This is a genomic window from Haloactinospora alba (assembly GCF_006717075.1).
Taxonomy (GTDB): Bacteria; Actinomycetota; Actinomycetes; order Streptosporangiales; family Streptosporangiaceae; genus Haloactinospora; species Haloactinospora alba.
The window spans coordinates 1,518,187-1,575,857 of record NZ_VFQC01000001.1; the positions used below are offsets into that span (position 1 = coordinate 1,518,187).

At 68.1% G+C, this 57,671-nt stretch carries 55 protein-coding genes and 1 tRNA gene (2 of these 56 only partly in view); 34 read left to right on the forward strand and 22 right to left on the reverse strand.

The window, feature by feature from the left end; translation table 11 throughout:
- The 14 genes from FHX37_RS06845 to FHX37_RS06910 form a co-directional block, all read left to right on the forward strand.
- Positions 1-743 carry the 3' portion of a CTP synthase gene (locus FHX37_RS06845; protein WP_141922864.1) on the forward strand. The gene continues 907 nt to the left of window position 1, outside the view, so only the last 743 of its 1,650 coding nucleotides appear in the window; its start codon lies beyond the left edge, outside the window; it ends in the stop codon at positions 741-743.
- A 39-nt stretch (positions 744-782) separates the two neighbouring features.
- On the forward strand, positions 783-1,424 hold the full coding sequence (locus FHX37_RS06850) for an NUDIX domain-containing protein (RefSeq protein WP_141922865.1): 642 nt from the start codon (positions 783-785) through the stop codon (positions 1,422-1,424).
- Positions 1,425-1,516: 92 nt separating this feature from the next.
- Positions 1,517-2,521: a site-specific tyrosine recombinase XerD gene (locus FHX37_RS06855; protein ID WP_141922868.1), complete on the forward strand. Its 1,005-nt coding sequence runs from the start codon at positions 1,517-1,519 to the stop codon at positions 2,519-2,521.
- 199 nt (positions 2,522-2,720) lie between these two features.
- A complete protein-coding gene (locus FHX37_RS06860; RefSeq protein ID WP_246062156.1) occupies positions 2,721-3,698 on the forward strand; it encodes a ParA family protein in 978 nt (325 codons plus the stop codon).
- A 454-nt stretch (positions 3,699-4,152) separates the two neighbouring features.
- A complete protein-coding gene (locus FHX37_RS06865) occupies positions 4,153-4,989 on the forward strand; it encodes a segregation and condensation protein A (RefSeq protein WP_141922872.1) in 837 nt (278 codons plus the stop codon).
- Entirely contained in the window at positions 4,986-5,588 is a 603-nt protein-coding gene (gene scpB, locus FHX37_RS06870; protein ID WP_246062157.1) for an SMC-Scp complex subunit ScpB, read from the forward strand. Before FHX37_RS06865 ends, scpB begins: the two co-directional genes overlap by 4 nt.
- Positions 5,572-6,621 carry a pseudouridine synthase gene (locus FHX37_RS06875; protein WP_141922874.1) on the forward strand — a complete coding sequence of 350 codons (1,050 nt, stop codon included), beginning with the start codon at positions 5,572-5,574 and terminating at the stop codon, positions 6,619-6,621. The genes scpB and FHX37_RS06875 overlap by 17 nt, the downstream gene beginning before the upstream one ends.
- Positions 6,622-6,655: 34 nt before the next feature.
- Complete coding sequence (gene aroH, locus FHX37_RS06880; RefSeq protein WP_141922877.1) at positions 6,656-7,018, forward strand: chorismate mutase; 363 nt, start codon at positions 6,656-6,658, stop codon at positions 7,016-7,018.
- A gap of 76 nt (positions 7,019-7,094) precedes the next feature.
- Positions 7,095-8,171, forward strand: a complete 1,077-nt coding sequence (locus FHX37_RS06885; RefSeq protein ID WP_141922879.1) for a prephenate dehydrogenase — start codon at positions 7,095-7,097, stop codon at positions 8,169-8,171.
- An 86-nt stretch (positions 8,172-8,257) separates the two neighbouring features.
- A complete protein-coding gene (gene cmk / locus FHX37_RS06890) occupies positions 8,258-8,974 on the forward strand; it encodes a (d)CMP kinase (protein ID WP_141922881.1) in 717 nt (238 codons plus the stop codon).
- Positions 8,975-9,246: 272 nt separating this feature from the next.
- A complete protein-coding gene (gene der, locus FHX37_RS06895; protein ID WP_141922883.1) occupies positions 9,247-10,653 on the forward strand; it encodes a ribosome biogenesis GTPase Der in 1,407 nt (468 codons plus the stop codon).
- 262 nt (positions 10,654-10,915) lie between these two features.
- Positions 10,916-10,989, forward strand: a tRNA-Pro gene (locus FHX37_RS06900).
- Between the two features lie 275 nt (positions 10,990-11,264).
- Entirely contained in the window at positions 11,265-11,585 is a 321-nt protein-coding gene (locus tag FHX37_RS06905) for a hypothetical protein (protein WP_246062158.1), read from the forward strand.
- A gap of 317 nt (positions 11,586-11,902) precedes the next feature.
- Positions 11,903-12,733 carry an aldo/keto reductase gene (locus FHX37_RS06910; RefSeq protein ID WP_141922885.1) on the forward strand — a complete coding sequence of 277 codons (831 nt, stop codon included), beginning with the start codon at positions 11,903-11,905 and terminating at the stop codon, positions 12,731-12,733.
- Positions 12,734-12,837: 104 nt separating this feature from the next.
- On the opposite strand, the gene FHX37_RS22740 is transcribed toward FHX37_RS06910, so the two are convergent.
- Positions 12,838-12,996 (reverse strand): hypothetical protein, encoded by a 159-nt coding sequence (locus FHX37_RS22740; RefSeq protein ID WP_170181515.1) that lies wholly within the window; start codon positions 12,994-12,996, stop codon positions 12,838-12,840.
- 172 nt (positions 12,997-13,168) lie between these two features.
- Here FHX37_RS22740 and FHX37_RS06915 point away from each other — a divergent pair, with 172 nt between their 5' ends.
- Positions 13,169-13,912 (forward strand): alpha/beta hydrolase family protein, encoded by a 744-nt coding sequence (locus tag FHX37_RS06915; RefSeq protein WP_141922887.1) that lies wholly within the window; start codon positions 13,169-13,171, stop codon positions 13,910-13,912.
- A 164-nt stretch (positions 13,913-14,076) separates the two neighbouring features.
- Positions 14,077-14,541, forward strand: coding sequence for a cyanase (gene cynS / locus FHX37_RS06920; RefSeq protein ID WP_246062159.1), 465 nt, complete (start codon positions 14,077-14,079; stop codon positions 14,539-14,541).
- 18 nt (positions 14,542-14,559) lie between these two features.
- Here the strand turns inward: cynS and FHX37_RS06925 are convergent, their stop codons facing one another.
- Positions 14,560-15,438 carry a sulfotransferase gene (locus FHX37_RS06925; protein ID WP_141922889.1) on the reverse strand — a complete coding sequence of 293 codons (879 nt, stop codon included), beginning with the start codon at positions 15,436-15,438 and terminating at the stop codon, positions 14,560-14,562.
- 295 nt (positions 15,439-15,733) lie between these two features.
- On the opposite strand from FHX37_RS06925, the gene FHX37_RS06930 reads away from it, so the two are divergent.
- Complete coding sequence (locus tag FHX37_RS06930) at positions 15,734-16,507, forward strand: SIR2 family NAD-dependent protein deacylase (protein WP_141922891.1); 774 nt, start codon at positions 15,734-15,736, stop codon at positions 16,505-16,507.
- Positions 16,508-16,616: 109 nt separating this feature from the next.
- On the opposite strand, the gene FHX37_RS06935 is transcribed toward FHX37_RS06930, so the two are convergent.
- The 4 genes from FHX37_RS06935 to yczE all read right to left on the reverse strand — a co-directional run bounded on the left by FHX37_RS06935 (position 16,617) and on the right by yczE (position 20,922).
- Positions 16,617-17,291, reverse strand: a complete 675-nt coding sequence (locus FHX37_RS06935) for a uracil-DNA glycosylase (protein WP_211351757.1) — start codon at positions 17,289-17,291, stop codon at positions 16,617-16,619.
- Between the two features lie 115 nt (positions 17,292-17,406).
- Positions 17,407-18,159: an MgtC/SapB family protein gene (locus tag FHX37_RS06940; protein ID WP_394344479.1), complete on the reverse strand. Its 753-nt coding sequence runs from the start codon at positions 18,157-18,159 to the stop codon at positions 17,407-17,409.
- 5 nt (positions 18,160-18,164) lie between these two features.
- The gene (locus FHX37_RS06945) at positions 18,165-19,958 is read right to left on the reverse strand and encodes a glycoside hydrolase family 15 protein (RefSeq protein ID WP_281288281.1); all 1,794 of its coding nucleotides are present in this window, start codon (positions 19,956-19,958) and stop codon (positions 18,165-18,167) included.
- Positions 19,959-20,268: 310 nt separating this feature from the next.
- Positions 20,269-20,922 carry a membrane protein YczE gene (yczE, locus tag FHX37_RS06950; RefSeq protein ID WP_141922893.1) on the reverse strand — a complete coding sequence of 218 codons (654 nt, stop codon included), beginning with the start codon at positions 20,920-20,922 and terminating at the stop codon, positions 20,269-20,271.
- 106 nt (positions 20,923-21,028) lie between these two features.
- Between yczE and yczR the strand changes: the two genes are divergently transcribed.
- Positions 21,029-22,456 (forward strand): MocR-like transcription factor YczR, encoded by a 1,428-nt coding sequence (gene yczR / locus FHX37_RS06955; protein WP_141922895.1) that lies wholly within the window; start codon positions 21,029-21,031, stop codon positions 22,454-22,456.
- 44 nt (positions 22,457-22,500) lie between these two features.
- Here yczR and FHX37_RS06960 read toward each other — a convergent pair whose 3' ends face one another.
- Positions 22,501-23,328 carry an alpha/beta hydrolase gene (locus FHX37_RS06960; RefSeq protein WP_141922897.1) on the reverse strand — a complete coding sequence of 276 codons (828 nt, stop codon included), beginning with the start codon at positions 23,326-23,328 and terminating at the stop codon, positions 22,501-22,503.
- Positions 23,329-23,631: 303 nt separating this feature from the next.
- On the opposite strand from FHX37_RS06960, the gene moaA reads away from it, so the two are divergent.
- Positions 23,632-24,621 carry a GTP 3',8-cyclase MoaA gene (gene moaA, locus FHX37_RS06965; RefSeq protein ID WP_141922899.1) on the forward strand — a complete coding sequence of 330 codons (990 nt, stop codon included), beginning with the start codon at positions 23,632-23,634 and terminating at the stop codon, positions 24,619-24,621.
- A 106-nt stretch (positions 24,622-24,727) separates the two neighbouring features.
- Positions 24,728-25,915, forward strand: a complete 1,188-nt coding sequence (locus FHX37_RS06970) for an RtcB family protein (protein ID WP_141922901.1) — start codon at positions 24,728-24,730, stop codon at positions 25,913-25,915.
- 231 nt (positions 25,916-26,146) lie between these two features.
- Here the strand turns inward: FHX37_RS06970 and FHX37_RS06975 are convergent, their stop codons facing one another.
- Positions 26,147-26,473 carry a putative quinol monooxygenase gene (locus FHX37_RS06975; RefSeq protein WP_141922903.1) on the reverse strand — a complete coding sequence of 109 codons (327 nt, stop codon included), beginning with the start codon at positions 26,471-26,473 and terminating at the stop codon, positions 26,147-26,149.
- A gap of 546 nt (positions 26,474-27,019) precedes the next feature.
- Complete coding sequence (locus tag FHX37_RS06980) at positions 27,020-27,526, reverse strand: GNAT family N-acetyltransferase (RefSeq protein WP_141922905.1); 507 nt, start codon at positions 27,524-27,526, stop codon at positions 27,020-27,022.
- Between the two features lie 58 nt (positions 27,527-27,584).
- On the opposite strand from FHX37_RS06980, the gene mobA reads away from it, so the two are divergent.
- Positions 27,585-28,193 carry a molybdenum cofactor guanylyltransferase gene (gene mobA, locus FHX37_RS06985; protein ID WP_394344480.1) on the forward strand — a complete coding sequence of 203 codons (609 nt, stop codon included), beginning with the start codon at positions 27,585-27,587 and terminating at the stop codon, positions 28,191-28,193.
- A 29-nt stretch (positions 28,194-28,222) separates the two neighbouring features.
- Here the strand turns inward: mobA and FHX37_RS06990 are convergent, their stop codons facing one another.
- Positions 28,223-28,441 (reverse strand): hypothetical protein, encoded by a 219-nt coding sequence (locus tag FHX37_RS06990; RefSeq protein WP_141922907.1) that lies wholly within the window; start codon positions 28,439-28,441, stop codon positions 28,223-28,225.
- 397 nt (positions 28,442-28,838) lie between these two features.
- Here FHX37_RS06990 and FHX37_RS06995 point away from each other — a divergent pair, with 397 nt between their 5' ends.
- Positions 28,839-29,048 carry a dodecin gene (locus tag FHX37_RS06995; protein ID WP_141922909.1) on the forward strand — a complete coding sequence of 70 codons (210 nt, stop codon included), beginning with the start codon at positions 28,839-28,841 and terminating at the stop codon, positions 29,046-29,048.
- A gap of 45 nt (positions 29,049-29,093) precedes the next feature.
- On the opposite strand, the gene FHX37_RS07000 is transcribed toward FHX37_RS06995, so the two are convergent.
- The 3 genes from FHX37_RS07000 to FHX37_RS07010 all read right to left on the reverse strand — a co-directional run bounded on the left by FHX37_RS07000 (position 29,094) and on the right by FHX37_RS07010 (position 32,816).
- Positions 29,094-30,503 carry a metallopeptidase TldD-related protein gene (locus tag FHX37_RS07000; RefSeq protein ID WP_246062160.1) on the reverse strand — a complete coding sequence of 470 codons (1,410 nt, stop codon included), beginning with the start codon at positions 30,501-30,503 and terminating at the stop codon, positions 29,094-29,096.
- Positions 30,500-32,005, reverse strand: coding sequence for a TldD/PmbA family protein (locus FHX37_RS07005; RefSeq protein WP_141922911.1), 1,506 nt, complete (start codon positions 32,003-32,005; stop codon positions 30,500-30,502). The genes FHX37_RS07000 and FHX37_RS07005 overlap by 4 nt, the downstream gene beginning before the upstream one ends.
- A gap of 61 nt (positions 32,006-32,066) precedes the next feature.
- Positions 32,067-32,816 (reverse strand): hypothetical protein, encoded by a 750-nt coding sequence (locus FHX37_RS07010; protein ID WP_141922913.1) that lies wholly within the window; start codon positions 32,814-32,816, stop codon positions 32,067-32,069.
- 217 nt (positions 32,817-33,033) lie between these two features.
- Between FHX37_RS07010 and FHX37_RS07015 the strand changes: the two genes are divergently transcribed.
- The gene (locus FHX37_RS07015; protein ID WP_342777598.1) at positions 33,034-33,597 is read left to right on the forward strand and encodes a flavin reductase family protein; all 564 of its coding nucleotides are present in this window, start codon (positions 33,034-33,036) and stop codon (positions 33,595-33,597) included.
- A 252-nt stretch (positions 33,598-33,849) separates the two neighbouring features.
- Here the strand turns inward: FHX37_RS07015 and FHX37_RS07020 are convergent, their stop codons facing one another.
- Positions 33,850-35,358, reverse strand: a complete 1,509-nt coding sequence (locus FHX37_RS07020; RefSeq protein WP_141922916.1) for an LCP family protein — start codon at positions 35,356-35,358, stop codon at positions 33,850-33,852.
- Between the two features lie 346 nt (positions 35,359-35,704).
- On the opposite strand from FHX37_RS07020, the gene FHX37_RS07025 reads away from it, so the two are divergent.
- Both FHX37_RS07025 and folP read left to right on the forward strand, forming a co-directional pair.
- Positions 35,705-36,628, forward strand: coding sequence for an Lrp/AsnC family transcriptional regulator (locus FHX37_RS07025; protein WP_141922919.1), 924 nt, complete (start codon positions 35,705-35,707; stop codon positions 36,626-36,628).
- Positions 36,625-37,476 (forward strand): dihydropteroate synthase, encoded by an 852-nt coding sequence (folP, locus tag FHX37_RS07030; RefSeq protein WP_211351758.1) that lies wholly within the window; start codon positions 36,625-36,627, stop codon positions 37,474-37,476. Before FHX37_RS07025 ends, folP begins: the two co-directional genes overlap by 4 nt.
- Positions 37,477-37,599: 123 nt before the next feature.
- On the opposite strand, the gene FHX37_RS07035 is transcribed toward folP, so the two are convergent.
- Complete coding sequence (locus tag FHX37_RS07035) at positions 37,600-38,277, reverse strand: FadR/GntR family transcriptional regulator (protein WP_141922921.1); 678 nt, start codon at positions 38,275-38,277, stop codon at positions 37,600-37,602.
- Positions 38,278-38,434: 157 nt separating this feature from the next.
- Between FHX37_RS07035 and FHX37_RS07040 the strand changes: the two genes are divergently transcribed.
- A complete protein-coding gene (locus FHX37_RS07040; protein WP_141922923.1) occupies positions 38,435-39,703 on the forward strand; it encodes a CynX/NimT family MFS transporter in 1,269 nt (422 codons plus the stop codon).
- Between the two features lie 3 nt (positions 39,704-39,706).
- Here the strand turns inward: FHX37_RS07040 and FHX37_RS07045 are convergent, their stop codons facing one another.
- The gene (locus tag FHX37_RS07045) at positions 39,707-40,546 is read right to left on the reverse strand and encodes a CPBP family intramembrane glutamic endopeptidase (protein ID WP_141922925.1); all 840 of its coding nucleotides are present in this window, start codon (positions 40,544-40,546) and stop codon (positions 39,707-39,709) included.
- Positions 40,547-40,720: 174 nt separating this feature from the next.
- Positions 40,721-42,019: an isocitrate lyase gene (gene aceA / locus FHX37_RS07050; protein ID WP_141922927.1), complete on the reverse strand. Its 1,299-nt coding sequence runs from the start codon at positions 42,017-42,019 to the stop codon at positions 40,721-40,723.
- 215 nt (positions 42,020-42,234) lie between these two features.
- Between aceA and FHX37_RS07055 the strand changes: the two genes are divergently transcribed.
- From FHX37_RS07055 to FHX37_RS07075, 5 genes are all read left to right on the forward strand, one after another.
- A complete protein-coding gene (locus tag FHX37_RS07055; protein ID WP_141925081.1) occupies positions 42,235-43,671 on the forward strand; it encodes a helix-turn-helix transcriptional regulator in 1,437 nt (478 codons plus the stop codon).
- Between the two features lie 218 nt (positions 43,672-43,889).
- Positions 43,890-45,128 (forward strand): acyl-CoA dehydrogenase family protein, encoded by a 1,239-nt coding sequence (locus FHX37_RS07060; RefSeq protein ID WP_141922929.1) that lies wholly within the window; start codon positions 43,890-43,892, stop codon positions 45,126-45,128.
- 266 nt (positions 45,129-45,394) lie between these two features.
- Positions 45,395-46,132 carry a hypothetical protein gene (locus tag FHX37_RS07065; protein WP_141922931.1) on the forward strand — a complete coding sequence of 246 codons (738 nt, stop codon included), beginning with the start codon at positions 45,395-45,397 and terminating at the stop codon, positions 46,130-46,132.
- A gap of 104 nt (positions 46,133-46,236) precedes the next feature.
- Positions 46,237-47,346, forward strand: a complete 1,110-nt coding sequence (locus tag FHX37_RS07070; RefSeq protein WP_141922934.1) for an acyltransferase — start codon at positions 46,237-46,239, stop codon at positions 47,344-47,346.
- 2 nt (positions 47,347-47,348) lie between these two features.
- Positions 47,349-47,963: a TetR/AcrR family transcriptional regulator gene (locus FHX37_RS07075; protein WP_141922936.1), complete on the forward strand. Its 615-nt coding sequence runs from the start codon at positions 47,349-47,351 to the stop codon at positions 47,961-47,963.
- A 47-nt stretch (positions 47,964-48,010) separates the two neighbouring features.
- Here FHX37_RS07075 and FHX37_RS07080 read toward each other — a convergent pair whose 3' ends face one another.
- Both FHX37_RS07080 and FHX37_RS07085 read right to left on the reverse strand, forming a co-directional pair.
- Entirely contained in the window at positions 48,011-49,132 is a 1,122-nt protein-coding gene (locus FHX37_RS07080; protein ID WP_246062161.1) for a methyltransferase, read from the reverse strand.
- A gap of 117 nt (positions 49,133-49,249) precedes the next feature.
- Entirely contained in the window at positions 49,250-50,515 is a 1,266-nt protein-coding gene (locus FHX37_RS07085) for an isochorismate synthase (RefSeq protein ID WP_141922938.1), read from the reverse strand.
- A 102-nt stretch (positions 50,516-50,617) separates the two neighbouring features.
- Here FHX37_RS07085 and FHX37_RS07090 point away from each other — a divergent pair, with 102 nt between their 5' ends.
- Together FHX37_RS07090 and FHX37_RS07095 are read left to right on the forward strand one after the other, a co-directional pair.
- Positions 50,618-52,222, forward strand: a complete 1,605-nt coding sequence (locus FHX37_RS07090; RefSeq protein ID WP_141925083.1) for a glycoside hydrolase family 10 protein — start codon at positions 50,618-50,620, stop codon at positions 52,220-52,222.
- Between the two features lie 129 nt (positions 52,223-52,351).
- Positions 52,352-52,645: a DUF3040 domain-containing protein gene (locus FHX37_RS07095; RefSeq protein WP_141922940.1), complete on the forward strand. Its 294-nt coding sequence runs from the start codon at positions 52,352-52,354 to the stop codon at positions 52,643-52,645.
- 178 nt (positions 52,646-52,823) lie between these two features.
- On the opposite strand, the gene FHX37_RS07100 is transcribed toward FHX37_RS07095, so the two are convergent.
- Positions 52,824-54,689, reverse strand: coding sequence for a penicillin-binding transpeptidase domain-containing protein (locus FHX37_RS07100; RefSeq protein ID WP_246062162.1), 1,866 nt, complete (start codon positions 54,687-54,689; stop codon positions 52,824-52,826).
- 330 nt (positions 54,690-55,019) lie between these two features.
- Positions 55,020-55,721 (reverse strand): lysophospholipid acyltransferase family protein, encoded by a 702-nt coding sequence (locus FHX37_RS07105; RefSeq protein ID WP_141925084.1) that lies wholly within the window; start codon positions 55,719-55,721, stop codon positions 55,020-55,022.
- A gap of 179 nt (positions 55,722-55,900) precedes the next feature.
- Between FHX37_RS07105 and FHX37_RS07110 the strand changes: the two genes are divergently transcribed.
- Positions 55,901-56,590, forward strand: a complete 690-nt coding sequence (locus FHX37_RS07110; RefSeq protein WP_141922944.1) for a cyclase family protein — start codon at positions 55,901-55,903, stop codon at positions 56,588-56,590.
- On the opposite strand, the gene FHX37_RS07115 is transcribed toward FHX37_RS07110, so the two are convergent.
- Positions 56,587-57,671, reverse strand: the 3' portion of a protein-coding gene (locus FHX37_RS07115) for an FUSC family protein (protein WP_141922946.1). 1,030 nt of this gene lie beyond the right edge of the window; the window shows 1,085 of its 2,115 coding nt (coding positions 1,031-2,115); its start codon lies beyond the right edge, outside the window — the gene reads right to left on this strand; its stop codon occupies positions 56,587-56,589. The two genes, FHX37_RS07110 and FHX37_RS07115, sit on opposite strands and share 4 nt — an antisense overlap.

Below are 57,671 nucleotides of genomic sequence, written 5' to 3' on the forward strand. Positions count from 1 at the left end.
ACGTGGACCTGCCCGACGCCTACCTGTCGGTCTCCGAAGCACTGCGCGCGGGCGGTTTCGAGAGGTCCGCCCGTATCAACATCCGGTGGGTGGCGAGTGACGACTGCGCGACGGAGGCGAGCGCTGCGCGTGAGCTCTCCGGCGCCGACGGCGTCCTCATACCCGGTGGCTTCGGTGTGCGCGGTATCGAGGGCAAACTCGGTGCGATCCGGTTCGCTCGGGAGAACCGGATCCCGCTGCTGGGAATCTGCCTGGGACTGCAGTGCGCGGTGATCGAGTACGCTCGCCACGTTGTCGGGTTGGCTGACGCCAACAGCGCGGAGTTCGACGACAAGGCACACGATCAGGTCATCGCGACCATGGCGGACCAGATGGATGTCATGTCCGGCGACCGGGAGATGGGCGGGACAATGCGGCTGGGACGCTACGTCGCGGAACTGGCCGAGGGCTCCATCGTCCGCGAGGCCTACGGGCAGGCCGAGGCCGCCGAACGGCACCGGCACCGCTACGAGGTCAACAATTCCTACCGTGGGCAGCTCGAGGACAACGGTCTGGTCTGCTCCGGTGTGTCGCCCGACGGGACCCTGGTGGAGTACGTCGAACTGCCGCGGTCGCAACACCCGTTCTTCGTCGCGACACAGGCCCATCCGGAGCTGCGTTCGCGTCCCACCCGTGCCCACCCCCTGTTCGCCGGCCTGGTCTCCGCGGCGTTGGCGAACGCAGGGGTCGAGGCCGGCGCGTAGCCGCAGGTGACGTGTACGACTGGATAGGGGTATGCCGGCATGGGCGATGATCGGGAGCGGGTGGCCGACCACCGGGCACCGAAGGAGTCCGAGCGCAGCAGCACGGTTTTCCAGGGCGCCAAGACGGCGATGCGCGTCGACTGGCTGCGGATGCCGGGAACGGACGGCGAGGAGGTGGTGCCGCGTGAGTACATGGAGCACCCCGGAGCCTCGGCGGCGCTGGCGTTGGATACCGACAACCGGGTCCTGCTGCTGAACCAGTACCGGCACGCCACAGGGCACTGGCTGTGGGAGCTACCGGCCGGGGTGCGTGACCAGGAGGGCGAGCCGCCGGTCCGAACGGCCCAGCGTGAGTTGTCGGAGGAAGCCGGCTACCGCGCCGAGCACTGGCACCAGCTCGCCGACTTCTTCCCGTCCGCGGGGTTCTCCACCGAGCGTATCCACGTTTTCCTGGCTCGTGGTCTCACGGAACTCACGGAGGCCGAGATCGGTTTCGAACGTGTCCATGAGGAAGCGGACATGCCGATGGCATGGCTGCCCCTCGAAGAGGCCAGAACGGCCGTCCTGCAGGGCAGGCTGCGCAATGGTGCGACGGTCATCGGTATCCTCGCGGCCGCCGCGGCCGCCGGTGACGGGTTCGCCTCGTTGCTTCCCGCCACCGAGGAGGTTTTCGCGCAGTAATCCGCCCCTCGTGGGAACCGTCGCCGCGTCTCCGCCGCGCGGCGGCCCCACTGTGGCATCATCGCGGTGGGAGATCCGCGGGTGAGGTGGTGATGGCTACGAGCGAGAGCGGGACCCCGGCGGATGCGGAACCCGAGTCCCGCCTGACGGCGGAGGCACGCGGCTACCTGGACCACCTCGCGGTGGAACGCGGGCTCGCCGCCAACACGATGGAGTCCTACCGGCGCGATATCCGCCGGTATTTGGAGTTCCTGTCCGGGATGGGACGCGCGTCGCTCGCGGACGTGAGCGAGGCCGACGTCACCGCGTTCGTCCGTGAACTGCGGGAGGGCGACGCCACTCGGCCGGCGCTCGGAACCACGTCGACCAGCCGCGCCGTGGTCGCGGTACGGGGGTTGCACCGGTTCGCGTTCCGGGAGGGGATGGCGGCGCGGGACCCCGCGTGCGAGGTCCGACCTCCCGCCCCCTCCCAGCGCCTTCCCAAAGCGGTGCCGTTGGAGACGGTCGAGTCGCTGCTGACGGCGGCGGACGCGACTCCTTTCCCCCGCTCGTTACGGGACCGGGCCCTTCTGGAACTGCTCTACGGAACCGGGGCGCGGATCTCCGAAGCGACCGGGTTGGACGTGGACGATGTCGACGAGACGTACCAACCGGACGGCACCGGGGACGGGGAGGGCCGGATGGGTGTCATCCGTTTCCGCGGCAAGGGCGGACGGGAACGGATCGTTCCGATCGGGCGTTTTGCCCGGGAGGCCGTGGACGCCTATCTTGTTCGGGCGCGCCCGAAGCTGGCAGCGTCAGGTCGGGGTAGTTCGGCCCTGTTCCTCAACGCGCGGGGAGGAAGGCTCACGCGTCAGGGTGCGTGGACCGTGTTGCGCGCTGCCGCCGAACAAGCCGGAGTGAGCGGGGTTTCCCCACACACGCTGCGACACTCGTTCGCTACCCACCTGTTGGACGGCGGTGCCGACATCCGGGTGGTCCAGGAACTGCTCGGACACGCTTCGGTGACGACGACCCAGGTGTACACCCTGGTAACCATCGACCGGCTGCGGGAAGTCTATGCGGTGAGTCACCCGAGAGCGCACACACCCTGGTGACCGGCACTGTGGGGCGAACGTCCGGGCTCTTTCGGAGGCGACCGTGCGACGGGTGTCGCGTTGAACCACGTGCTACCGAAGTTCTAGAGTCGCCGCACAACGGCTGGTTGTTGTCGACAAATCGCGTTTTTCCGAAGGCCGGTCAGCCGGCATGCGCAACAAGCCTGGTCACGACCGGTCGATAGGGAGGTCAAGGGGCGTGAGCTGGTCGGAAAACGACGGTGCGCGCACGGCTGAGAATGCCGGTGCTACCCATAAGGAAACAGCGAATGGGCCGGCGAGCGACCCATGGGGGCAACCACGCGACACGGGGGCGACTCTGCATACGAACAAGGCGACACACGACGGCTTTCCGGAACCGGATCCCCTGGAAGAACACGGTCCAGCACGGATTGTAGCACTATGTAATCAGAAGGGTGGAGTCGGAAAGACCACCACTACTATCAATCTGGGAGCCGCGATAGCGGAGTACGGCAGACGTGTTCTGCTCGTCGACTTCGACCCCCAGGGTGCGCTGTCCGTGGGGCTGGGGCGCCTTGATCCGCGTGAGCTGGACCTGACCGTGTACAACCTGCTCATGCAACGCGATGTCACAGTCGAGGACGTCCTGATCAAGACGGACGTTGAGGGACTCGACCTGATTCCCAGCAACATCGACCTGTCGGCCGCCGAGGTGCAGCTCGTCGGGGAGGTGGCCCGGGAACAGATGCTGGCCCGGGCACTGCGGCCGGTCGCGGACTACTACGACGTCATCCTCATCGACTGCCAACCCTCGCTCGGACTTCTCACGGTCAACGCCCTGACCGCGTCCGACGGCGTCATGGTTCCCCTGGAGTGCGAGTTCTTCGCGCTGCGTGGCGTCGCCCTGCTGATGGACACGATCCAGAAAGTCCAGGAGCGGCTGAACGAGCGGCTGGTCATCGACGGTTTCCTCGGCACCATGTACGACCCACGGACGCTGCACGCCCGCGAGGTGCTGTCCACCATCATCGACGGTTTCGGCGAGAAGGTGTACGACACCGTCATCAACCGGACGGTCCGTTTCCCGGACGCTACTGTCGCGGGCGAGCCCATCACCCGGTTCGACACTTCCTCGACGGGTGCCAGCTCCTACCGGGAACTGGCACGGGAGGTGCTGGACCGCTGGCCGACCGTCCAGGGCAACACCAGGGCCTGAAACAGCCCGCGGGAAGTGGACGGTGGCTCCGGGCGCGTCCTCGGGGCGAGTGGACCGTTCGACGGCGTGCAACGGAACACGGGTGTCGCACCCTTGTCCTGTGGCTCCGGGTCAGGACGGCTGGCCGTGCGGCACACGCCTGCTTGGGGTAAGCGAAGCGTGCGGGTTTCCTGGTGCCCTTCCGGGCAGCCGTTGTCGCGACAGCCGGGTCACGTTCCGCTGCGGCCCTCCCCGCGGAAACGGGAACGGTTCCTCCGGCTTCCGCCGTGGGCGCGCACGGTTACACATCCGGCCCCGGTCGCCGTGAACGGGAGTATCGCGCGTCAGAACGGGCCGGATTCCGGTACGGTTTCGGCGCGGCCCGTCGTCCTTGCCCCCTCCGGCAGAGGGGAGGAGGCGCGACGCTGGTGCGTACCGGAAGGAACGACGAGGAAACGAAACAGCGGGCGGCGGAATGAGCCTCGAGGATGACACCCCGGAAGGCGCGGGTGGCTTCCAGGTGCACCTGGAGAATTTTGAGGGGCCGTTTGACCTGCTGCTCGGGCTGATATCCAAACACAAACTCGACATAACCGAGGTTTCTCTCTCGAAAGTCACTGACGAGTTCATCGCCTATATCACGGAATACGGCGAGCAGTGGGATCTCGACCAGGCCAGCCATTTCCTCGTGGTAGCGGCCACACTTCTGGACCTGAAAGCGGCGCGCCTGCTGCCGCGTGGTGAGATCGAGGACGAGGGCGACCTCGAACTGCTGGAAGCGCGGGACCTGTTGTTCGCCCGCTTGCTCCAGTACCGCGCCTACAAGCAGGTTTCCGCGTTGTTGTCCACCTACATGGCGACCCAGGGGCGCCGTTTCCCGCGTGTGGTCCCGCTGGAGCCGCAGTTCGCCGGCCTCCGGCCCGACGTGCTGATCAAGCTCGACCCGCAGGAGTTCGCTGCGCTGGCGGCACGTACGCTCACTCCCACGGAGCCGCCGGGAGTGTCGGTCTCGCACCTCTACCAACCGCACACGTCGGTACGGGAACAGGGGGCTGTTGTCGTTGACGCGCTGCGGAGGGGGGAGCGGCTCACGTTCACCGAACTCACCGCCGACTGCGCGGGTACCTTCGAGGTCGTGGCGAGGTTCCTCGCCCTGCTGGAACTGTTCCGTTCCGGAAACGTGGAGTTCGAACAGGCCGAACCGCTGGCAGAGCTGGTCGTGACGTGGACGGGAACGCGCGAGGGCGAGATCACCGTCGACGATGAGTACGAGCAGGCACAGCAGCAGAACGAGGTTGAGGAGAGTGCGTGAGTCCGCCAGGGGAAACAGCCACGCAGAGGGACGATGACCGTGTCGGGAACACCACCCTGCGGCGTGACGCGGAAGCGGTGCTGATGGTGGTGGACCAGCCGGTGACCGAGTACGACCTCGCCCGCGCGTTCGGGGTTTCGGTCGCGGCGGTCACCCGGACGCTTGTCGAGCTGTCGGAGGAGTACTCCGCCCAGGGGCGCGGGTTCGACCTGCGTCAGGTGGCGGAAGGATGGCGCATCTACACGCGCCCCGAATGCGCGGACGTTGTCGAGCGATTCCTCACCGAGGGCCATGAGGTGCGACTGAGTCAGGCGGCGCTGGAAACGATGGCCGTGGTGGCCTACCGGCAACCGGTCTCCCGCGGGCGGGTCTCAGCCGTTCGCGGTGTGAACTGTGACGGCGTTATGCGTACCCTCGTAGTACGGGGAATGATCGAAGAGGCAGGGCAGGATCCGGAATCGGGTGCTGCGCTCTATCGCACGACGAACTACTTCCTGGAGCGCCTCGGCCTGCGTAGCCTCGACGAGCTTCCCGACCTCGCACCTTTTCTGCCTGACGATATCGAAGGTATAGACGACACCGGTGAGCAGACCACGTAACAATCCCAACTCCCGCGGCGGACGCGATGACGGTCAGGGCGGGCCGCGCGGCGGCCAGAAGCGGCCGCCGCACCGCGACACCCGCGCATCGAACGAGCGCGCGCAACAACAGCGGGGGAACCCTTCCGGGAACAACGCGTCCCGTTCCTCCAGCGGCGGGCCGAAAGCACACGGTAACCGTGGAGGAAGCGGCGGCCGCGAGAGCGAGCTGTCGGTCGCCGCGCGCCAGCGCCTGGAAGCGCTGCGCTCCGAGCACGATCCCAGCGACGACGACAAACCCGACGCCGACCGGGATACCTACGTCGATGTTCCCGGCGGAATCCGGCTGCAGAAAGCCCTGGCGCAGGCCGGTGTGGCCAGTCGGCGCGCCAGTGAGGACATGATCGCGTCGGGGCGGGTGGCTGTCGACGGCCACACGGTCCGACGCTTCGGCGCCCGGGTCGACCCGCAGAGTTCCGAGATCCGGGTGGACGGGATGCTCGTGGCGACGGCCCCGGACCTGCTGTACTACGCACTCCACAAACCCCGCGGTGTCATCAGCACCATGTGGGATCCGCACGGCCGGCCAACTCTGGCGGACTACACGGAGAGCGAGGAGCGCCTGTTCCACGTCGGTCGGCTGGACACGGACACCGAGGGGCTGATCCTCCTGACCAACGACGGTGAGCTGACCAACCGCCTGACGCATCCCAGCTACGAGATCTCCAAGACCTACCTTGCCAAGGTTCCCGGTCCGGTGCCGAACCGTGTGGTGAAGCAGATCCGCAAGGGGGTCGAGCTGGACGACGGCTGGGTCAAGGTGGACTCCTTCCGGGCGCTCGACAACCTGGAACCCACGGCGCTGGTGGAAGTGCGGCTGCACGAGGGGCGGAAGCACATCGTCCGGCGGCTGCTCAAGGCTGTCGGTCATCCGGTTTCCGAACTGGCGCGTACGGAGATCGGTCCGATCGGGCTCAACGCCCTCAAACCCGGAACGTCGCGGGCGCTGACCGCGAAGGAGATCAGCGAACTCTACACTGCTGCTGGTATGTGAGCGGATACACCGACCGGGAAGGGGCAGGCGAGAAGTGGCAGTGCGGGCGATCCGTGGCGCGGTGCAGGTGGAACGGGACGAGCGGGAACTCGTGTTGGAGGCGACCACCGAGCTGGTGTCCGAAGTGCTCCGGCGCAACGAGCTCGACTCCGACGGCGTGATCAGTGTCCTTTTCACGGCCACGCCGGACCTCACCTCGGAGTTTCCCGCCCTCGCAGCGCGCAAACTGGGATTGACCGACGTCCCGTTGACATGCGCCGTCGAGATCGGGGTCCCGGGCTCGTTGCCGCGTGTGGTGCGGCTCATGGCCCATATCGAGACGGAGCGCCCGCGCAGCGAGCTCCACCACGTCTACCTGCGAGGGGCGCAGGCCCTGCGGTTGGACATCGCCCAGTAGCAGCGGAGAGCCGCCCACCAGTGCTCTACGCTGGGAGTGTCTGGCCACTGTGGGTAGATCGGGGAGGGACGGGCCCATGCTCAGGAACGCTGTGGTGCTCGGCACCGGCCTGATCGGAACGTCGATCGCCCTGGCACTTCGGGAGAACGGCGTCGAGGTGGCGCTGGCTGACCCGGACCCCGCGTCGTTGCGGATGGCACACGAGCTCGGAGCGGGGGAGGTACTCGGATCGGGGGCGCCGACACCCCCCGCTGACGTTGCCGTCATAGCGGCTCCGCCCTCAGCCGTTCCCACCGCCCTGCGGGAGGCCCAGGGGCGTGGCCTGGCTCAGGTGTACACCGACGCGGCCAGCGTCAAGGACAGTGTGGCTGTCCGTGCGGAACAGCACGGGTGTGACATGTCGACCTACGTGCCCGGGCACCCGATGGGAGGGCGGGAGAAGAACGGTCCCAGTGCCGCCCGTGCCGACCTTTTCCTGGGGCGGCCATGGGCGTTGTGCCCCACTGGTAAGGCTGATCCCGGCGCGGTCACGACAGTGACCGAGCTGGTCCGTGCGTGCGGGGCGGAACCGCACATGCTGACCGCTGCCGCGCACGACCGTGCTGTGGCCCTGGTGTCACACGCTCCCCACGTCGTCTCCTCAGCCGTGGCCGCACGGATGCTCACCGGGGAGGAGGAGGCGCTGGCGCTCGCCGGCCAGGGGGTGCGCGACGTTACACGGGTGGCGGGAGGGGACCCCGAGCTGTGGTGGGAGATCCTGCGGAACAACCCCCGACCGGTCGCCGCTGTGCTGGAGGAGACCGCCACGGACCTGGCACGGGCGGCTCGGGCCCTGAACGCCGCGGATCCGGACCGGGAGGCGGTGTGGGGGGTTCTCGAGCGTGGTGCGCGGGGACACGAGCGGATCCCGGGGAAACACGGTGTCCGACAGGAACCGGAGTACGCGGTGCTGCCCGTTGTGATCCCGGACGAGCCGAACGCTCTGGGGCGCCTGTTCGCCGCTGTCGGCGAGGTCGGCGTCAACGTGGAGGACGTCCGCATCGACCACTCCCCGGGACTGCCGGTGGGAGTGGCGCAGCTCTGGGTACTGGGGACGGAACTCCCACGGCTGTCCGAGGCGCTCGCCGCGCACGGGTGGTCCGTGCACGGGTGACCCGTGCACGCGGCACGGACCGCACGGGGAGTCTTCCGGGTAACCTAGCCTGGTGGAACAAGCGGATCTGTCGTGAGAGGGCCAACGTGAGAGCGCAGGGCAACACTGAGGGGATCGTTATCGCCATCGACGGCCCCTCCGGGTCGGGCAAGTCCAGCACGGCCAGGGGTGTTGCCCGGTCACGAGGGTTGCGGTACCTCGACACGGGGGCGATGTACCGGGCGGTCACCTGGTGGATGCTCGACAGGAACGTGGATGTCGGCGACACCGCAGCCGTGGCGGAACGGGCGTGGCTGCCGGAGCTCGACATGGGAACCGATCCGGCCTCGCCCGCGGTCCGGGTCGACGGTGCGGACGTGGCCCACGCGATCCGCAGCCCCGAGGTCACCGCCAGGGTGAGCGCCGTCAGTGCGGTTCCCGCGGTACGTGAACGGCTCGTTTCCCAACAGCGTGACCTCATCGCCGAGGCACAGCGTGCCGTTGGGGGTATCGTCGTCGAGGGGCGGGACATCACGACCGTCGTCGCGCCCGACGCCGCCGTCAAGATCTACCTGACCGCCAGCGCTGAGGCCCGGGCGCAGCGCCGGGGCAACGAGACCCAGGCGCAGGACCTCGCAGCGACCCAGGCGGAGCTCCTCCAACGTGACCTGCTCGACTCCAACCGGGCGGACTCCCCGCTGACCCGGACCGAGGACGCGTTGGAGCTGGAAACCAGCGGTTTCACCCTGGACGAGGTCATAGCGATCGTGGTCGGGCTGGCTGACGAGGCCACGGGGGAGCGGCAACACTCCTCCACCCTCTAGGCTGGCTCCAGTGGATGCCTCCCCGGACGGGTTCCGGTCGCGGAGGCGGATTCGTCGGGTCCGTGCGCCCGACAGTGAGAGAAAACGTACCTACCAGCCGGCCGTGTGCCGCTCCGGGAGGGGAGAACAAGCTTCCGGAGCGTGACCCGCGGGGCGCCGCAGGGGCGTCCGTGTGTTTCCACGGGTGACGGGTGTGGCACCGGCGGCGGTATTCCTGGCCCTACGGCACGCATCCTGGGCGCGTGGGGCCTCGTAACCGGGAGACGATTGACGTGAACGAGCAAACCGATGCTCCCGGCGGGGAAGACTCCTCCGCCACGGACATCAAACCTGTAGTCGCTGTTGTGGGCCGCCCCAATGTCGGGAAGTCGGCCCTGGTGAACCGGATCATCGGCCATCGTTCTGCGGTGGTGGAGGACACCCCCGGGGTGACGCGCGACCGAGTGGCGTACGACGCCCTGTGGCGGGGACGGGAGTTCGCCATCGTGGACACGGGCGGCTGGGACACGGGAGTGACCGGCTTGGCCGCCACGGTGGCCCAACAGGCTGAGTACGCCGCTGAGACCGCTGATGTCATCCTGTTCGTGGTGGACGCCACGGTGGGGATCACCGACGCCGACGCGGCCGTCACACGAGTGCTCCGGGCCACCCACAAGCCGGTCGTGCTGGCGGCGAACAAAGTCGACGGAGGGATGCAGGAGCCGGACGCGCTGGCGTTGTGGAACCTCGGCATCGGTCAGCCCTACCCGACCAGTGCCCTGCACGGCCGCGGCTCCGGAGACCTGCTCGACGCCGTCGTCGACCAGTTCCCGCCGGAGGCGGCCTCCGAGGCGAGCGGGGAGGACCGGCCGAGGCGGATCGCATTGCTGGGGCGGCCCAACGTCGGCAAGTCCAGCCTGCTCAATCGGATCGCCGGTGAGGAACGGGTCGTGGTCGACCCCATGGCCGGGACAACCCGGGACGCGGTGGACGAGCTCGTCGAGCTGGGGGGAAAGACGTGGCAGTTCATCGACACGGCGGGGATCCGGCGCCGGTTCCGAGCCCTGCAGGGCGCCGACTATTACGCGACGATCCGTGCTTCCACGGCGCTGAAACGCGCTGAGGCGGTCATCGTCCTGCTCGACGTCAGCGAGCCGTTGGCCGAACAGGACATCCGGGTGATCGAGCAGACGATGGAGGCCGGACGCGCACTGGTCCTGGCCTTCAACAAGTGGGACACGCTCACGAAGGAGCGGCGTTACTACCTGGAGAAAGAGATCGACCGCCAGCTCTCCCGGGTCTCGTGGGCTCCGCGGGTCAACATCTCCGCCACCACCGGCCGTAACATGCAGAAGATCGTCCCCGCGCTGGAAACCAGCCTGGAGAGTTGGGACACACGTGTTTCCACGGGCCAGCTGAACAGTTGGCTCAAGGACGTCGTCGCGGCGACCCCGCCGCCCGTCCGTGGCGGGAAACAGCCCAAGATCCTGTTCGCCACCCAGGCCGATGCCCAGCCACCCGAATTCATCCTGTTCACCACGGGGTTCCTGGAGGACGGCTACCGTCGTTTCCTCGAACGCCGGCTCCGGGAGGATTTCGGCTTCGCGGGGACACCGATCAAGCTCAGTATGCGTATCCGGGAGAAGAAGGGCAGCTCCAAGGCGTCCAAGGGGAGCCCCCGCCGTGACAGGAAGCGCTAGGGCCTGTTCGGTGGACACGTGTTCTGCTGCGCGTCGCCCCGGCATCGTGCTGGCGGCGCTCCCGCCAGTCGGCGGAGGATCCGCTTCGCATCCCTCCTCGGTCCTGCCAGCACGGCACCGGAGGCGCTGCTCGCGTCGGACAGCGTCCACCGGACGGAGTCCAGAGCCGCCGACGCCGCGATCCAGCGCGGTTGGCTTGTCACAACCACCCCCGCGAATGCGGTAGAGTTTTACCTGTCCGCAGCGAAGAGCTGCGGGCTCCCGGGACGTGGCGCAGTTTGGTAGCGCACTCGACTGGGGGTCGAGAGGTCGTGGGTTCAAATCCCGCCGTCCCGACCGGAAAAGTGCGGTGCACCTGGTTGATTCAGGGCACCGCACTTTTTTGGGTCATGTGGGGTGGGTCCGTGGTGTCGGTGGTCGACCTCGGGGGGTCGGCGCCGAGGAGCTCGTGAGGGGTCTCCGCTCCGGGCGGTGTTGTTCCTTCCCTGGGAGTTCCGGCAGCCGGGTGTTCATCCGGGAGGGGGCGTGGTCGTGCTGCTCCCTCAATCCCGGTGGCTGACACGTCACTGAGGGTGCGTGACAGAAGTACGGTGTGTGAGGGACCATGAAGCATGGTGGAAACAAGCCGTGCGGAATGGCTCCGCCCGCGTCTGGAAGCGTTGGCCCAACGTCCCCGCCTGGTCCCGGAGCAGGCGCGCCCTGTCGACGTCGTGTCCCGTTGCTACCGCAGTTCGGAGATGGACACCGCCCAGCAGCGGGAGCAGGCGGCCGCAGCGGCGCGTACGGCGATCGCCGGTGAGATCGAGAGCCGGTGGCCGGGAGCCCCATACATCATTCGTCAGGGCACCGTCGGTGAATTCCGGGAACTCGACCTGGACGCTGCGGATGACGCGATGGTCGTGGTCGGTGTGGTCTACCGGTTCGACCGCTGAGAGCGCTGTACGGGACAACGAGGGCCGGCCGCTGGTGCCGCGGGGTTCGGGACGGCTCCCACGGCGATGGTGTGCTTCTCGTCCACACTGTGGCTCTGTCGGCGTGTGCGGGGCCGCGTCCCGGCCTCCCTGTCCGGGAGGCTCCCGTCGGTCGCGTTGCCGGTCCTGACGGGGAACAGCGCGTTGCTGCGGTTCGGACCCAGGGCAGAACCAGGAGAGTGGTGCTGTTCACAGCGCCCGCAGAAGTGGAATGCGGCCGTGGGGCGCGGGGTTGCCGCACGGCGGACCTTTGAGACGCAGTGACGGGGGAGGGACTCATGTCCACAGTTCCCGAGGTGAGCCTGAACAACGGTGTGCGGATCCCGCAGCTCGGCTTCGGAGTCTGGCAGGTTCCCGCTGATGAGGTCGTCGACGCTGTCAGTACGGCGCTGGAGGCCGGCTACCGCAGCATCGACACCGCAGCGGCCTACGGCAACGAGGAAGGGGTCGGCACAGCGATCCAGCGGTCGGGGATCTCCCGCGACGAGCTGTTCGTCACCTCGAAGGTGTGGAACAGTGACCACGGCTACGACGCCACGCTGCGCGCTTTCGACGCCACGACGCAGCGGCTGGGTATGGAACACCTCGACCTGTACCTGATCCACTGGCCGATGCCGGAGCAGGACAGCTACGTCAGCACCTGGAAGGCACTGGAACGGCTCTACAGCGACGGGCGGGTACGCGCGATCGGTGTGTCCAACTTCCACCGGTTGCACCTGCAACGGGTCATCGAGGAAGGGGGCATCGTCCCCACCGTCAACCAGATCGAGCTGCACCCCAGGTTGACCCAGTCGGCCATGCGCGAATTCCATCGGGAGCACGGCATCGCCACCGAGGCGTGGAGTCCGTTGGGGCAAGGGAAGCTCCTGGAGGAGCCCACACTGCAGAAATTGGCGGACTCCCACGGGAAGACCCCGGCGCAGGTCATCCTCCGGTGGCACCTGCAGCTCGGCAACGTCGCGATCCCGAAGTCGGTGACACCTGAGCGTATACGCGCCAATTTCGACGTCTTCGACTTTGAGCTGAGCAACGAGGACATGGACGAGGTCTCCGCGCTCAACACGGGACAGAGGTACGGTCCCGACCCGGACACGATGAACGTCTCCTGAGTTCCGACGGGCTCTGACCCGTTACGGGGGGCTGGTGCGGTCGCCTCATCCGAGGCGACCGCACCAGCCCCGCCGTCTTCCACCAGACGGGACCGGTTCCGGGGTCAGGCGAGTTCCCGACGTCGGGAGGCCGCCATCAGCGTGGCTGTCGGGCCGCGGCGAGCTACCCGCAGTACGTAGACCACACCGCCGAGGATGATACTGACCGGAACGGCCATGACCGCGAGGAGCGCGACCAGGCCTGTAATCGAAAGTGCTCCCATCCCTCCAGCATAGGCCACGCCGTCGTTACCGTGCCCTGGCGGTCGGCGCTGCACTGACGCGGCGGGGAACGACACCGGCCGCTCAGGAGCGTGCTGGCGGAACGCGACATCCGAACACGGGCCGACGCTCGGGTGCGTTTTCACGCATGGGCCGAGCGGAAACGGTGGCAGCATGCGCACAGAGACTCTCTCTTACGGTTCCTCCCCTGACCAGGTGGTCCACACGTGTTATCCGGAGAGCATCCCCGTGCACCGGCCGGCGCCCGTAGCGGTGCTGTTGCATGGTGGTTGGTGGCGGGATCGTCATGATCTGCACCTCATGGACCCACTCGCCGAGGGGCTCGTACAGCAGGGGTGGGTGGTGTGGAACGTGGAGTACCGCCGTACGGGAAAGGGCGGGGGTGGCTGGCCGCAGACCCTGGAGGACGTGCGTCGTGCCCTGAACCTCCTGCGGTGGCGGATCGGACGGAGTACGGAGGCGGGGCATCCCTCCGGCGTCGTCGCCATCGGCCACTCCGCGGGCGGCCATCTCGGACTGCTCGCCGCTCCCGGATCACCGTTGACCGGGGTGGTCGCCCTGGCTCCGGTCACTGACCTGGTAACCAGCGCACGGGACGGCCTCGGGGAGGACGCGGTCGCGGACTTCCTCGGACCCGCGGCGGGGGAGACGGTCGCAGAGGAGGCCTCGCCGTTGTACCGCCTTCCCCTGGGAGTGACACAACTCGTCCTACACGGGACGGCTGACCAGCGTGTCCCGGTCGAACAGAGCCGTTCCTACGTTGAGGCCGCCCACCGCGCCGGAGATCCCGTCACCTACCGGGAAGCCTCCGGAGCGGATCACTTCGCGGTCATCGACCCCGAAGACGAGGCATGGCGCGTTGCGTCCTCCTGGTTGTCGGAGCGGGCTTACGGCTGAGAGGAACCAGCCGAAACCGGAAGGGGTGCTGGGCCGGGTTTCCGTCCGCTCTCGGCGTATCCCTCGAACAGGAGGCGTGACACCTGGATACCCGGCCGGAGCACTTCCTAGATTTGGGACGCACACACCGGGTTTCCGACCCTGGCCGTCCCAGGAGGTGAATCGTGACCATCCAGCGCCTCGACCCCATCGGCCGCTCCGAAGCCGCGCAGGCTGTTCTGGAAGCAAAACGTAGGAAAGGGATCACCTGGGCCCGGATCGCCGAGGAGCTGGACCGTTCCAAGGTGTGGACCGCGGCTGCGCTTCTCGGCCGACACACGATAAGTAAGGAGCAGGCCATCACGGTGGGAAAGCTGCTGGGTCTGGACGAGGCGATCCGGGACGCGTTGCAGCTACCGCCCGTGCGCGGGACCGAGTCCCTGGACCCCGGTGAGCCCGTCACCACCCGGTTGGAGGAAATCGTCCAGCTCTACGGTGGCGCGGTCAACGAGCTGGTTCGGGAGGAGTTCGGTGACGGCGTCATGAGCGCTGTCGACTTTCGGATGGATGTCGACAGGACCGAGGACTCGGAGGGGGAACGCGTGGTGATCACCCTCGACGGGAAGTACCTTCCCTACCGGGAGTTCTGAGACCCGGAGCGGGTGTCCTCACCCGTAGCCCAGTCGGGACAGCTCCGTGCGTGCGACCGACCGGACCGCGTCGTACTGGTCCCGGGTGAGTCGACCGCGCCACGTGCCGATCCCGGGCGTCGCGCCGTGGGTCAGGTCGGTAGCCGAAACCCGGATACCGGTGAATCTCCGCAGCTGTTCCGCGGTTTCCACCTCTCCACCGGCCACATCCTCGTAGCGGAGTGTCATGAGGCGGTCGGTCCCCAACAGGCCGCGTAACCTCGCCGACAGCCGTACCGCGCCACGCCAGCGCATCGCGCACTTGGCGGCTGTGGAAAGCTCCGGATAACCGTCCCGCTCCTCTTCCGTCTCGATACCGAAGAACGGGTTGGGGAGCTCGTGCTCCAGGTTGGCCAGGCTCGGCCGGAACCAGGCCAGGGAACGCTCGTCGTCGAGCATACGGGTCACGACGTCCCGGCCGTCCCGGATGAGCTGGACGAACAGGGCGTCGCTGAAAGCGGCGCTGAGTACGGTGGCACTGTACAGCAGGTCGGGAGTGGCGTCCCCGAAACGGGTGGTCTCGCGGGCGTGTCGGCACGGTTCGGATGACTCCCGGGCCGGCGGGGGGCCGGGCGGACACATGGGGCAGGTGAGTGGGGTGAGCTGCCAGGACTCGGCGAAAGCGTCGCGTAGCAGACTGGAGGTACCCGACTCCTGCCCCTCGGCCAGGGAGGGGCGGCGGGCGACAGCGTAGACTGCCTCGAGGACGCCCGGATCGCTGGAGCTCATGTGGAGACCGGGCGCATTCCCCAGCGCTCGGGCGACGGAATCGATTCCCGAGTGCGGGGCACCGAGGACGAAGACGGGGCGGCATACCTTCGTCCCGTTAACGATGAGGATGTGCGGCGACTGTTTCATGAGTAGGACGATTCTGACACTTTTCGCCGGACTCTTGATCCTCCCGCACCGGCCCCACACCGATCCGGGGCCGTAGCTGTGTCCCGCTCCCCAGGTCATATGTGGGATACCGGAGCAGAGTGGCGTGTGCAACGGTTGAGTGGCCGTGGCCGGCCGGGTCCGAGACGGATGGGATTCCTTCCCCGCCCCGGGAACCGGGTTCCCGCACCGCTGGACCGGGGGAGAGGTCGCGGTCGTTGACAGCGGGCGCTGCCAGAATGGGAGAGAGCCACCCGCGATGTACAAGGACGCCTGTATGGCCACAACTTCGAACTACTCCGCCGCTGCGGCGCTCCTCGCCGAGGCCGGGCAGATAACGGTTCTCACCGGTGCGGGCATCTCCACCGAATCCGGGATTCCGGATTTTCGAGGCCCCCAGGGGGTATGGACGACTGATCCGGCGGCGGCCGCGCTGTTCGACCTGGACACGTACCTCTCCGATGTCGATGTCCGCCGCCGGGTCTGGCGGATGCGCCGGGAACACTCCGCCTGGACCGCCGAACCGAACGCGGCCCACCGCGCCATTACCGAGGCCGATCGTGAGGGGCGGCTGCGTGGGCTCATCACCCAGAACATCGACGGTCTGCACCAGGCAGCCGGCACGGACCCGCAGCGGGTCATGGAGGTGCACGGCACCATCCACTACGTCGTATGCATGTCGTGCGGGACACGCACCCCGACCCCCGAGGTGCTGGCGCGGCTGGACGACGAGTCCGACCCGCACTGCCTGGCGTGCGGGGGAGTGCAGAAGGCTGACACGATCTCGTTCGGTCAACGGCTCGACCCGGAGGTACTGGACGCGGCGGCCGCCGCTACCGCCGACTGCCGGGCGTTCGTCACCATCGGCACCTCGTTGACCGTCCATCCGGTCGCCGGACTGTGTGACATCGCCCTGGAACGCGACATTCCGCTGATCATCGTCAACGCCGACCCCACGCCGTACGATGCCGCTGCCGCGGCGACCGTCCGCGATCCCATCGGTGAAGCTGTGCCCAACCTGTTGCGGGAAGCACTGGCAGCCCGGAACTGACCCCGGGCTCGTGTCGTCAGCGGTACCGGCTTCCTCCCACGCGCCGTCACCCACGGACGAGGGGGACGGGGCACAGCCCCCCGTCCCCCGGGCCGGCGGGGAGGCAGCGTCACGGAAGCTTCCAGTCCACTTCCTGCGCCTCCTGCTCCCGAAGGAGAGCGTTGGCTTTGCTGAACGGGCGCGACCCGAAGAACCCCTTGTCCGCTGACATGGGGCTGGGGTGCGGTGACTCCACACACGGGATACCCGGCATCAGAGAGCGCAGGTTCCGGGCATCCCGTCCCCACAGGATCGCGACCAGTGGCTTCTCCCGACCGGCCAGGGCGCGGATGGCCTGTTCGGTCACCTCCTCCCACCCCTTACCGCGGTGGGAGGCCGGTTTGTTGGGCTGTACCGTGAGCACGCGGTTGAGCAGTAGCACACCCTGCTCGGTCCACGGGGTCAGATCGCCGCTGCTCGGCATCGGCAGTCCCAGGTCCGTGGAGTACTCCCGGAATATGTTGCGCAGGCTGGCGGGAGGGGAGACGTCGGGTGCGACCGAGAAGCTCAGACCGACGGCGTGCCCCGGAGTGGGATAGGGGTCCTGGCCGACGAGAAGCACCCGTACCCCCTCGAAGGGTTGCTGGAACGCGCGCAGTACGTTGTCCCCGGAGGGGAGGTAGGTGCGCCCCTCCGCTATCTCGCCGCGAAGGAACTCGCCCATCCCAGTGATACGGCCAGCTACTGGCTCCAGCGCCTGGGCCCAGCCGTTCTCCATGATCTCGTACAAAGGTCGTTCTTGCATGGGAACAACCTAGTGGCGCTGTAGTGCTGCCCGTGCCAGGAACGGCAGCGGCGCCAGGAGCCCCGGCACGACAGGCGCGCCCTGCTTCCGGGCGCCGTACTGGGACCCGGACCCGTTACACCTCCTCCTCCGGTTCGGCGGCGCCCATCCGTACCGACCGCACACCCTCCGTCTCGGACAGGGCAGCAGCGAGTCCGCTGACATCACCTTTGCCCTGCACGTTCAGCGCGAGTCTGATCGAGTCCGGCTCTCCCGAACCCTGGTCTGGCTGTGTCTCCCGTTCCGTGCTGACGTGCAGCACGGTGAAACCGTGCCCGGTCGCCGTCGCGAGTATGGCCCGTAGGGCCCCGACCCCGTCGGTGTAACGCAGCTGCAGCTGCGAGGTGCGCGGCACGAAGCGGGAAAGCCGACGGAGGAGTGGAGGATATCCGTAAACGACGAGGAAGTGGGCCGCCGTCACGAACGCGCCCACGAGCCACAACCCGGCGCCACACGCGGTCCCCACGGCCGCTGACACCCACACCACGGCTGCTGTGGTCAGTCCCCGAACCATGTCGCGCCGGACGAATATGAGCCCGCCCCCGATGAACCCGATACCGGAGACGATCTGTGCGGCGACCCGGGAGGGGTCGAACGCCACCGACTCCTGGCCGGTGACGTCGCCGAACCCGTACTTGCTGACCACCATGAACAGGGCGGCCCCGAGCCCCACCAGTGTGTGCGTGCGCAGTCCGGCGGCTTTCTGCCGTAACTCGCGCTCCAGACCGATGAGTGAGCACAGCAGCAGCGCCGTCAGGAGCGCCAACGCTTGCGGCCAGCTCTGCGTGGCGAGGTTCACCAGGTTGGTCTCGGCGGTTGGCGCGGTCACGGGGATCAGACCTCACGCCGGCGGTGACCGTCCTGGTGGGACAGGTTCAGTGCCGTCGTCACGAGCGGAACGTGGCTGAACGCCTGGGGGAAGTTGCCCACGAGACGGCCGTCCTTGGGCTCGAACTCCTCTGCCAGCAGTCCGACGTCGTTGCGAAGCGCCAGCAGGCGGGAGAAGAGCTCACGGGCCTCCTGCTCGCGCCCGATCGACAACAGCGCGTTCGCCATCCAGAAACTGCAGGCCAGAAAAGCGCCCTCGTTCCCGGGCAGCTGATCGGCCGTGTCGTCGCGGTCCGTGCGGTAACGCATCACGAAGCCCTCGACCATGAGGTCCTCGCGGATAGCCTCGATGGTTCCCACGATGCGCGGGTCGTCGTAGGGAAGGAACCCGACCTCGGGCAGGAGAAGCAGGGCAGCGTCCAGCTCCTTACTCCCGTAGTACTGGGTGAAGGTGTTGCGCTGCGGATCGTAGCCGTACTCGCACACCTCGGCGTGGATGGTGTCGCGCAGTTCCCGCCAGCGTTCGATGGGGCCTTCCTTGCCGTAGTCCTCGATGGCGCGTACGGCGCGGTCAGCCGCCACCCAGGCCATGACCTTGGAGTGCACGAAGTGCTGGCGAGGGCCGCGCACTTCCCACAACCCCTCGTCCGGCTCGTCCCAGCACCACTCCAGGTAGTTGACGAGCGAACGCTGCAGTCCCCACAGGTGCTCGCCGCCCTGCAGCCCGGAACGGCGGGCCAGGTGCAGCACGTCCATGACCTCGCCGTACACGTCGAGCTGGTACTGGCCGACGGCGGCGTTGCCGATGCGTACCGGTCGGGAGCCCTCGTAACCGGGAAGCCAGTCGGCCTCCCACTCGGCGAGGCGCCGTTCGCCACGCACTCCGTACATGATCTGCATGTGCTGCGGCTCACCGGCCACCGCACGTACGAGCCACTCGCGCCAGGCCAGCGCCTCGTCGGTGTAACCGCTGCGGATCAGGGCCTCCAACGTGATGGTGGCGTCGCGCAGCCAGCAGTAGCGGTAGTCCCAGTTGCGCACACCGCCGATCTCCTCGGGCAGGGAGGAACTGGGAGCGGCGACGATGCCGCCGGTGGGGCGATAGGTGAGTGCCTTGAGGGTGATCAGGGACCGGACGACGGCGTCCCGGTAGTCGCCGTCGTAGGAGCACTCCCGCACCCACTGCTCCCAGAAGCGTTCCGTGCGCGACAGCGCCTTCTCGGCGTCGAGGTGGTCGGACTCGTGCACCTGGGAGGGGTGCCACGTCATCACGAACGGGACGCGCTGCCCCGCGCTCACCGTGAACGTGGCGTCGTGCACGAAGTTGTGTCCGCGCAGGGGGACGGGCGAGCTGAGCCATACCGAGTCCGGACCCGCGATGGCCACGACCTCGGTACCGCTGCGTTCGATCCAGGGGACCACGTTGCCGTAGTCGAAGCGCAGCCGTAGTTCGGTCGCCATCTCGACGGTGCCCCGGATGCCCTCGACGATACGCACGATGTGCGGGGCGCCACCGCGCGGTGGCATGAAGTCGATGACCCGAACCGCGCCCTCCGGCGTTTCCCAGTTCGTTTCCAGGATGAGGGTGTCCTGCCGGTAACGCCGCTGGGGTGGTGCCGCGTCCCTGCTCGTGGGGCGGATCCACCAGTTACCGTTCTGTTCGTCACCCAGGATGGCGGAAAAGCAGGCGGGGGAGTCGAAATGGGGGAGGCAGAGCCAGTCGATCGATCCATCGCGTTTGACCAGAGCGGCCGTTTGCATATCGCCGATTAGCGCGTAGTCCTCAATCCAATCGGCCACGCCGCTCACCCCCTAAAGTAACCAAGATCACGTCTTCGCGGACGTACCGTACCCAACTTTTCGGTGCCGTGTGCGCCGCGACCTGGGCTGTTGCCCCCCTCGCCCCGAACCGTGACGAATCGGTACGCGGACAGGCACTGCCGGAATGCGTTCGTCACCACTCGCGCGTGTGGCACCACCGCCACGTTACCGGCGTCGGGGCACCGAGAATGCGGATATGGGACAACGGGTCGCTGCGCCGGAAGACTATGGTCTTCCAGTTCTTCGGGGTTGCCGTTCCCAGCGCCGGTCACCGTGCGGGGAAGCGTACTCAGCGGGTGGTGCTGTCCGGGGAGCGGATCGTCATAGCCGAGAGGAAGACCTGCGCCAGCGGTCCGATGGCGAGAGCGAACACCAGCGTTCCGACGCCCACGGTCCCCCCGAGGAGGGAGCCGGCCACGACGACGGCGATCTCGACACAGGTGCGGGCCGTGCGGATGGACGTTCCCAGCGCGGCTATTCCTGTCATGAGGCCGTCCCGTGGTCCAGGGCCCAGCTGTGCGCCGACATAGCACCCGGTCGCGCCTGCGACGACGAGAACGCCCGCCACCATGCAGGCCGATCGGGCGAGAATCCCGTCCGCTTCGGGAAGCCACAGCAGAGTGAGGTCAACCGAGGCGCCGACGAGGAGGGCGTTACTCACCGTCCCCAACCCGGGGCGCTGCCGTAACGGGATCCACAGCACCATCAGCACAGCCGCGACGGCGACATTGGCCGCACCCACGGACAGTCCGGTATGGAGCGCCAGTCCCTGGTGGAGTACGTCCCAGGGCATGGCCCCCAGGTCGGCGACGATCAACAGCGCGCAACCCAGCCCGTACAGGTAGAGGCCGGTATAGAGCTGTGCCAGTCGCCGGGGTCGGGGAGGGGGAAGCAACGGGGTCGGGAGGAAACGCCGAGTGCGGCTGCCGACGCGTTTCACCACGGAGAGGGGGTATGCGTTCCCGGTAGGGCCGAACCGTTCCATGGGACACAATATTGGCCCGACTCTCTTGGCCAATAATAGGGCCAATGATAAAAATTGGCTCATTATGGGAGCGCAGAGACAGATCAACGGCCCACTACTGGCGCGGCTCATCGGTTCCTGCGCCCAGCAACGCCCGTACTACCGTTCCGTGGGACAAGCGATCGGCGACCTCGTTCTGGACGGGAGGCTTCCCGCGGGTACGCGCCTACCCGCGGAGCGCGACCTCGCCGCAGCGCTGGGGCTCAGCCGTAACACCGTCACAGCTGCCTACGGCTGGTTGTGGGAGAGCGGCCTCCTGGAACGCCGCCAGGGAGCGGGAAGCTGGACCACGCTGCCCGACGCCGGATCCGGGGACGGAAGCGTGCTCGCGCCGCGTCCCGGCTACACCGACCTCGGGGTAGCCGCTCCCGCCGCTGTCGACGGTCTGCAGCCCGCGGCCGAGCGCGCTGTGAGCCAATTGCGTCTCCACAGCGGGGAGTCCGGCTACACCCGGTGCGGAGTTCCCGAGTTGCGCAGGGTTATCGCCCGCCGCTACTCGGAACGCGGTCTTCCCACCCGGCCAGAGCAGATTTTCGTCACCAGCGGAGTGCAGCACGCGATGACGCTCCTGCTGGACCTGCTGGTGGACCCCGGAAGCTCGGTACTCCTGGAGTCCCCGACCTATCCCCATGCCCTGGCCAGCCCGCGCAAGTACGGAGCCCGGATCCTGACGTGCGGGGTGGGACGCGACGGGTGGGACATGGAGAATCTCGTCGCCGCACTGCGTCAGTGGGAACCGCAGCTCGCCTACCTGATCCCCGACTTCCACAATCCCACCGGGGCACTCATGGGAGCGGAGGAGCGCGCCTGCCTCACCGCTGAGGCACGCCGCACCAAAACGTCCCTCATCATCGACGAGAGTGTCGCCGAGCTCGCCATAGACCCGGTGTCCCAGCCCGCTCCCGTGGCCTCCCACGACACTGACGGGCGTGTGTTCACCATAGGATCGGCGGCCAAGCTGCTCTGGGGCGGTCTGCGGGTCGGCTGGATACGCACCAGCGCCTCCGTGGTGGCAAGGCTGATGACGGTCCGTCAGCGTGTCGACCTCACCAGCTCCGTGCTGGACCAGCTCACCGTGGCCGACCTGTTCTCCGACCTCTCCGAGATACGCGCGCAACGTGGCCATCAGCTCCGTCGCAACCGGGACGCTCTCGCCGCGGCGATGGAGGAGCGGTTACCCGAGTGGCGTTTCACCCTTCCGCGCGGAGGACTGTCGCTGTGGTGCGAGCTTCCCCAGCTCAGAGCGACCGCGCTGGCTGACGCCGCCCTGCGGCGTGGCCTCCATATCGCTCCCGGCCCCGTGTTCGGAACCACGGGAACGCTGGAACGCTACGTGCGGATTCCCTTCACCCAACCGCCCGAGGTGCTCACTGAGGCTGTCGGGCGGCTCGCTGAGGCCTACGCCGAGGCCGTTCCCTCCTCCAGCCCGTACCGGTCCGAGCTGTACGTGTGACCGGCAGCACCGTGCCTCCGGTTGAACAGCGGCGGAGCCGCTGTTCAACCGGAGGCCGAGACGCGACGGGCGAAACGGGTCACCTCCTCCAGGACCTCGTCCCGGTTGGTCTCGTTGAAGAGCTCGTGTCTGGCCTGCGGAAAGATCCGTTCCGTGACATCCGCTCCGGACAGGGCGTCGATCCCCACCCGGCTCTCCTCCGCGGGGATCAGACGGTCGTCGCTGCCGTGCATCCACAGCAGCGGTGTCTCGTGCAACCGTCCGGCTTCCGTGATCCGTTCCAGTTCGGTGCGGATACCGTTGAGTGTCGGACGTTTGAACGCGCCGTGCCAGACGAGCTCGTCAGCGGCGTAGGCGGAACCCACGGCGGGATCCCGGGAGAGTATCTGCGGATCGATCGGGGTCTCGGGGATGCTCTCCAGCGCCAACAGCTCGTCGACAGTGCTCGATCGTCCCACCAGCGGGCTGGAGAGCACGAGCCCCGTCACCTGCTCCGGGTGCTCCTGGGCGTAACGCGCAGCGATCATTCCCCCCATCGAGTGGCCGATGAGCACCAGTGGAAGGGAGCGATAGGCTGTCCGCGCCTGAGTGATAACCCGGTGCACATCCTGCGTGGCGTCGGCGAAGTCGTCGATCAGGACGCGTTCCCCCGAAGAACGGCCGTGCCCCCGGTGGTCCAGACTGTACACCGCGGCGTCGTTGGCGCACAGGTGCTGGGCCACGTGCTCGTAACGTCCGCTGTGCTCGCCGTAACCGTGGACCAGGACCGCCAACCAGGAAGGCTCGACACCGCCCGTGGCCCAGGCGCGGGCGAAGAGGCGTTCGGAACCGTTGGGCCCGCCGGGCAGATGCCACTCCCGAGTGGTGATCACATGTGCTCCCTTCGTTGTGACTACGTCGGTAGCGTAGTACCGCTGGCCGACCTGTGGATTCCGCTGAAACCATGACAGCTGCCCCACGGCTCACTCGTGTGGGAAGACGAACATTTCGGGGGTGCGTCCGTTTCTGCCGACGTCAGATCCCACGTTCGGCCGGGTCGGGGCCGGTGCCGTGTCGTCAGCGTCTTCTAGGGTGGAGTGTGGCGGGAACCACGTAAGCGTCGTGGACGTACCCGCGCCTGATACACCGGCCTCAAGGTGCAGCCGGAGCTGCACCGACCCTGGGAGGTGACACCCGTGCTGGCCGATTCCTACGGAAGAGTGGCGACGGATCTGAGGGTCTCCCTCACCGATCGCTGCAATCTGCGGTGCACCTACTGCATGCCGCCCGAAGGGCTGGAGTGGCTGCCGAACCCCGAGATCCTCACCGACGACGAGGTCAACCGGTTGATCCGTATCGGCGTCACCATGCTCGGCATCGAGGAGATCAGGTTCACGGGAGGAGAGCCGCTGCTCCGACGCGGGCTCAGCAGCATCCTCGCCGCTACGACGAGCTTGCAGCCGCGTCCGACAACGGCTTTGACGACCAACGCCATCGGGCTCTCCCGGTTCGCCCCGGCGCTGGCCGACGCCGGTCTCGACCGCATCAACGTCTCCCTGGACACGGTTCGCCCGGAAACCTTCGAGAGGATGGCCCTCCGGCGCCGGCTGCCGGACGTGCTGGATGGTATGGCCGCCGCGGCCCGGGCCGGTCTGACACCGGTGAAGGTCAACGCGGTGCTGATGCGTGACATCAACGACACGGAAGCGCCCGAACTGCTGCGTTACTGCCTGGAGCACGGCTACCAGCTCAGGTTCATCGAACAGATGCCGCTGGACGCGCAGCACGGGTGGAGCCGGGAGAACATGATCACGGCGGACGAGATCCTCGACAAGCTGAGCGCCGAGTTCCACCTGGAGGCGGCCGATCCGGACACCCGCGGCAGCGCTCCGGCCGAACTGTTCTACGTCGACGGCGGCCCGGAGACCGTGGGTGTCATCGGTTCGGTGACCCGGCCGTTCTGCGGAGCCTGCGACCGGGTGCGGCTCACCGCTGACGGCCAGATCCGCAACTGCCTCTTCGCCCGGGAGGAGTCCGACCTGCGGCCCCTGCTGCGGAACGGCGGAACGGACGAGGAGATCGCGCAGCGCTGGCGTGCCAACGTCGCTGGGAAACTCCCCGGCCACGGGATCAACGACCCGACCTTCCTGCAACCGTCCCGTCCCATGTCGGCTATCGGCGGGTAGGGGACGGTAACCGCGAAAACCGTTTGCCACGGGCGGTGACTCTCTGACTCGATAGGGAACGAGCAGGACGGTTACGTTCCCTCACGAGGCGAACAGGAGAGGGCCCATGCCATACACCGAAGCTGAGGGCGCGCGTGTCCCCATCCGGATGTGGGCCGACCCGGAGACAGTCGAGCCCGCAGCGATGGACCAGCTGCGCAACATAACTCGTCTGCCCTGGGTGCACGGCCTCGCCGCGATGCCCGATGTCCACTTCGGCAAGGGCGCGACCGTAGGCTCTGTCATCGCCATGCAGGGGGCGGTCTCCCCGGCCGCCGTCGGAGTGGACATCGGGTGCGGCATGACCGCGGTCAGGTCCTCGCTGCACGCGGATGACCTTCCCGAGGACCTGGGACCGTTCCGTTCCAAGCTGGAGAAGGTGATCCCGGTGGGGCCCCGGTCACACGAGCGCCCCGTGGACCCGCGCCGGATCCACGGGGTGAGGACCGCCGGGTGGACGAGCTTCTGGGAGGGCTTCGACGATCTGACCCCGGCGGTTCGGCACCGCTACGAACGCGCCGCCAACCAGATCGGGACGCTCGGCGGCGGGAACCACTTCCTGGAAGTCTGTCTGGACGGTGCCGGAACGGTGTGGCTCGTGCTGCACTCCGGCTCGCGCAACATCGGCAAGGAGCTGGCGGAGCACCACATCGAAGAGGCCCGCCGGCTGCCGCACAACCAGGACCTTCCGGACAACGACCTGGCGGTGTTCCTCGCGGACACTCCCGAGATGTCCGCCTACCGGCACGACCTGTTCTGGGCACAGGAGTACGCGCGGATCAACCGTGAGGTCATGATGGGGTTGGCCTGTAGCGTGACGCGCGAGCTGTTTCCGCGGGTCACGTTCGACGACCAGGTCTCGTGCCACCACAACTATGTCGCTGAGGAGACCTACGACGGCACTCGGGTCCTCGTCACCCGCAAGGGCGCGATCCGCGCGGGAGAAGGGGAGATAGGAATAATCCCGGGCTCCATGGCGACGGGCACCTACATCGTGCGCGGGTTGGGGAACCGGGACGCGTTCAACTCCGCCGCGCACGGTGCGGGCCGTAGGATGAGCCGGAACAAGGCCAAGAAGACCTTCTCCGAGGCGGATCTTGCCGAGCAGACCGCCGGCGTGGAGTGCCGTAAGGACGCGGGGGTGCTGGACGAGATCCCGGGAGCCTACAAGGATCTTTCCGCGGTGATGGAGGCCTCCACGGATCTGGTGGAAGTCGTCGCCCACCTGCGGCAGGTGATCTGCGTCAAGGGGTGACCAGGGGCGGGGACCGTTCGGTACGTGTGCGGGAACGTGCGCTTCCCGAACCGTCGTGTTGCCACGCGACCGTGGCCCGCCGAGGCGGGCGGGTCCTTGTGGTGGTCCCCGCCGCCGGCAGGGCTGGTCTCACGTGGGGTCGGCGTGGCGCGCAGCGTCCTGTTCGTGCACACGACGGGGAACAGCTCCCGACCCCGCACAGCCCGGCGGGCGGGCAGGCCGGGGCCCGTACTACTGGTTCGGGGTCACCTCGGCCATCTGGGACCAACCGTCGCTCGGTACCTCAGTGTTGATGATCTGGGGAGTCGCGGCCACGACATCGGGCATCCAGGAGATGGCGTTCTGGAAGTGCGCGGAGTTCACGTGCGCCTCGCCCGCCTCGGGAGAGGCGAACGCCTCGAGCAGGACGAACTGGTTGGGGTCGTCGACGCTCCGGGACCACTCGAAGAACAGGTTTCCCGGCTCCTGGCGCGTGGCCTGAGTGAAGTCATCGACGAGGGAGAGCCACTCCTCGCTCCGCTCCGGACGGACAGTGAACTTGACGGCGATGAAAATCACGGTTTCTCCTTTCCTCGTGGACGAGTGGGGCGAGCCCCACAACGGGACAGTTTTGCATCCTCACGGCGCCGGAACCCCCTATTTCCGTGTCCCCGGGTCGTGGGATGGGCCATGGTGGTGCGTTGCCGGCCGTTTCCGAGTGAGGTCCGCCACCACGACAGCGGTATGGCCGTTCGCGGACCACGGCGCGTCGTCCCTGGGCCGGAAGCCGGCACAGTCCCACGGCGATGGGGGTCCTGGTTCTCTCCCGTCCCACTCGCCGGGACCGCCGCTGTGTTCCTGCCCCGTGTCCGGGCGCGGTTGTGCCCGTGCGGGACCGGGGCCATGGAACCGGTGCGTTACGGGCAACCCGCCTAGGGAAAAGAACAACGCAGCCGAAGCGAGGACGCGTGTGGCAGTCCATCGGGGTGCCGGGAAAGGGGAACGCGGTGCGTGGCCGTTCTCGTCCCGCGTCACTCTCCTCCCGGTGGGGAAGGCGCACCCGGACGGGCGTTTCCGCCGGCGCTGGAGCGCCGCGTAGCAGGACGAGCGTCCACCAAAACAGGCTTAGCGCGGGCTGTTCCCGCACGATCCGTCCAGCGCCCGCTCGTAAGCCAAGAGGGTGAGACCGCGGTAGGGGGACCAGTCCCGTTCCGGGATCCGGACGAACCCCATCTTCTCGTACATGTGCTGCGCGGCCGTCATAGCGGGTTGTGTGGACAGGACCAGGCGCCGGGTACCGTACTCCCGGGCCACGCGCAGCGTCGCCTCCACCAGTTCCCGTCCGACACCGCGACGATGGCTCTCGGGAGCGACGGCTACTGCCCGCAGCTCCGCCTCGTCCGGGAAGTGCGCGACCTCGCTATCCTCCCGGTACGGTTTGAACGTCGCCGTTCCGAGGAGGGAACCGCCCTCGACCGCCACCAGAACCCGGTCGCCACTGCCGTCGCCCAGACGGCGCAGCGTGTGCGCGTAGTCCGAGCCCGGACCCAGCAGGCCCTGCTCCGTGTACGTCCGGACCCGGAGTTCTCCCACACGCGGCATTTCCGCCGCACGGGCGTCGCGCACCATCATGGTTCCACAGGATCGCACCCTCGCGCCGCCCAGGCACACGGGAGACAGGAGACCGCAAGTGCAGGAACACATGGTGGATCCCTACGACACGGTGATCCTGGCCGGCGGTGAAGCCGCCCGGATGGGCAGCGTGGACAAACCCGCGTTGGAAGTCGCCGACCGCACGCTGTTGGAACGGGTCGCCGACGCTGCTGCCGGAACCACCAGGACCATAGTCGTCGGTCCGCCCCGGGACAGGCCCGCCGCTCGCTACGTCCGGGAGGAACCGTCCGGCGGCGGACCGGTGCCCGCCCTGCGTGCCGGTCTCGCCCACGTTACGGCCCCCTGGGTCACGTTACTGGCGGGAGACCTACCGTTCCTCGGCTCCGCGCACGTGGCCGCGCTGCGGAGGGTGGCAGGAGGGCGTGCCGGAGCCGTTCTCCTGGACGGTAGGGGCAAGCGGCAGTGGCTGGTGAGCGTGTGGCACGCCGCAACGCTGCGTGCGGCGCTCGGGAGCTACAGCGGAAACTCGTTGCACGGCCTGCTCATGCCGCTGGACGCCGCCACACTCTCCCTGCCGGAAACCGAGATCTGGGCCGCGTTCGACTGTGACACGCCCGAGGAACTCGCCGAGGCCCGTCGTCACGGTGCTTCCCAGAGTGAGCGGCGGCGCGGGGACGGGCCGTGACCGAACTCCGGAGGCCGGCCACGGGATCCCTATCCGTGGAACTCGGAGAAAGCGACGGTTTCACGCAGGAACCCCCGCGCGTCCAGAAAACGCGTCAGGTAGTCCCGGTGCTCCTCGCAGGCCAGCCAGGTCTTGCGCCGTTCGGGAGTGTGGACCTTGGGGTTGTTCCACACCAGCGCCCACTGGGCGGTCTCGCGGCAGTCCTTGTGGGAGCAGTGTGCCTGCGCGGCGGTCTCTTCGTCTGTCACGACCTGTAAGCCCCTCCGAACGTAGCGGTGGTAGAACCCACGCCGTCCCCACGGTGCAAAAAAAACGACGCCGGGTGGCTACGGGGGCAAACCACCCGGCGTCGTACACGGTACTCCAACGGGGGCTCGGAATACCGGAACAGCGCTCCGACGGGGGACCGAAGCGCTAGAACCCAATGTACACCGCTGACCGCCCGTGTACGTCAAGAGAGCGTTACGAGGTCATTGCGTCCGTGTCCCCGGAACGTGACCGCAGGAGGGGCACCCGCTGTTGTGCGCTACCGGGGGCACAGCGTGGCCATGCTCCCCGGCCGGGGAACAGCGGCGAACACGCGGAGGTTGAGAACGCCCTGACGGGGGCAGTGGTACCGGCGGAGGCGTTGGTTACGGGGGCATCATGAGCGAACACACCTACCGTGTCACCGAGATCGTCGGTACATCACCGGAGGGGATCGAACCCGCGATCCGCAACGGGATCGAACGCGCCGCGGCGACGCTGCGCGGGCTCGACTGGTTCGAGGTGACCGAGATACGCGGACATCTTGACGGTGAGTCCATCGCCCATGTCCAGGTCGGTATGAAAGTGGGGTTCCGTCTGGAGGACTGAGGCGGATCCGGGGCCCGGACCCGCCTCCCCGAGGGGGAGTGACGCCTAGGAAGCCTTGCTGACCGTGGACATGTTGAAGTCGGGGATCCGCATCGGAGGCATGGCCGTGCGAGGGAACCAGTCCCCCTCCTCCCGGGAGAGGGCGGGAACGGTGGCACCGGCTTCCGTGGCGCGGCTCAGCAGGCTTACCGGAGACTCGTTGAAACGGAAGTTGTTGACCGCTGCTGTGACCGCGCCGTCCTCCACGAGGTAGACACCGTCCCGGGTGAGCCCGGTCAGCAGCAGGGTCTGGGGATCCACCGGCCGGATGTACCACAGGCACGTCAACAGCAGGCCGCGTTCTGTGCGCGCCACCATGTCGTCCAAGCTGTCCCGGGCTCCCTCGTGTCGCAGCACCAGGTTGTCGATCGCCGCCGTCGGCGCCAGCCCGGTCAGCTCGGCCGAGTAGCGTGTCTGCCCCAGCGCGGCGAGACCGCCGTCGGAGACCCACTCCGTCCGGCGCAGCGGCATTCCATTGTCGAACGCTGTGACGTCGCGCCCCGGCGTATCGGAGAGCACGAACGGTGCGCACTCCAAACCGGGCTCGTGCGGATCGCTGAACAGTGTCAGCGGCAGCGAGGAGAGCTGGTCACCCACCCGGGTCCCCCCTCCGGCGGCGGAGAACACGGTGCGCCCCTCCACGGCGTCGCGAGCACCGGAACTGCCGTACAGGGCAACCATCATGTCCGCCACCGCGGAAGGCGGCAACAGCGTCTCGTAACGTCCGGCGGGAAGCTCCGTCCGGCGCTGGGACCATCCCATCCGCCGTCCCAGCTCCTCCTCGAGAGCGTCGGGATTGATGTCGCTGAAGTCCCGGGTTGCCTGACCGACCCACGTGGAGTGCCCCCCGCTCGTTCCGGGAGGAGCCGACTTCGCGTTGATCTCCACGGTGCCGGTGGGCTGGTCGTGGCGCAGGCGCACCCCGGTGGAACTTCCGAAGAAGGTCGACGTTATCTCGTGCTCGGCGTAGCCGTAGAGCACGCGTCCCGACGCGGAACACCTGCCGAACACCCGCCCCAGCGCTGGTGCGAAGCCGGAGAAGACGGAAACACCGGTGTGTACCGGAGGCGTGTCCCAGTCACCTCCGGTGCCGGTCGCCTCCGGGGTGAGGAGCGGCATGGCGTCCTCGGAAGGCACGGCTTCGATGCTGGCGGCCTCCGCGGCGCGGACCAGGTCCTCCAACTCCTCGTCGCGCATCCCGCTGCGTTCTTTGACACCCACCCGGGTTCCGCGGTCGCTTTCGTGTAGTGCGATCACGGTGACGCTCCGGCCATGGGTGACACCGTTGGTCGTGAGCGACGTCTGGGCCCAGCGCAGGTTGGCCGTGGTCTTCTCCTCAACCACCACCATGCAGGCATGCGCGCGAGACAACTCCAACGCCCGCTCCACAACGGCTTGCGGGGACGACTGGCTCAATTTCCGGCCTCCTGAACCGTGTTGAGGACGCGCACACCCGTGAAGAGGGCGCTGGGGCACCCGTGACTGACCGAAGCGACCTGCCCCGGTTGCCCCTTGCCGCACATGAACGAACCGCCCAGCATGTATGTCTGTGGCCCTCCCAGGGCGGAGAGGGAGTTCCAGAAGTCGGTGGTTGTGGCCTGGTACGCCACGTCCCGCAGCATCCCGGTGATGCGCCCGTTTTCGATCTGGTAGAAGCGCTGCCCGGTGAACTGGAAGTTGTACCGCTGCATGTCGATCGACCAGCTGCGGTTGCCGACGATGTAGATGCCGCGTTCCACCCCCGATACCAGTCCCTGGGTCGTAGGGCCGGAAGGGTCGGGAGCGAGGGACACGTTCGCCATACGCTGGATCGGCATGGTCGTGGGGGAGTCGGCGAACGCGCAACCGTTGGACCGCTCGTAGCCCTGCAGGCGGGATATGCGCCGGTCCCGCTGGTAGCCGACGAGGACACCCTCGCGGACCAGGTCGAACGAGGAGGTGGCAACGCCCTCGTCGTCGTAGCCGATCGTGGCGAGACCGTGTTCTGTCGTGCGGTCCCCGGTGACGTTCATCAGTGGCGAGCCGTACTGCAACGAGCCGAGCTGGTCCACGGTGGCGAACGACGTCCCCGCGTAAGCGGCCTCGTAGCCGAGTGCCCGGTCCAGCTCGGTCGCGTGACCGACCGACTCGTGGATCGTCAGCCACAGGTTGGAGGGATCGATCACGAGGTCCCGGGGTCCGGGGGCGACGCTGGGGGCGGCGAGCTTCTCGGCGAGTAGCTCCGGTAGCTCGTCCAACTCCTGTTCGAGGGTGGGGACGTACTCCCAGCCGCGTCCCGCCGGGGGCGTGAGCGTCTGCATGCTGTCCAGCTTGCCGTCCCGGCTGGCCAGGACCTCGAGTACGGGCGCCAGCCGTACGCGCTGTTGGGTGCTGGTGGTTCCGGAGGTGTCCGCGTAGAACTTCTGCTCTTTGACCTGGACGACTCCCGTGTCCACATGGTCGACCCGGGAGTCGTCCAGCAGGCGCCGGCTCCATTCGGCGAGCAGGGCGGTCTTCTCCCCGGTCGACACGGCGAAAGGATCGGTCTCGTAGGAGGAGACCCACTGCACGTCGCGGTGCGCCGGTTCGGGAGCGAGCTCGATGCGTTCGGTACTGATCGCCGCCGCAACCCTGGCCACCTCGACAGCGCGTTCCGCCACCGCCGCTGCCACAGTGGTGGTGGCCGGGAGGGCGGCGTCCAGCTCGGTCTCGGCCGCGAACCCCCAGACGCCGTTATGGACGACCCGTACGGCGAACCCGAGGGTGTCCGAGTCCGTGGCGGTCTCCAACGCGCCGTCGGTGAGGGAGAGGCTCTGTCCCCGGACGCGTTCCAGCCGGAAGTCGGCGTGTTCCACGCCTAGTTCCCGGGCGCGTTGCAGTGCTGCGTCAGCCAGCTTGCGCAACGGCAAGGCAAGGAAGTCAGAATCGATATCAGGCACGGTCTCAACCTAGTAGCGGAGGCGGTTCCCCGCCATACCCCCTGTGGCGCTTCGGTGACGGCTACTCCGACCCCTGCTGGACATCGACATGAACATGGTCCCGGTGACTCAGGATGTCGTTGTCGGGGTCGGGGGAGTCGTAGTCCCACCAACCGCCCGGCGACCCGTGGACGTTCCATATCCTGTCGTCGAATATGACGTTCGCGATGTCGAGGGTCTGCGCGTGGGCGACGAGCCAGTGCGCCAGCAGCCAGCCCTGCCGACGGTTCTCCTCGGACACCGGACGGTAGAAGACGTCGATGGCGCGACCGTCGTAGTGGGCGGAGTCCTCACCGTGACCGTCCTGGACACCGCCCGGCTCATAACCGCCGAGGCTCTGTTCGCCGAAGACCTCCTCCATCGCGGAACGCACCTGGGAAGCGCGCGGCGTCAGCCCCGACTCCCCGAGCTTCTGCCTCTCCAGACCGCCCGATCCCGAGGCGCGACACGTCAAGCTCGGTCCGGCATCGGCCGGCGGGCCCGAACGCAGCCGTTCCCGTACGTCGGCGTCGATACCGGAGGTGTCCGGATCCTCTGCGCCGTGGGCTTCCAGAGCTACGGCGGTCGTGGCACGTTGTGCCTCCTGTCGGGAGAGCGCGACCGTTCCCTCGCCGGTGTGCACGACGCACGGCGGTGTCCAGGGCAACGCGGTTCTCGCCATGTCGGCACGCTGCAACAGCCAGGGTGCCACGGAGACAAGCGTCACCGCTGTCAGGGCCAGAACCGCCGTTACGATCAGGACCTTCCGTGCTCTTCCGAAGAACGCGCGCATACCGTGACTGTAACCGCGGCGCGGCACAACCGGGCCCGGTAGGGCCGGGGCAGCCGTGCCCGAGGTACTGCCTCGGACACGGACGACGTGTGAGTTTGCTCGTGGCGCTCTGCCCGTCCCGGGAATACGCTCTGCCCGTCCGCGACTGGAAAGAGTGGAGCCAGCGACCACGACCCCGAACCCGACTCTCCCGTACGTCCGAACGGAGGCGCTGCACGTGTGGAGATCCCCGGACACCGAGGTGGCGGAATCCCCGGAAGAGGATTCGCTTCTCGCACGCTCGGATGCCCTGCCGCGTGGCACTGGTGTCAGCGCCGACCGGTTCCGTACCGCTCTGGGAACGCACGCCGCGGGAGTCGTCGTGGTAACCGCCGCTCCCGGGGAGGACCCCGTCGGGGTGACAGCGACGTCGTTCACCAGTGTGAGTGTCGATCCTCCCCTGGTGTCGTTCTACATCAACGCGGGATCCAACACATGGCCCGGAATCCGGTCGGCCGAGACGTTCGCTGTCAACATCCTCGGCCAGGGCCAGCACGCTACCGCGACACGGTTCGCCACAACGGGTATCGACCGTTTCGCCTCCCCCACACGGTGGCACCGCGGCCCCGAAGGGCTTCCCCTGTTGGAGGGAGCCGCGGCGCACGTGCTGTGCCTCCACCACGAGTCGCTCGCGGTGGGGGACCACTGGCTCGTCGTGGGAAAGGTGGCACGGACAGCAGCCGACGGGGAGAGCACCCCGTTGCTCTACCACCGCGGCCGTTACGGGCGCTTCGAGCCGTGACGCCGCGGCCCCTCCGCCGTCGTAACTGATCCCCACCGGCGGTCCTGCGCATGGACGCGGCTTGTCGTCGCCGTCCTCGTCCCACCCTGCCGTTACCGGCTCCTCCGCCCCCGACGGGCGGGAGCTCTGCGGGGGTGATGCCGGTCCGGGCGGGTTCCGTCCCGGCTGGTGCCGGTGGCATGGGACCCGACCGTTCGTCGGACGGCCGGGCAACCTGAACCGGTGGTCTCCCGCCTTCAGACGGGAGAGGATTCACGAGGGGCAGAGCTCGTCGAGTGAGTCGGCCTCGTCACCCACCTGCCGACCGGGTGTGGTGGGGGAGGGGTCGGCGGAGCCGGGCTCGGCCTGTTCCTCCTCAGCGCCCCCGGAACCGTCGGAACCGCCCTCTGCCTCCTCAGGGGTGACGTCCTCAGGGGTGACGTCCTCGTCCGTGCGGGACTGCTGGTCCTCCTGCTCCTGGAGCGCCTCCGCGACGAGTCTCTTGATCTCCTTCCAGTCGGGGTAGGCGGTCTGCACCTGTGGCGGGGAGAGCTGAAGCGTTTTCATGTCGCCCTCGTTGGCGACGTAATCGGCGAGTTCGATGAAGGCGGAGGCCTTCGACTGCGGGATGTCGGTGCGCAGCGTTTTCTTCGTGGCGCCCGCTAGATCCTGGAAGCTGCTCAGGACGGTCGTGGGGTCGGCCTGTTCGGCCACGTACTTGAGCAGGCACCCCTGACGCCCCATGCGGGCGTAGTCGCTGCTCTGCACCCGGCTGCGTCCGTACCAGAGCGCCTCGTTGCCGTCGAGGTGCTGCTTTCCGGCCTCGAGCACGTCGCCCTGCTGGCCGTAGGGGATCGGTTCCTCGATCCGGACGTCGATACCGCCGATGGCGTCGATGAGTCCTTCGAAGCCCTCCATGTCGACGAGAGCGTAGTAGTCCAGCTCGATACCGGTTATGTGACCGATGACGCTTTTGAGCGTGTCAGCGGCTGGGTCCGCGGCGTCCGGGTTCTCGGCGTACTTGTCCGGCTCCTCGGCGACGGTCTGGTAGACGTCGTTGAGTAGCCGGTCGTACCCCTCGGGAGGGGGGTAGGCCTCGGCGAGCCTGGACCCCTCCGGGAACTGGACGTCCTCGAGATTGCGGGGGATCCCGACGAGGACGACGTCGCCGTGTTCGATGTCGATGCTGGCGGCCATCATCGAGTCGGTGCGCATCCCGTAGCGGTTGCTCCCCGAGTCACCGCCGAGCAGGAGGACGTTGACTCGTTCCCGCCCGTTCCACGGGTTGCTGGCGTCGTGCGGTTCCCCCTCGGAGTCACCGTCCGAGACGAACACGGAGGAGAGCGTGTCGTAGGCGGTGTAGGCGGTGCGCATGACAGCCGCCGCAGGCGCGGCGATGGTGAGGCACAGCAGGACGACGAGGGCACCACCGAGCAGGCGGGCTGGCCGTCCCGCCTGCTCGGGAGCGGTGATGAACCACGAGTGTACGACGACCGTCATCCACAGCACGGCGATGACGAAGGCGGCGGCGCCGATGGTCAGCAGCCATCGGCCCTGGGAGACGATCCGGGCGCTGCGCGCTATGTCACCGTTGAACATGACCCATGCGACCAGGCCGGTCGCCAGGAGAACGAGGAACGTGATCAGCATCGTCCATCCGGAGGCCCGACGCCCCGTACGGAGGTGGGCGAGCCCCGGGAGCAGGACCGAACCGGCAGTCCACAGCAGTGCTCGGCCGGTGCTCGGACGGCTCGTGGTGCGCCGTCCTTCTTGTCGTGCCATCGTGTTCCCTTCGCTCTCCTTCGTCGCGTCCGTAGGACTGCCCTGACCGTTCCGGGGCGGACACTGTTGTGATACCGCGTGCGGCACTGATCATGCCGGGGGGACAGTCTCTCGCTTTCTGTGAGTATGCCGCACACAGTGGTGCATCCCGGGCTCGTGCAACCCCTCTTTTTCATGCATTAAATGTTCTAAATGTCTGTTTACCTGGGGATGGGGAGCTAAAGTCAGTGTTGTTTCTTTCGTGATCCATAGTTAATCGACGCTGCACCTGTCATGATCTGGCCGGAGGAGGGGCGGTGCCCGGGGGGAAGGAGGGCGCCGTCATGGGAACGAAAGGCAGTTCATCGTGCTCGATGCGGTCGATACGGCGCTTGTGCGGGCGCTGCAGGGGGACGGAAGAGCGACATATCAGGCTTTGGCGGACGCGGTCGGTCTTTCTCGGACGGCGGTGCGCTCCCGGGTGAAGCAGCTCGTGGACACCGGTGCTATCCGTATCGTAGGGGTCCTGCACGCCGGGGTCCTGGGGAAGGAAGTGCTCGGACAAGTCTCGCTGCAGATGTGCGGGCCCGTGCGTCCCGTCCTGGACGAGCTGTACGCGTGGGGTACGGTGACGTTCGCCGCGCAGACCGCGGGGCAGTTCCCTGCCGTCGCCTATCTGCGGGTGCACGACGACACGGACCTTGCGCACGCCCTCGCGGAGCTTCGCGCGCTGCCCGGCGTTGCGGCAACCGACGTGTTCAGGACGGAATCGGTTGTGAAGGACGCCTACACGAGTGCCGGGACGCTGCGGGACACGGCTATCGACCCGCTGGACTGGCGGCTCGTGCGTCACCTGCAGAGCGACGGGCGGGCTTCTTACGCGACCCTGGCCCGTCATGTCGGGTTATCCCAGGCGGCTGCGCGTTCGCGTGTCGTGCGCCTGTTGAACGCTGGTGTGGTACATGTGACAGCCGTGGTGGAGCCCTCCGTGGTCGGTTCGGAGGAACAGATCGGGTTCGGCGTGCTCTGCCGCGGCGACGCCGCGTCGCTCGCCTGCCGCCTGGCGGACTTCTCCGCCGTGTCGTTCGCCGCTACCGGGTTCGGCCGCCACGACGTCATCGGTACCATCACAGCGACCGACCGCGGCCTTCTCGCGGAGGTACTGGAACTCATCCGCGCCGATGACGCGGTCAACCATGTCGAGACGTGGGAGTACCTGAGCGTGACCAAGGAGCCACATCGCGACCTCGTGTCCGTGGCGGACGGGGACTCGCCGGAGGAACAGGAATGAGCGGGCAGGGAGTACTGCGTCTGCGCGGCCGCGAGTACGGTCCGGACAGTCCCGCGGTTATGGGTGTGATCAACCGGACTCCCGACTCCTTCTACGACCACGGAGCGACGTTCGGGTTCGATGCCGCTCTGCGTGCCGCCGAAGCGGCGGTGCACCGGGGAGCCGACATTATCGACATCGGTGGGGTCAAGGCCGGATACGGTGCTTACGTCTCCGCGGAGGAGGAGGCGCGGCGGACGGCTCCGGTCATCGCCGAACTGCGTGCCCAGCACCCCGACGTGGTGATCTCGGTGGACACCTGGCGGGCACCGGTGGCCAGGGAGTGCGTCGCCGCGGGGGCCGACCTGGTCAACGACACGTGGGCCGGGGCGGACCCCGAGCTGGCACGTGTGGCGGCCGAGAGCGGGGCAGGACTGGTGTGCAGCCACAGTGGTGGGCTTGCGCCGCGCACTGATCCGCACCGGGTGGCGTATCGGGACGTGGTGGCCGACGTCGTCGCCACTGTCGAGGAACTGGCCGAACGGGCCGTCTCCCTGGGGGTTCCTCCCGAACGGATCGTGGTGGACCCCACACACGACTTCGGGAAGAACACCTACCATTCCTTGGAGCTCACCCGCAGGTTGGGAGAGCTGGCCGGACGTGGTTGGCCCATGTTGGTCGCCGTTTCCAACAAGGACTTCATCGGTGAGGTCCTCGACGCACCGGTTGCCGAGCGGTGGGCGGGCACTCTGGCCGTGCTGGCGGTCTCCGCCTGGCAGGGGGCGTGCGTGTTCCGGGTGCACGACGTCGCTGCCGCTCGCGCCGCGTTGGACGCGGTGACCGGTCTGGCGTACGCGAACGCGCGGTGATCCGGCGCCGCCGCGTCCGGTGGCGGTGACCGGGGCCGCGGGCTGGTCGCGGACGGGGCGGAGGTGCCTGCCCGCGCTCGTGCCCACGGGCGTTCGGTCTGCGGCCAGCTGGGCGGGCCCTGGTCATTCGGCGGCCAGCGCCAGCAGCTCGTCGAGGTAGCACGCCGCCTCGCGCAGCGCCCGTTCGGGAGCGCTGTCCCGGATGGCCTGGGCCAGTCCGCTGTGGTCGATGCCCTCGTGGTTCGGCGGCTGTTCGTAGGCGGTATGGGCGATGCTCTCGTAGACCACCTGCGCGATGTCGTCGTACAGCTCGGTCAACAGCGTGTTGTGGGTGGCGTTGACCACGGCGCGGTGGAACGCGAAGTCCGCTTCCACGAAAGCGCCCATGTTCTGCTCGCGCCATGCCTCGTCGCGCAGTGACAGCGCGCGCTCGATGTCGGCGAGGTCGTCCGTGGTGTGCTGGAGCGCGGCCAACCGGGCCGCCTCCACCTCCAGGGCGCGTCGCACCTCGAGGTTCTCCCGCAGCTGCGACCGTTCCAACCTGCGGCGCAGGGCCCCGCCCAGTTCGCTGGAGGCGCGCACGAACGTCCCTGCTCCCTGACGAATCTCGAGAAGGCCGGCATGGGAGAGCGCGCGCACGGCCTCCCGAACGGTGTTGCGCCCGACCTCCAGCTGCTCCGAGAGTTCGGACTCGGTGGGAATCCGGTCGCCCACAGCCCACTCCCCGGAGTCGATCTGGGTGCGTAGCTGGCTGATCACCTGGTCGACGAGTCCGGTCCGTCGTGTTGAGGCGAGGGGCACGCCGTTACCTCCTAGATGGCTGGGCCGTCGCACGGCCGTGGAGTATGTGCTCGGTTACCGGCGGAGCTTAGACCAGGCGCGAGAGTACGAGAGACACACGGGCGGATACGTTATTCTGATGATGTACATCCGGTCATCCTATGTCTATCGGAGATGTATGACAAGCGTCACAACAAAAGCGGATGCCGGCGGCACCACAGACGAAGGACGCGACAGGCACACGCCGCGGGTGACAGTACGTCCGCGGCGTGTGTCCTGGCTGCTGGTGGCCGGGGTCGCCCTGGCCGCACTCAACCTGCGCACAGCTATCACCAGCGTCGGCACCGTCCTCGACGAGATCACCGTCGGACTCGGTATGTCGGGTGCGCTGGCAGGGGCGCTCACCACGCTCCCCGTGCTGTGCTTCGCCCTGTTCGGAGCGCTGACCCCCAGCCTGATCCGGCGTTTCGGTGAGCACCACGTCCTCGTGGGAGCGCTGGCCGCGCTCACGTTCGGCCTCGGGCTGCGGGCCCTCGTCGCCGAACCGTGGTCCTTCCTCGCCCTGAGCGCCGTGGCCCTGTCCGGCGGTGCGGTCGGCAACGTGCTGTTGCCGACCCTGGTCAAACAGCACTTCCCCGAACGGGTGGGCACGATGACCACCCTCTACACCACGGCACTGGCCCTGGGGACCACGATCGCCGCTGCTGGGACAGTGCCGATCGAGCAGGCCAGCGGCAGCTGGCAGCTGGCCCTGGGTAGTTACGCGGCGCTGGGAGCGGTCGCCGCGGTTCCGTGGCTCGCCGTGCTGCGTCACGAACCGCCCCGGACGGACCCGGCCGAGTCACTCCGGCTGAGCCAGGTGCTTCGCACGGCGATGGGGTGGCAGAGTGTGCTGTTCTTCGGGACACAGTCCACCGTGGCCTACATCATGTTCGGCTGGTTCGCCCAGATGCTGCGGGACAACGGCATGGACGCCGCCTCGGCTGGCGGCATGCTCTCCTACCTGACAGCGCTTGCCGTGCCGACCTCGCTCGTCCTGCCCGGGCTGATGGCACGGGCCCGCGACCACCGCGGTTTCGTGGGTTTCTTCTTCACCGCCTATGCCGTCGGTCTGGCCGGCCTGTGGGTGTCACCGCTGCAGGGAATCTGGGTGTGGACCACGTGCGTGGGCCTCGGTATGGGCTCGTTCCCCCAGGCACTGACCTTCTTCGCGGTGCGGACCCGGACCGCGGCGGGAACGGCAGCGATGTCGGCGACCAGCCAGAGTCTGGGCTACCTGATGGCCGGGGCGGGACCGTTCCTGTTCGGGCTGCTGCACGAGGCCACGGGGAGTTGGCACGCCCCGCTCGGCATGGTGGCCGCGATCGTCCTCGTGAACATGGCGGTGGGGATGCTGTTGGGCCGGCCACGGTATCTGGAGGACAGCCCGCGCCTGAGCAGTGCGTGATTCTCAGCTCGGCAGCCACTCCACCTTCCCCAGGAGGAACACGGAACCGACGAACGCCGCGATGTCGATCGCCGCGTGCGCCACGACCAACGGCATGACCCGCCCGTAGCGGCGGTAGAACCAGCAGAACACCAGGCCCATGGCCAGATTGCCGAGGAACATCCCCGCGCCCTGGTAGAGGTGGTACACGGCGCGCAGCGTCGCGCTCGCCAGTACGGTGCTGGTGGCGGACCAGCCAAGTTGGCCCAGCCGCCGCATCAGGTAGCCCACCACGATGACCTCCTCCAGCACACCGTTCTTCACGGCCTGCAGGATGAGCACCGGAAGTTGCCACCAGTTCCCGTTGAGCGTGCTCGGAGCCACCGTGACGCTCATGCCGAGCTGCCAGGAAACGAGATAGACCACCAGTCCGCCGCCTCCGATCACGGCGGCGAGCACGGCCCCGCTGCCCAGGTCGCGACCGGGACGGCGGACATCGAAACCGATGGTGGCCGCTGATTCCCGTGTTCGGTGCAGCAGGTGTACGACCAGTGCGACCGGAGCCAGCGCGAACAGCACGGAGTAAAGCTGGCGGGACAGATCCAACCACGGCCGCTGGTCCCCGGCCTGCGGCGTGACGAGGCTCGCCGTCTGCTGGCCCAGCGATTCCGGGGCGGTCAGTGCGGAGACGAACGAGATCGTCGCCGACACGGCAGCGGCTCCCAACGAGAGAGCCAGGACACACAACACCTCGGTCCCGAGCAGCCGGGGAGTGAGTGCGGAAGGCTGCGCTGGCACCTCGGAGGAACCACGGGCCGTCGCGGCACCGCTCGCGTTCCGTCGTTCGGGTGTGGAGTCGGCCATGGGCAGATCATGGCAGAGCGTGAGCCGGATGGCGGCCACCGGAAAACGAAAGAACGCCGCCGGCCTCGCGGTGACACGTGTGTGCGCGAGGCCGGCGGCAGGCGACGGGAGACCCGACCGCACCCCAGCCACGAAAGCGCGGCAGGGTCTCCGTCAGGGGAGAGGGCCAGATGATCAGTGAGCCGCTGAGAACTGGTCCTCTTCAGTGGATCCGGTGAGGGCGCCGGTGGAGCTGTCCGGCGAGACAGCGGTGTTCACCAGGTCGAAGTAGCCGGCACCGACCTCACGCTGGTGCCGGGTGGCGGTGTAACCGCGTTCCTCGGCGGCGAACTCCTTCTCCTGCAGCTCGACGTAGGCGCTCATGTCGCTCTCGGCGTAGCCCTTGGCCAGGTCGAACATCGAGTAGTTCAGAGCGTGGAAGCCGGCCAGCGTGATGAACTGGAAGTTGTAGCCCATGTGGCCGAGCTCGCGCTGGAACTTGGCGATCGTGGCGTCGTCCAGGTTCCGCCGCCAGTTGAAGGAGGGGGAGCAGTTGTAGGCGAGCATCTTGTCCGGGTACTCGGCCTTGATCCGCTCGGCGAACTGCCGCGCCACCTCCAGGTCGGGGGTGGAGGTCTCCATCCACAGCAGGTCGGCGTAGGGGGCGTAGGCCAGGCCGCGGGTCACGCACGCCTCCAGCCCGTTACGCACCCGGTGGAAGCCCTCGGAAGTGCGCTCCCCGGTGAGGAAGGGCTGGTCGCGCTCGTCGACGTCGCTGGTGAGCAGCGTCGCGGCTTGGGCGTCCGTACGGGCGATGACCAGGGAGGGGACACCGGCGACGTCGGAGGCCAGCCGCGCGGAGTTCAACGTCTTGATGTGCTGGCTGGTGGGGATGAGAACCTTTCCACCCAGGTGGCCGCACTTCTTCTCCGAGGCGAGCTGGTCCTCCCAGTGCACCCCGGCGGCGCCGGACGCGATCATCGCCTGCATCAGCTCGTAGGCGTTGAGCACCCCACCGAAACCGGCCTCGGCGTCGGCCACGATCGGGGCCAGCCAGTGCGGGGCGTCGTCGTCACCCTCCGACCAGCTGATCTGGTCGGCGCGGGTCAGCGCGTTGTTGATGCGACGCACCACCTGCGGAACGGAGTTGGCCGGGTAGAGGCTCTGGTCCGGGTAGGTCTGGCCCGCCAGGTTGGCGTCGGCGGCGACCTGCCACCCGGAGAGGTAGATGGCCTGCAGGCCCGCACGGACCTGCTGCACCGCCTGGTTGCCGGTCAGTGCCCCCAGGGCGTGGATGTACTCGTTGCTCTTTAGCAGGTTCCACAGCCGTTCAGCGCCGAGCTTGGCCAGCGTGTGCTCTTCGGTCACCGAGCCGCGCAGCCGGATCACGTCCTCGGCGGAGTATGTGCGCTCGACGCCAGCCCACCGCGGGTCGGTGTCCCACTCTCGTTGCAGTGCTTTCGCGGCTTCCTGCTGGCGAGCGATGATGCTCATGGTGTTTTCCCGCCTTTGCGTTGGTCCCCTGGAAACTGTGCCGGCTGGAGACCGCCACCCGTGCTACCGAGGTAGCGGGAGCGGACCGGTTCCCCGCCGGTAATTCGATCCTGGCGAAGATCAAGGGTTTTTTCTAGCCGTATTGAGGTGAAATTTTTTGATTCTTTCCTTATCATGAACGCATGGCGTACTTTGGTGGTGAAGAACTCTCGTCTTTGCCCAGTGACCTGGACCTCGTGACGTTCGGACAGCGGCTTCGTCATCTGCGGCGCACCCGTGGCCTGACACTCTCCGAACTGGGCGAGCGCGTGGGGAGGGCCCCCTCCCAGCTGTCGCTGCTGGAGAACGGGAAGCGAGAACCCAAGCTGTCCCTGCTGACGGCGTTGGCGCAGACGCTGGCGGTATCCGTCGAGGAGCTGCTGTCGCGCCAGCCGCCCAGTCGGCGGGCCCAGCTCGAGATCGCGGTGGAGGAGGCGCAACGCGACCCCCTCTACCAGGAGCTCGACCTGCCGCACCTGAAGGTGAGCAAACGGGTGCCCAACGATGTGCTGGAGCACCTCGTCGGGCTGTACGAGGAGCTGAAGCGGCGAAGTATCAAACCGACGGCCACCCCCGAAGAGGCGCGGCGGGCCAACGCGGAGCTGCGTGGACAGATGCGCGAGCGGGGGAACTACTTCGAGGAGATCGAGAAAGCCGCCCAGAAGACCCTGGACGCCGTGGGGTACAGCGGCGGTGCCCTCTCCCAGGGCCAGATACTGTCGATCGTCACCCATCACGGCTTCACCCTGCGCTACGTCCAGGACCTTCCCCAGTCGGTGCGCTCCGTGACCGACACGCACAACCGCCGGCTCTACCTGCAGCGGGAGTCGCTGGGGATGCACACCCCGCGCACGATCCTCCTGCAGACCCTGGGGCACTTCGTGCTCGAACACGAGCAACCGCGCGACTTCGCCGACTTCCTGCGCCAGCGTGTCGAGGCGAACTACTTCGCGGCCGCCGTGCTCATCCCCGAGTCAACCGCCGTTCCCTACCTTCAGGAGGCGAAGAAGGCGCGTGACCTCTCCGTGGAGGACCTGCGCGACGTCTACTCGGTCTCCTACGAGATGGCGGCGCACCGGTTCACCAACCTCGCCTACCGGCACCTGGACCTGGTGTGCCACTTCATCCGCAACGACGAGACCGGGATCATATACAAGGCCTACGAGAACGACGGGCTCGTTTTCCCCGCCGACGACACGGGCGCGATCGAGGGGCAGCGGATGTGCCGTTACTGGGCCGGGCGCCAGGTGTTCACCTCCCCGGACCGGTACTCGATCTACTACCAGTACACGGACAAGCCCAACGGCACGCACTGGTGCGTGGCCCACGTCGATCCCAGCAGGGAGCGCAATTTCGCGATCACCCTGGGAGTGCCCTACAAGGAGTCCCGCTGGTTCCGCGGGCGCGAGACCACCAACCGCACCCAGTCCAACTGTCCCTCCGGTGAGTGCTGTATCCGTCCGCCCGCTGAGCTCGCCGCCCGGTGGGAGGGCAACGTCTGGCCCTCGGCGCGGGCCCATTCCCATGTGCTTTCCGCGATGCCTTCCGGGACCTTCCCGGGGGTGGACGAGACCGACGTGTACTCCTTCCTGGAGCGGCACGCCGACGACTGACAGGGTGCCCGTCCCCGGTGGGGAGGCAGCGGAGCGCGGTCCCGCGTCCGGCTGCCCTCGTGCCGACCGTCCTCGTGTTCCTGGCCCGTCTTCCGGGCGGGCCAGCCAGCTGTTACCGTTGGTAACACTTGTTATGCAGTTGCCCGCCGATCGTCCCGCGGCGAGGCGTGATCACCCCCGTCCCCCGCACCGTCGGGGGAGACGAAGGACGTGTGCACATGAACGACATCCCTGGCGAGGCAGGTCCCGGATTCAGCCTCGAACTGAACGAAGACGTCCGCGACATCCGTGACTGGGCGCACGGTTTCGCCCGTGACGTCATCCGCCCGGCCGCCGCCGAGTGGGACGAGCGCGAGGAAACACCGTGGCCGGTCCTGCAGGAAGCGGCCAAGATCGGTCTGTACTCGCTGGACTTCTTCGCCAACCAGTGGTTCGAACCCAGCGGGGTGGGGCTGCCGGTCGCGTTCGAGGAACTCTACTGGGGGGACTCCGGGATCGCGCTTTCCATCACCGGTACCGGGCTGGCTGCCGTAGCGGTTGCCGGAACCGGCACGCAGGAGCAGCTCTACGAGTGGGTTCCGCAGATGTTCGGTAGTGCCGACGACATCAAGCTGGGCGCCTTCTGCTCATCCGAGCCCGATGCGGGAAGCGACGTGAGCGCGATCCGCACCCGTGCCGTGTACGACGAGGCGAAGGACGAGTGGGTGCTCAACGGCACCAAGACGTGGGCCACCAACGGGGGCATCGCCGACGTGCACGTGGTGGTCGCCTCGGTCGATCCCGAGCTGGGAGCGCGTGGCCAGGCGACCTTCATCGTCCCGCCGAACACCCCCGGACTCTCGCAGGGCCAGAAGTTCGCCAAACACGGGATCCGCGCCTCGCACACCGCCGAGGTCATCCTGGACGACGTCCGCGTTCCGGGAAGCTGCCTTCTCGGCGGCAAGGAGAAACTGGACGAACGTCTCGCCCGGGCCCGTGAGGGGCGCAGCTCCGGTGGCCAGGCCGCCATGAAGACGTTCGAGAAGTCGCGTCCCACCGTCGGCGCGATGGCGGTGGGCTGTGCCCGCGCCGCCTACGAGTACGCCCGTGACTACGCGACGCAGCGCGAACAGTTCGGCAAACCGATCGGGGACAACCAGGGTGTCGCGTTCACCCTGGCGGACATGACCACCAGGATCGACGCGGCACGACTCCTGGTCTGGCGCGCCGCCTGGATGGCCCGCAACGACAAGGACTTCTCCCGGGCCGAGGGATCGATGAGCAAGCTCTACGCCGGGGAGACCGCAGCCTGGGTGACCCAGGAGGCCATCCGTATTCTCGGCGGGAACGGATACACCCGCGAGTACCCGGTCGAGCGCTGGCACCGTGACGCCACGATCTTCACCATCTTCGAGGGCGCGAGTGAGATCCAGCGCCTGATCATCGGCCGTGCCGCCACCGGCCTGCCGGTCCGGTGACGCCCGGGCCGCGGCCGGCGGCGGGAGCGGGACGTTTCCCCTCGCCGCCGCCGGCCGCGGCACTGCCCGTGCGCTGTCGGCGCGCTTCGGTCGGCCCTCCGAGCCCGTGTGGGCCCCAGCGCGCCACAACAGCGGCACAGCCAACAGGAGCGGGAAGCGGAGCGGGGGGAATCCCGGGAGTCCGGAAAGCCCCTTCCGTGATCTCCAGGAGCGGGAAACGTGCCCCCGGCCGGCGCGCGCGGCCCGCCCTGTCTAACCTGTCTGGCATGGACGACAAACCGGGCGACAGCGCTGTCGCCACCCTGACGATCGGTTCCCGGTACAACGGTCCACCGGACTCGGCCAACGGCGGTTACGTCAGTGGGCTGCTGGCACGCCACCTGGAAGCGGAAGCAGCCACCGTCACCCTCCGGCAGCCGCCCCCGCTCGACACACCGATGGCCGTGGAGCGTTCCGGTGACTCATCCCTGCGCCTGACACACGGTGACGCCCTCGTCGCTGAGGCCGCTCCCACCGCTGCTCCCGAGGCGGCCATCGCTCCGGTGGGCGTCGAGGAGGCCGTTCACGCCCAACAGCGTTTCCGCGGTTGGACACAGCACCCGTTCACGAGCTGTTTCACCTGCGGAACGAGCCGGGACGCTGGCGACGGACTCCGCCTCTTCCCCGGTCCGCTGGACGACGACGCGAACACTGTCGCCTGCGTGTGGACCCCGCACCACTCACTCGCCGACACCGGCGGCCGCAACGTCACCCCAGAAGCGGTCTGGGCCGCGTTGGACTGCCCGGGAGCCTGGTCCGGCGACATCTCGGGGCGCCCCCTGGTGCTGGGGCGGATGGCGGCTTTCGTCAGCCGGACTCCGGCGGTCGACCAGGAGTACGTGGTGATGGGAAAACTCACCGGAGGTGAGGGGCGTAAGCAGTACACCACCACCGCGGTCTACACCGCGGCAGGAGAGCTTCTGGCCTCCGCGGAGGCGACATGGATTTTCCTGAAGGGAAGCTGAGAGACATCCCGGTTTTTTGAGTGCTGATTGAGAATTCCATAACGAGCTGGTATCGATGGCGGGAGTGCGGGCGTCGACAAGGGACAGGAGGAGTGGCTCCGCATATGACGACGATCTCCCGGAACCAGGCGCCCCCTCCCCAACGTACGGTCGCCCGTTCCGCCGCTCCCTCCGTTGTCTGGCTCGATGTCGCCCGCGTGTGCGCCATGCTCGCCGTGCTCGGGGTGCACGCTGTCGCTCCCGTGGTGACGACCGCTTACACCGAGCTGGGAAGCCCCACCTGGTGGACCGCGAACCTCGTGGACGCGACTCTCCTGTGGTGCGTTCCCGTGTTCATCATGATCAGCGGGGCCCTACTCCTCGGACCCCGCAGCGAGGGGCTCCGCACGTTCTACCGCAAGCGTTTCACCAGGATCGGCATCCCCCTCGTCGTGTGGAGCGGTGTCTACCTGCTGTGGGAGATGTGGCGGTCGGGAATCGGCGCGCGCGAGGCGTTCCGGGAGCTGCTCTCCGGGAGTCCGTCCCTGCACCTGTACTTCCTGTTCGTCCTCGCCGGCCTCTACCTTCTCACCCCCTTCCTGCGTGTCCTGGTGGAGTACGCGATGACGCCCACCCTGTGGTGCTTCGCGGGACTGATGTCAGTAGTGGGGATGGCCGACCAGGCCATAGTCGCGCTCGACGGGGTGGGCGAACCCAACGCCGCCACCCGGTTCCTGCCGTTCATCGGTTACTACGTCATGGGTTACCTGCTCCGCGATATCGAGATGCCACGTGCGCGGCTGTGGATCGCCGGCGTCGTGTTCCTCGTCGGAGTCGCCGGGACAGCCATGGGCGCTGCCCTCATGGCCAGTGTCGAAGGTGAGTGGGGCAGACTGGCGCGGTACTTCTACGACTACCTCTCACCGACCATCCTGGTCACGTCGGTGGCGGCCTACCTGGTATTCCAGGCTCTGGGGGCGCGGTTGTCGAAGCGTCACGAGGAGGGGCGGAGCTCGGGTCCGTCACGTCTGTTGACACCATTGGCGAACCTCAGCTTCGGCGTGTTCCTGGTGCACGTGCTGGTGCTGCACACCTTGCGCGATGTCACCGGGATACCGGACAGCCCCCTGCTGATGCTGGCTACCACCGCCGGCCTGGCAGGTGTGTCGCTCGTGGTGAGCCTGTTCGTGACCATGGCGCTCCGCCGAATCCCCTGGCTTCGCGCTACCGTTTAACGGTGGCTCCCGAACTCGCGCAGCAACCCAATCCCACCGGCCGCGGCCGCGATCCCGAGCGCCGCCGGGCCATCCTGGACGCGGCGGACCGGGTGATCCAGCGGGACGGCCCCGAGGCGCCCATGTCGACGATCGCCGCCGAGGCCGGGATCAGCAAACCCATCCTGTACCGCCACTTCGGGGACAAGAGCGGTCTGTACCGGGCGCTGGCGCAGCGCCACGTCGATCCGCTGGTCACGCGGGTACGAACTGAGCTCCATTCCGACGCCAGTCTGCGGCCGCGTGCCCGCGCGACCATAGGAACGTACCTGGGGATGATCGGTAGGAACCTCAACCTGTACCGCTTCCTGATGGACCGGGCCACCGCCGAGGATCCCCGGACCCGCGGGGACCTGGGGATGATGGTCCGTCGTCTGGGCGAGGAACTCGCCGGCATGCTGGTAGCCGAGGGGCAGATCAGCACCCAGCCCCGTGCCCAGATCGTGGCGCACGCCGTTGTGGGCATGGTGCAGGCAGCGGGGGAGTGGTGGCTGGACCACCCGGAGGTGGCAGCGGAGACGGTGGCGGAGGACCTCACCGACGCGGTCGTGGGAGCCATCTCCACAGGACCGGTGTGAGCGCCTCACCGGCCCGCAGCGCTCCACGTGCCGCGGCCGCGGCCGACCTAGTCCGCGGCAAGCCGCCACAGCGAGGTCACCTCCGCCGCGCGGGCAGCGTGCAACGGATCCGACGTGTCCGCGGAACGGGGGTGGGCGGGGGAGGTGTCGTGGCGATCCAGCAGGCGTAACCCCGCGGTGTCGAACGCGGCCAGCAGCTCGGCACGGCTGCGTAGGCCAAGGCGTTCCGCGAGGTCCGACAGCACCAGCCACCCCTCGCCTCCCGGCTCCAGGTGCGCCGCGAGCCCGTTGAGGAACCCGTGCAGCATCCGGTGCTCCGGATCGTAGATCGCGTGTTCCAGCGGTGTGGTCGGTTTGGCCGGAATCCACGGCGGGTTGCACACGACCAGGGACGCACGTCCCGGCGGGAACAACGGCGTCTCCAGCACCTGTGTCCGCTGAGCGGGGGCCAGTCGGGCGAGGTTCTCCCGGGCGCACTCCGCAGCGCGGGGCGAGTCGTCAGTGGCCACCACCGTCCCGACGCCGCGGCGTGCCAGGACAGCCGCGAGTACACCGGTCCCCGTCCCGATGTCGAAAGCCGACCGGCGGGAGGGTAACGGGAGCTGAGCCACCAGGTCCACGTACTCGGAACGGGAGGGCGAGAACACGCCGTAGCGCGGGTGGACACGTCCTTCCAGCGCGGGAACGGGCACCCCCTTCCTGTGCCATTCGTGGGCGCTGATCGCTCCGAGCAGCTCACGCAGCGGTCCCACACCAGGTTCGGCGTCCGCACCGTAAGCCTCGGAGCAGGCGTGCCACACGTCCGGTGCGCGCAGCAGCGGGATGGTGTGGTCCGGTCCGAACGGCACCAGAAGCATCCCCAGTATGCGGGCGCGTTGGGCCTGGGCCTGGCGGTGCCGATGGAACGCGTCGGTGGGGGAGGACGCCGGTTTGCGCCGCCTGCGGTCGACCCGACGGGTCATCGCCTGAAGTAACTGCCGCGCGTTGGGGAAGTCCCCGCGCCACAGCATGGCGGTGCCCTGACTCGCCATCCGGAAGGCGGAGTCGGCCGAGACGCGGTCGTCGACAACGACCGTCTTCCCCGGCGCCGGGGCTTTGGACAACGAGCGCCACACCGCCCGCTGCTCCGCGCCGTTCTCGGTCCAGCACAGATACTGCCGGGAATGCACGCTCGCGCCTCCACCTACATCGTCGGCCCGTCCGGCCACTGCGACGCGTGACCCGCACAACGGGTTGTACCCGGGAAGAACCCCACGGCGGCGCTGTGGCTACTCGCGGAGAGGGGATCAGTTCGCCAGGGCCGCCCGCATCACGCGGAACTTGGGTTCGGTCTCGGCGACCTCGGCAGTCGGGTCCGAAGCGGCAACGATACCGCAGCCCGCGAACAGCCGAGCCTGGGAACCCCGGACCATGGCGCAACGCAGAGCGATGCCCCATTCCCCGTTCCCCTGGTGGTCGATCCAGCCCACCGGTCCGGCGTACCGCCCCCGGTCCATTCCCTCCAGTTCACGGATGGTCTCCATGGCCGTGATACTCGGGGTTCCACCGACGGCCGCTGTCGGGTGCATGGCCGCTACCACGTCCAGCGTGGCGACCCCGGGCTCCAGCGTAGCCCCGACCGGGGAGGCCAGATGCTGCACGTTGGCGAGCTGGAGCAGTTGTGGTCGTGGTGGTATGTCGATCGTGGAGGACAGTGGCGCAAGGGTCGAGCGCAGCGAGTCGACCGCGTAGCGGTGCTCCTCGGTGTCCTTCGCGGAGTTGGTCAGTTCCGCGGCGAGCCGCGCGTCCTCCCCGTCCTCGGCTCCGCGCGGACGGGTCCCGGCCAGCACCAGGGAGCTGACCCTGTCTCCCTCCCGTTGTAGGAGTAACTCCGGGGTGGCGCCCACCATGCCGTCGACGCTGAAGGTGTAGCAGCTGGGATAGTCCCGGGACAACCTCTCCAGGAGGGGGCGGACGTCGATATCCCCCTCCGCGCTGGCGCTGAGGTCGCGGGCGAGTACCACCTTGTCCAGTTCCCCCGCCCGGATGCGCTCGACCGCTGTCCCCACGCGGGCGGCCCACTCACGCGCGGAGAGCCGACCCTCCTCCCACGTGAGCGGCCCTGTCGGCCGTCTGTCACCGCTGCTGGGCACGGGAGGGCCGGGCCAGTCGTCCGGGTGCTCGCTGATGGTGGTGAGCCAGGTCCGGCCCGCGCGCTGTCCGAGCACCACCCGTGGCACGATGAGCACCGAACCGGGGGAACGGGGATCGAACGTGAAGCTCCCGAAAGCGACCATGCCTGTTCCGGGAACCCCCACCTGGTCCTCGACGGTCGCCGTGGAGAACAGTGTGGTCAGCTCGCGCGTCGCACGTTCGAACCGTCGCGCGTCGTGCAGTCGGGTGTCCGCGGGAGGTGTGATCCGTGCCGCCTCGCCCCAGGCCACCAGACCCTCGCCGTCACGGACCCAGGCTGTCGGCGTGGCCCTCGGGAGGTACTCCAGGAGGGGGCCGATACCTGCCGTTAGTGCGACAGTGCGGACGTTCAGTGCGGGAGCGTCGGGAACGGAACTCACATCGTTCGAGTGTAGGCGGCTGTGTCTGTCCACGTTCCCGGAAAAGCGCTCGTAAAGTGTCCGGCGACGGTCCCCGAGACGTACGTGGAGGTTGGAACCGGGATGGGATGGTTGGGGCGGGGCGCTGCCGCGCTGGTCATGGTGCCGCTGGTTGCCGGGTGCGCGAGCGTGACTCCGGGAACGGCCCCGGACGCCGGCACCGCGCGCAAGGGTCAGCCGTCGCCGAGCGGGTATCCCTCGGGGCAGGTACCCGAGGACTGCGAGGCCGACATGCACCCCCCGAAACGGCAGATGCGCGGTGCCTGGATAGCCACCGTGCGCAACATCGACTGGCCTTCCGACACGGGACTCGACACCGAGCAGCAGAAACAGGAGCTGCGTGACCAGTTCGACCGTGCTCAGGAACTCAACCTCAACACGGTGTTCTTCCACGTACGGCCGACGGCTGATGCGCTGTACGAGTCGGACAAGGAGCCCTGGGCGCGTTACCTCACCGGAGAACAGGGCGGTGACCCCGGATACGACCCGCTCTCCTTCGCCCTGGAGGAAGCCCACAAGCGCGGTCTGGAACTGCACGCCTGGTTCAACCCCTACCGGGTGGGATGGAAAGAGCCCGACCTGGAGGGGCTCGTGGAAGACCATCCGGTACGGGAGCACCCCGACTGGCTCGTCGAGTACGACGACCAGGGGTTCTTCGACCCCGGGAACCCGGACGTGCAGCAGTGGGTGAGCGACGTCGTCATTGACGTCGTGCAACGTTACGACGTCGACGGTGTGCACTTCGACGACTACTTCTACCCCTATCCGGTGGAGGGAGAGGAGTTCGACGACGACGCGAGCTGGAACGAGTACGGCGACGGGTTCGACACCCGCGACGAATGGCGGCGCGACAACGTCACCACCCTGATCGCCGACGTGCACGAACGGATCAACGAGACCAAACCGTGGGTCCGGTTCGGCGTGTCCCCCTTCGGGATCTGGCGTAACGAGGACAGCGATCCCAACGGGTCCGAGACATCCGGACTGCAGTCCTATGACGCGCTGTACGCCGACACCCGCGGCTGGATCCGCGCGGAGATCATCGACTACGTGGTTCCGCAGCTGTACTGGCCGCAGGGGTTCGAGGCCGCCGACTACGCGAGGCTCGTACCGTGGTGGTCGGACACGGTCAGCGGCACCGATGTGGACCTCTACATCGGACAGGCTGCCTACAGGGTCGGTGACGAGGGGTGGAAGGGAGAGGACGCGCTCTCCGCCCAGCTCGATTTCAACACCGAACACCAGGAGGTCGCTGGTGACGTGTACTTCTCCATGACCGATCTCAGCAACGCGGCGAGCGCGGCCATAGAACGTACCGCCGCCGACCATTACCCCGCCCCCGCTCTTCCGCCGGTCGCCGCTGACGCTGACACCGTTCCGCAACCGGTGCGGCGGTTGGACGCCCGTTCGGTGGGGGAACGGGTCGAACTGGAGTGGGACGCTGTCGACCGGGCCCGTTTCTACGCGGTGTACCGCGTTCCCGCGGGCAGCACCGATCCGTGTGAGGCACTCGCGGGGCGGCACCCGCTCGCTGTGACGGGTGCGCAACAGCGGACGTTCACGGACTCCTCGCCCCCGGACGGTCCGGTCCGTTACTACGTCACCGTTGTGGACGCCTACCGTTCCCAGGGGCCGCCAGGCCCGGCCGCGCCTGTCAACGGTCGTTGAGCACCTCCGTGTCCGGCGGGAGCGCGTACAGCGCGTACGGATCGGCTCCCGCCGGGTACAACTCCGGGCGAACAGGGCAGAACCCCCATTACACCGGTGCTGCCACCCCGTGGTGAGGGGAGGGGACAGATGGCCCTGCGCGAGTACGAGAGGCGGATCCTCGCCGAGATCGAACAGCACCTCAGCGAGGAGGAACCGCAGCTGGCGAGTCGTTTCGCGGAGTTCGGAACGAGAGAGACCACTCCTGACCGGGAGGCGAAACCGGACGGGTGGAAACCGTGGTTGGTCGCCGGTGCGATAGCGGTGTTCGTGATCGGAGTGCTGGTGGTGCTTCTGGTGGCGACACCCAGCGCACCCCAACCGGAACAGACCACACCCGGCACTGTCCCGGAATCGGTGGTTCCGGAAAACGGAGCGGAGTAGCGGCGGCCGGCCGCCTGCTCGTTCGGGAACGACGGGACGCTGTTCGCGGCGAGCGGCGCGTCCGGCGCCGCGCTGGCAAGGCTGAGGGGAGCCGGGGCGGTCGGTGGGCCGACTGGGGAGAACACGGCAAGGCCGTGCTGCGCGACGCGCAGCGGAACAAGCGCCCACCAGAGAGAGCCTAGATTCCGCCGAGGAAGTCGCGGGCGACCGGTGCAGCCACGGATCCGCCGCCACCGCCGCCCTCGACGACGACGGCAAAGGCGACGTCGTCGCGGTACCCCACGAACCAGGCGTGCGTTTCCAGCTCCTCGTCTCCTTCGGCCGTACCGAACTCCGCCGAGCCGGTCTTGCCGTAGACCTCGCCAGTGAAACCGGCGCTGTCCGCCGTTCCGTTGGTGACGACCTCGCGCATCATCGGACGCAGCTCCTGCGCGTGTTGGAGCTGCGCGGGTTCGGGCTGGTCGTCCACCTCGGGCTCGGTGACGAGGACCGGAGAACGCCAGGAACCGTCGCTGACAGCAGCCGGAACCGTGGCCATGTGCAGCGGGGACGTCGACACCTGCCCCTGGCCGATGCTCTGCGCGGCCAGCATGGTGGCGTTCTCCGGGGAAGGGTAGCTCGGCTTCTGGGTCGGAATGCCGACGTTGAGGTCCGCGTTCATCCCGAAACGCTCGGCGGCGGTGGTGAACGTGTCAGCGTCCAACCGCTGTGCGACCTCCTGGACCAGTGCCGTGTTACACGATGTGGCGAACGCCTCGGTCACACTCTGGGACCCGAACGCGTCGTCGTGGGCGTTGGTGAACTCCCAACCCCCCACGTTCGCGGTCTTGGGGCAGTTCATCGTCCCGTCGGCAGCTAGCCCCGCCTCCAGAAGCGCCTGGTAACTGACGATCTTGAAGGAGGACCCCGGCGCGTAAGTGCCGTTGAAAGCGCGGTTGTACCCCCCGGGAACGTTGGCTGCGGCGAGGATCTCCCCGCTCGAGGGGCGTATCGCCACCAGCGACGTGGGGTTGGACTGGCCGGTGATGGCATCGGCCGCGGCGCGCTGGACATCCGGGTCGATGCTCGTCGTCACGTCCGCCCCGTCTTCCCCCTCGAGGGTGGCGACATTGGGAGCGTCCTCGGCAGCATCCTCCTCGCCAGCGTCCACGACACGGATCGACGTCGCCGCGGTGCCGGCCAGCCGCTCCTCGTAGGCCTGCTGGATGCCGCCGACGCCCACCGGATCCCCGGGGCCGTAGGCCGGCCCCAGGTTCTCCAGGTCCTCCTCGGAGGCGGACTCAACCCGGCCGGTCAGCATTCGGACCGATCCGGACGCCTCCTCCGTGTCCAGCCGGGAGCCGTCGGCGGCCAGGATACTGCCGCGTTCCCCCCACTCCGTGGCACGGGCGAGGGTCTTTCCCTCGGCGAGGTCCGGGTGGAGGGAGGACGGGCCGGCGACGACCTCCCACGCGTCCCCGGAGCGGTTGAGCTCCAGTTCGCCGGAGTAGCTCCAGGCCTCGGCGTTGGCGAGGGTGAGGGTGGCCTCGAACGGCGCCGTGGCGGTGTCGTCGTTCTCCTCGACGCCGCCGAGCTCCGTCTCAACCTGCTCGACCCCCAGGTTGTCGGCCACCCCGCCGTATATCTCCGTGATCTCGTCCTCGTCGGTGCCAGCACTCAACCCGGCCATGGTGCCGTACTCCTGTGCCGACCACGCGTCGAGGTAGTCGCGCGCGCTGTCGTCGGGCGAGGGGCCGGAAACCACGTACCAGGAGATACCGGCCCCCAGCAACGCCAGAGCAACAGCACCGCTCACCCCGCCGAGAACGAACGGAAGGCGGGAACGGCGCGGGGACCCGCCGGACCCGTCGGGGGGTGGTGCGGGGGGATCGATCGTGGGGAGGGGGTGCTGGGAGGTGGCGCTCCCCGTGGCGCCGCCGGGGAGCTCCTCGTGGGGCTCGCCTGGTTCCGCGGGGAAGACGTCCTCCCGCGGTTCGGAGGGGGAGGGGGGTTGTGCCGGCTCCGGCTGCTCGCCGTCCGGGCCAGGGGGGTGGTTCTCGTTCACGCCTGCTCGTCCTTCCGCCAGGCTGATACGCGTCCGCCCCGTTGTTCTGCTCGGAACCGGCGGGGCGGAAAGTAGGGTGGTCGGTGTGGTGGTCGCCTCTCGGCGCGAGGCACAACGCGGTTCCGTGACCGTGCGGTGCGCCTAGGGCGCCCGAACGCGGTATTCCGCGAAGGCAATAGGTGAGCCCGGGGGACACTTATGACCACACCGACCACTAGCGACCCTAACGTATAACGCGGGCTGCCTGTTCCATGCCGTGTGGCTCCGAGGCGTGAGCTGTCCCATGCCGTAGGGCGGGCCCTTGGGCGCGGAACCACGGGCCGGTGTGTGTTACCGGCGGGAACCGGGAGGGTCGTTCTGCTGCTCGGCTTTGGCGGAGGAGGCGTAACGGCTCGCCTGCTGTTGTCCGGACAACCGCTGGATCTCGGCCATGATGGCGTCGGTCGCCGCCCGCCGGGAACGCGCTTTCCCTTGTTCTCCCGCCCACGGGGACAGGTCGACGGCCGGGCCGAACCGTACGCCGACGGGACGTAGGGCGGGAAACCGGCTTCCCTCGGGCAGTATCCGGTCGGTTCCCGCCAGTGCGACGGGAACCACGGGCGCACCCGAGGCGAGGGCGAGCCACGCCAACCCGGTCTGGCCCCGGTACAGCTGGCCGTCCGGGGAGCGGGTCCCCTCCGGGAAGATACCGAGGGCGCTTCCGTCCCGGAGGAAGTCGAGGCTGTGCTCCATCGCGGCATGGGCCCCCTGGCCGGGCCGCCTGTCCACCGACATCTGCCCGATCGCGCGCAGGGTCCGGGCGAAGACCCGTTGCGGCGGGGTGCCCTCGCTGAAAAGCTCCTGCTTGGCGATGAAGGTAACCGGGCGTGGCACCGCGACGCCGATGAACAGCGGGTCGAGGTTCGAGCGGTGGTTGCTGGCGAGAATGACCGGTCCGTGCGAGGGAATGTGGTGCGTACCGCGCACACGCAACGGCCACAGGATGCGCGTCACTGGGGTGACGACCGCCTTCGCGGCCCTGTACAGGAACACGGCGCCTGTCCTCTTCTGCTCGTGGGTGCCGGTGTTGCTTGACACCGGCCGTGTCTTTGTCGCCCCGAGCTTATCCGGGCATGACGGCGGTGTTCGCACACGCTAGGGTTGGTCTAGACCTTTGAGTGCTCGGAGGAACGGAACACACGCACGGGACGCCTGCCAGAGAGGGGCGAGATATGACGCGGATGGTCGACGTCAGCCACCAGATTGCCGACGGTATGACGACCTACCCCGGACTGCCCGGGCCCGACATCGACGAGTACCTGTCCTTCGAGGACTCCCACCAGTCCTACGCCCCCGGGACCGAGTTCACGATCGGGCGTATCTTCATGGTCACCAACACCGGCACCTACCTGGACACACCAGCGCATCGCTACCGGGAGGGGTCGGACCTGGCCGACCTGGAACTGGAGAAGGTGGCGGGTCTTCCCGGTATCGTCGTCGACGCTGACGAACAGGCCGTCGGCCCGGAGATCCTCACCGGCCGGGACGTCGCGGGCAAGGCCGTACTGATCCGCACCGACTGGGACCGGCACTGGCGCACCGACCACTACGGCTCCCCGGAACACCCCTATCTGACCGGCAGCGCCGCCAAGGCGCTGGCGGACGCCGGCGCGGCTCTCGTGGGAATCGACTCCGTGAACATCGATGACACCTCGGACGAGTCGGGCGGAGCCCGCCCCACCCACTCCGCCCTGCTGGCAGCTGGCGTGCCCGTGGTGGAGCACCTGTGCCAGCTGCACCGGCTGCCACGGGAAGGCTTCACGTTCTTCGCCGTTCCGGTGAAGGCGCGGGGTCTGGGCACCTTCCCCGTCCGTGCCTTCGCGATGGTCGAGGACGCCTCTCCGGCCACCGCGGCCAGCTAGAGGTCCGCGTCGGGCTCCGCACGGGCGCGGCGGTGCTCACGCCGTGCCCGGTGTTCCTGTTCCAACGCGGCGGCCCGCTGGTCCCTGGCGACCGCGGTGCGCATGGCAGAGGAGAGGGCCCGCAGCTCCATGTTGATCCGGGGGTAGTCCACGAGCCGCGGAAGGGCGCCCAAACGTGGGGTGCGCCGTTCCCGTAGCGCCGCCGTCAGTTCGTGGAACGCGCGCTCCAACCGCTGCAACGTGATCTGCGAGGCCGTCGGGAAGTTCTCGTCCGCGAGCATCGCCAGCGCCAGGTACCCGACCCGCTGGGTCGCCACCACCACCGGCCACAGGGGTTGGGTGTTGTCGGCGCGCGGCACGTCGCCTATGGCACTGTCATAGACGCTGCGCAGGCTTACCAGTGCGGCCCGCAGATCACGGCGCAGCCGGTAACGCCGCTCTGCGGTGGGGGAGACGTCCGGGTCGAGCACGGCTGTGACCGCCCTGCGCGCCGTGTCCAGCACATCGTTGATGAGCTGCGGTAACCGGGCCGCGGCGGTTCGGCGCCACAGCAACAGCGCTCCGAGCGTACCCGCGAGCGCGCCCAGCAGGGTGTCGACCATCCGGGAAACGGCGATATCGTCCACGGGCTGCGGCGCAGCGGTGTGCGCCAGGATCAGCGCCATGGGGGTGAGCAGGATACTGCCGTAGAAGAAGTTGCGTTTGATGACGAGCTGCGCGGCCCCCTGGAAACCGGCGACGAGCGCGATGATGGCGGGCAACGGTGGTTGGCTCGCCAACAGGGCCGCCGCCACACCGACCCCGAGCAGCGTTCCGAGGGTGCGTTGCGTCGCCCGGTTCGTGGTCAGGACGACGTTGCCGCCCTGCAGTACCGAACACGCGGTGATCGAGATCCAGTAGAAACGGTCGAAACCGAGGGCGATCCCGACCAGACCGGCCAGTGCGACAGTGATCCCCATCCGCAGGGCGGTGGGCATGATCAGCGACTCCCGGCTCAGACTGGTCCGCAGCGCCGTTCCCAGCGAGGGGTTACGCGTCTCCTGCAGCTCCAAGCCCTGCCCCTCGCCAGTGTGCTCGGCCC

Coding starts and splice junctions, on each gene's coding strand:
- FHX37_RS06850 (WP_141922865.1), top strand. CDS start 783: ATGGGCGATGATCGGGAGCGGGTGGCCGACCACCGGGCACCGAAGGAG.
- FHX37_RS06855 (WP_141922868.1), top strand. CDS start 1,517: ATGGCTACGAGCGAGAGCGGGACCCCGGCGGATGCGGAACCCGAGTCC.
- FHX37_RS06865 (WP_141922872.1), top strand. CDS start 4,153: ATGAGCCTCGAGGATGACACCCCGGAAGGCGCGGGTGGCTTCCAGGTG.
- FHX37_RS06885 (WP_141922879.1), top strand. CDS start 7,095: ATGCTCAGGAACGCTGTGGTGCTCGGCACCGGCCTGATCGGAACGTCG.
- FHX37_RS06905 (WP_246062158.1), top strand. CDS start 11,265: ATGGTGGAAACAAGCCGTGCGGAATGGCTCCGCCCGCGTCTGGAAGCG.
- FHX37_RS06910 (WP_141922885.1), top strand. CDS start 11,903: ATGTCCACAGTTCCCGAGGTGAGCCTGAACAACGGTGTGCGGATCCCG.
- FHX37_RS22740 (WP_170181515.1), bottom strand. CDS start 12,996: ATGGGAGCACTTTCGATTACAGGCCTGGTCGCGCTCCTCGCGGTCATG.
- FHX37_RS06915 (WP_141922887.1), top strand. CDS start 13,169: ATGCGCACAGAGACTCTCTCTTACGGTTCCTCCCCTGACCAGGTGGTC.
- FHX37_RS06925 (WP_141922889.1), bottom strand. CDS start 15,438: ATGAAACAGTCGCCGCACATCCTCATCGTTAACGGGACGAAGGTATGC.
- FHX37_RS06930 (WP_141922891.1), top strand. CDS start 15,734: ATGGCCACAACTTCGAACTACTCCGCCGCTGCGGCGCTCCTCGCCGAG.
- FHX37_RS06935 (WP_211351757.1), bottom strand. CDS start 17,291: ATGCAAGAACGACCTTTGTACGAGATCATGGAGAACGGCTGGGCCCAG.
- yczR (WP_141922895.1), top strand. CDS start 21,029: ATGGGAGCGCAGAGACAGATCAACGGCCCACTACTGGCGCGGCTCATC.
- FHX37_RS06970 (WP_141922901.1), top strand. CDS start 24,728: ATGCCATACACCGAAGCTGAGGGCGCGCGTGTCCCCATCCGGATGTGG.
- FHX37_RS06980 (WP_141922905.1), bottom strand. CDS start 27,526: ATGATGGTGCGCGACGCCCGTGCGGCGGAAATGCCGCGTGTGGGAGAA.
- FHX37_RS06995 (WP_141922909.1), top strand. CDS start 28,839: ATGAGCGAACACACCTACCGTGTCACCGAGATCGTCGGTACATCACCG.
- FHX37_RS07010 (WP_141922913.1), bottom strand. CDS start 32,816: ATGCGCGCGTTCTTCGGAAGAGCACGGAAGGTCCTGATCGTAACGGCG.
- FHX37_RS07020 (WP_141922916.1), bottom strand. CDS start 35,358: ATGGCACGACAAGAAGGACGGCGCACCACGAGCCGTCCGAGCACCGGC.
- folP (WP_211351758.1), top strand. CDS start 36,625: ATGAGCGGGCAGGGAGTACTGCGTCTGCGCGGCCGCGAGTACGGTCCG.
- FHX37_RS07040 (WP_141922923.1), top strand. CDS start 38,435: ATGACAAGCGTCACAACAAAAGCGGATGCCGGCGGCACCACAGACGAA.
- FHX37_RS07045 (WP_141922925.1), bottom strand. CDS start 40,546: ATGGCCGACTCCACACCCGAACGACGGAACGCGAGCGGTGCCGCGACG.
- aceA (WP_141922927.1), bottom strand. CDS start 42,019: ATGAGCATCATCGCTCGCCAGCAGGAAGCCGCGAAAGCACTGCAACGA.
- FHX37_RS07060 (WP_141922929.1), top strand. CDS start 43,890: ATGAACGACATCCCTGGCGAGGCAGGTCCCGGATTCAGCCTCGAACTG.
- FHX37_RS07065 (WP_141922931.1), top strand. CDS start 45,395: ATGGACGACAAACCGGGCGACAGCGCTGTCGCCACCCTGACGATCGGT.
- FHX37_RS07070 (WP_141922934.1), top strand. CDS start 46,237: ATGACGACGATCTCCCGGAACCAGGCGCCCCCTCCCCAACGTACGGTC.
- FHX37_RS07090 (WP_141925083.1), top strand. CDS start 50,618: ATGGGATGGTTGGGGCGGGGCGCTGCCGCGCTGGTCATGGTGCCGCTG.
- FHX37_RS07095 (WP_141922940.1), top strand. CDS start 52,352: ATGGCCCTGCGCGAGTACGAGAGGCGGATCCTCGCCGAGATCGAACAG.
- FHX37_RS07110 (WP_141922944.1), top strand. CDS start 55,901: ATGACGCGGATGGTCGACGTCAGCCACCAGATTGCCGACGGTATGACG.